The organism is Streptomyces sp. NPDC048514 (genome assembly GCF_043199955.1).
Lineage (GTDB): Bacteria > Actinomycetota > Actinomycetes > Streptomycetales > Streptomycetaceae > Streptomyces.
This window is the reverse complement of record NZ_JBICWT010000008.1, coordinates 288358-346028: the sequence shown is the minus strand read 5'-3', so window position 1 is coordinate 346028 and position 57671 is coordinate 288358. Positions and strand designations below refer to the sequence as shown.

Annotated in this window: 47 protein-coding genes and 2 tRNA genes (2 of these 49 only partly in view); 32 read left to right on the top strand and 17 right to left on the bottom strand. The window is 71.2% G+C overall.

The window, feature by feature from the left end; genetic code table 11:
* Nucleotides 1-639, top strand: the end of a protein-coding gene (gene pepN / locus ACGFT2_RS20015) for an aminopeptidase N (RefSeq protein WP_393279815.1). It extends 1935 nt beyond the left edge of the window; 639 of the gene's 2574 nt are visible here — the last part of the coding sequence; its start codon lies off the left edge, out of view; it ends in the stop codon at nt 637-639.
* Between the two features lie 271 nt (nt 640-910).
* Here pepN (ACGFT2_RS20015) and ACGFT2_RS20010 read toward each other — a convergent pair whose 3' ends face one another.
* The gene (locus ACGFT2_RS20010; protein ID WP_393279812.1) at nt 911-1930 is read right to left on the bottom strand and encodes an aspartate-semialdehyde dehydrogenase; all 1020 of its coding nucleotides are present in this window, start codon (nt 1928-1930) and stop codon (nt 911-913) included.
* 340 nt (nt 1931-2270) lie between these two features.
* Between ACGFT2_RS20010 and ACGFT2_RS20005 the strand changes: the two genes are divergently transcribed.
* On the top strand, nt 2271-2819 hold the full coding sequence (locus tag ACGFT2_RS20005; RefSeq protein ID WP_393279808.1) for a sigma-70 family RNA polymerase sigma factor: 549 nt from the start codon (nt 2271-2273) through the stop codon (nt 2817-2819).
* A 1-nt stretch (nt 2820) separates the two neighbouring features.
* Nucleotides 2821-3951, top strand: a complete 1131-nt coding sequence (locus ACGFT2_RS20000; protein ID WP_393279805.1) for a hypothetical protein — start codon at nt 2821-2823, stop codon at nt 3949-3951.
* A 306-nt stretch (nt 3952-4257) separates the two neighbouring features.
* On the opposite strand, the gene ACGFT2_RS19995 is transcribed toward ACGFT2_RS20000, so the two are convergent.
* Nucleotides 4258-7569 carry a S8 family serine peptidase gene (locus tag ACGFT2_RS19995; protein WP_393279802.1) on the bottom strand — a complete coding sequence of 1104 codons (3312 nt, stop codon included), beginning with the start codon at nt 7567-7569 and terminating at the stop codon, nt 4258-4260.
* A 154-nt stretch (nt 7570-7723) separates the two neighbouring features.
* The gene (locus ACGFT2_RS19990) at nt 7724-8266 is read right to left on the bottom strand and encodes a CGNR zinc finger domain-containing protein (protein WP_393279799.1); all 543 of its coding nucleotides are present in this window, start codon (nt 8264-8266) and stop codon (nt 7724-7726) included.
* A 140-nt stretch (nt 8267-8406) separates the two neighbouring features.
* Here ACGFT2_RS19990 and ACGFT2_RS19985 point away from each other — a divergent pair, with 140 nt between their 5' ends.
* The 6 genes from ACGFT2_RS19985 to ACGFT2_RS19960 all read left to right on the top strand — a co-directional run bounded on the left by ACGFT2_RS19985 (nt 8407) and on the right by ACGFT2_RS19960 (nt 14244).
* Entirely contained in the window at nt 8407-8853 is a 447-nt protein-coding gene (locus ACGFT2_RS19985; protein WP_393279796.1) for a VOC family protein, read from the top strand.
* 2 nt (nt 8854-8855) lie between these two features.
* Entirely contained in the window at nt 8856-9827 is a 972-nt protein-coding gene (locus ACGFT2_RS19980) for a pyridoxamine 5'-phosphate oxidase family protein (protein WP_393279793.1), read from the top strand.
* Nucleotides 9828-9836: 9 nt separating this feature from the next.
* Nucleotides 9837-10319 carry an NUDIX hydrolase gene (locus tag ACGFT2_RS19975; protein ID WP_393279791.1) on the top strand — a complete coding sequence of 161 codons (483 nt, stop codon included), beginning with the start codon at nt 9837-9839 and terminating at the stop codon, nt 10317-10319.
* A gap of 199 nt (nt 10320-10518) precedes the next feature.
* A complete protein-coding gene (locus ACGFT2_RS19970; protein ID WP_393279789.1) occupies nt 10519-12270 on the top strand; it encodes a TIGR03767 family metallophosphoesterase in 1752 nt (583 codons plus the stop codon).
* Nucleotides 12271-12361: 91 nt separating this feature from the next.
* Nucleotides 12362-13507 (top strand): serine hydrolase domain-containing protein, encoded by a 1146-nt coding sequence (locus ACGFT2_RS19965; RefSeq protein ID WP_393279786.1) that lies wholly within the window; start codon nt 12362-12364, stop codon nt 13505-13507.
* A gap of 233 nt (nt 13508-13740) precedes the next feature.
* Nucleotides 13741-14244: a DinB family protein gene (locus ACGFT2_RS19960; protein ID WP_393279783.1), complete on the top strand. Its 504-nt coding sequence runs from the start codon at nt 13741-13743 to the stop codon at nt 14242-14244.
* Nucleotides 14245-14320: 76 nt separating this feature from the next.
* On the opposite strand, the gene ACGFT2_RS19955 is transcribed toward ACGFT2_RS19960, so the two are convergent.
* Entirely contained in the window at nt 14321-15358 is a 1038-nt protein-coding gene (locus ACGFT2_RS19955) for a hypothetical protein (RefSeq protein ID WP_393279781.1), read from the bottom strand.
* 195 nt (nt 15359-15553) lie between these two features.
* On the bottom strand, nt 15554-18148 hold the full coding sequence (gene pepN, locus ACGFT2_RS19950; protein WP_393279778.1) for an aminopeptidase N: 2595 nt from the start codon (nt 18146-18148) through the stop codon (nt 15554-15556).
* Nucleotides 18149-18286: 138 nt separating this feature from the next.
* On the opposite strand from pepN (ACGFT2_RS19950), the gene ACGFT2_RS19945 reads away from it, so the two are divergent.
* Entirely contained in the window at nt 18287-18946 is a 660-nt protein-coding gene (locus ACGFT2_RS19945; protein WP_393279775.1) for a DsbA family protein, read from the top strand.
* Nucleotides 18947-19203: 257 nt separating this feature from the next.
* Here ACGFT2_RS19945 and ACGFT2_RS19940 read toward each other — a convergent pair whose 3' ends face one another.
* The 7 genes from ACGFT2_RS19940 to ACGFT2_RS19910 all read right to left on the bottom strand — a co-directional run bounded on the left by ACGFT2_RS19940 (nt 19204) and on the right by ACGFT2_RS19910 (nt 26948).
* Entirely contained in the window at nt 19204-20583 is a 1380-nt protein-coding gene (locus tag ACGFT2_RS19940) for an amino acid permease (RefSeq protein WP_393279772.1), read from the bottom strand.
* A gap of 120 nt (nt 20584-20703) precedes the next feature.
* Entirely contained in the window at nt 20704-21594 is an 891-nt protein-coding gene (locus ACGFT2_RS19935) for a TauD/TfdA dioxygenase family protein (protein ID WP_393279769.1), read from the bottom strand.
* 11 nt (nt 21595-21605) lie between these two features.
* Nucleotides 21606-22949, bottom strand: coding sequence for an LLM class flavin-dependent oxidoreductase (locus tag ACGFT2_RS19930; protein ID WP_393279766.1), 1344 nt, complete (start codon nt 22947-22949; stop codon nt 21606-21608).
* Complete coding sequence (locus tag ACGFT2_RS19925; protein ID WP_393279763.1) at nt 22946-23680, bottom strand: ABC transporter ATP-binding protein; 735 nt, start codon at nt 23678-23680, stop codon at nt 22946-22948. The genes ACGFT2_RS19930 and ACGFT2_RS19925 overlap by 4 nt, the downstream gene beginning before the upstream one ends.
* Nucleotides 23656-24495, bottom strand: coding sequence for an ABC transporter permease (locus tag ACGFT2_RS19920; RefSeq protein ID WP_393279760.1), 840 nt, complete (start codon nt 24493-24495; stop codon nt 23656-23658). The genes ACGFT2_RS19925 and ACGFT2_RS19920 overlap by 25 nt, the downstream gene beginning before the upstream one ends.
* Nucleotides 24496-24500: 5 nt before the next feature.
* Nucleotides 24501-25544, bottom strand: a complete 1044-nt coding sequence (locus ACGFT2_RS19915; protein ID WP_393279758.1) for an ABC transporter substrate-binding protein — start codon at nt 25542-25544, stop codon at nt 24501-24503.
* A 204-nt stretch (nt 25545-25748) separates the two neighbouring features.
* Nucleotides 25749-26948: an ROK family protein gene (locus ACGFT2_RS19910; protein WP_393279755.1), complete on the bottom strand. Its 1200-nt coding sequence runs from the start codon at nt 26946-26948 to the stop codon at nt 25749-25751.
* Between the two features lie 455 nt (nt 26949-27403).
* Here ACGFT2_RS19910 and ACGFT2_RS19905 point away from each other — a divergent pair, with 455 nt between their 5' ends.
* Nucleotides 27404-27985: a biotin transporter BioY gene (locus ACGFT2_RS19905; protein ID WP_393279753.1), complete on the top strand. Its 582-nt coding sequence runs from the start codon at nt 27404-27406 to the stop codon at nt 27983-27985.
* 103 nt (nt 27986-28088) lie between these two features.
* On the opposite strand, the gene ACGFT2_RS19900 is transcribed toward ACGFT2_RS19905, so the two are convergent.
* Nucleotides 28089-29516: an amino acid permease gene (locus ACGFT2_RS19900; RefSeq protein ID WP_393279750.1), complete on the bottom strand. Its 1428-nt coding sequence runs from the start codon at nt 29514-29516 to the stop codon at nt 28089-28091.
* A gap of 246 nt (nt 29517-29762) precedes the next feature.
* On the opposite strand from ACGFT2_RS19900, the gene ACGFT2_RS19895 reads away from it, so the two are divergent.
* A complete protein-coding gene (locus tag ACGFT2_RS19895) occupies nt 29763-30251 on the top strand; it encodes a ribose-5-phosphate isomerase (RefSeq protein WP_393279748.1) in 489 nt (162 codons plus the stop codon).
* A gap of 33 nt (nt 30252-30284) precedes the next feature.
* The gene (locus tag ACGFT2_RS19890; protein ID WP_393279746.1) at nt 30285-31094 is read left to right on the top strand and encodes an Fpg/Nei family DNA glycosylase; all 810 of its coding nucleotides are present in this window, start codon (nt 30285-30287) and stop codon (nt 31092-31094) included.
* A gap of 46 nt (nt 31095-31140) precedes the next feature.
* Here the strand turns inward: ACGFT2_RS19890 and ACGFT2_RS19885 are convergent, their stop codons facing one another.
* The gene (locus ACGFT2_RS19885) at nt 31141-32382 is read right to left on the bottom strand and encodes a GNAT family N-acetyltransferase (protein ID WP_393279744.1); all 1242 of its coding nucleotides are present in this window, start codon (nt 32380-32382) and stop codon (nt 31141-31143) included.
* Nucleotides 32383-32523: 141 nt separating this feature from the next.
* Here ACGFT2_RS19885 and ACGFT2_RS19880 point away from each other — a divergent pair, with 141 nt between their 5' ends.
* Nucleotides 32524-33696: a PP2C family protein-serine/threonine phosphatase gene (locus tag ACGFT2_RS19880; protein WP_393279740.1), complete on the top strand. Its 1173-nt coding sequence runs from the start codon at nt 32524-32526 to the stop codon at nt 33694-33696.
* 299 nt (nt 33697-33995) lie between these two features.
* Nucleotides 33996-34478, top strand: coding sequence for an HD domain-containing protein (locus ACGFT2_RS19875; RefSeq protein WP_393280048.1), 483 nt, complete (start codon nt 33996-33998; stop codon nt 34476-34478).
* Here ACGFT2_RS19875 and ACGFT2_RS19870 read toward each other — a convergent pair.
* Complete coding sequence (locus tag ACGFT2_RS19870) at nt 34475-35662, bottom strand: acyltransferase family protein (RefSeq protein WP_393279738.1); 1188 nt, start codon at nt 35660-35662, stop codon at nt 34475-34477. The genes ACGFT2_RS19875 and ACGFT2_RS19870 overlap by 4 nt on opposite strands.
* 441 nt (nt 35663-36103) lie before the next feature.
* On the opposite strand from ACGFT2_RS19870, the gene ACGFT2_RS19865 reads away from it, so the two are divergent.
* Nucleotides 36104-36298 carry a hypothetical protein gene (locus ACGFT2_RS19865; protein ID WP_393279735.1) on the top strand — a complete coding sequence of 65 codons (195 nt, stop codon included), beginning with the start codon at nt 36104-36106 and terminating at the stop codon, nt 36296-36298.
* A gap of 151 nt (nt 36299-36449) precedes the next feature.
* On the opposite strand, the gene ACGFT2_RS19860 is transcribed toward ACGFT2_RS19865, so the two are convergent.
* Nucleotides 36450-36520 (bottom strand) — tRNA-Gly (locus ACGFT2_RS19860).
* Nucleotides 36521-36694: 174 nt separating this feature from the next.
* Between ACGFT2_RS19860 and ACGFT2_RS19855 the strand changes: the two genes are divergently transcribed.
* From ACGFT2_RS19855 to clpX, 5 genes are all read left to right on the top strand, one after another.
* Nucleotides 36695-36771: transfer RNA gene (locus ACGFT2_RS19855), tRNA-Pro, on the top strand.
* 178 nt (nt 36772-36949) lie between these two features.
* Nucleotides 36950-38320 (top strand): trigger factor, encoded by a 1371-nt coding sequence (tig, locus tag ACGFT2_RS19850; RefSeq protein ID WP_393279733.1) that lies wholly within the window; start codon nt 36950-36952, stop codon nt 38318-38320.
* A 422-nt stretch (nt 38321-38742) separates the two neighbouring features.
* A complete protein-coding gene (locus tag ACGFT2_RS19845) occupies nt 38743-39348 on the top strand; it encodes an ATP-dependent Clp protease proteolytic subunit (protein ID WP_393280045.1) in 606 nt (201 codons plus the stop codon).
* A 66-nt stretch (nt 39349-39414) separates the two neighbouring features.
* Nucleotides 39415-40080 carry an ATP-dependent Clp protease proteolytic subunit gene (locus tag ACGFT2_RS19840; protein WP_393279731.1) on the top strand — a complete coding sequence of 222 codons (666 nt, stop codon included), beginning with the start codon at nt 39415-39417 and terminating at the stop codon, nt 40078-40080.
* 169 nt (nt 40081-40249) lie between these two features.
* A complete protein-coding gene (gene clpX / locus ACGFT2_RS19835) occupies nt 40250-41536 on the top strand; it encodes an ATP-dependent Clp protease ATP-binding subunit ClpX (protein WP_393279729.1) in 1287 nt (428 codons plus the stop codon).
* A gap of 182 nt (nt 41537-41718) precedes the next feature.
* Here the strand turns inward: clpX and ACGFT2_RS19830 are convergent, their stop codons facing one another.
* On the bottom strand, nt 41719-42693 hold the full coding sequence (locus ACGFT2_RS19830; protein WP_393279726.1) for a hypothetical protein: 975 nt from the start codon (nt 42691-42693) through the stop codon (nt 41719-41721).
* Nucleotides 42694-42830: 137 nt separating this feature from the next.
* On the opposite strand from ACGFT2_RS19830, the gene ACGFT2_RS19825 reads away from it, so the two are divergent.
* From ACGFT2_RS19825 to ACGFT2_RS19775, 11 genes are all read left to right on the top strand, one after another.
* On the top strand, nt 42831-45455 hold the full coding sequence (locus ACGFT2_RS19825; RefSeq protein ID WP_393279723.1) for a valine--tRNA ligase: 2625 nt from the start codon (nt 42831-42833) through the stop codon (nt 45453-45455).
* Between the two features lie 426 nt (nt 45456-45881).
* Nucleotides 45882-47396, top strand: a complete 1515-nt coding sequence (locus ACGFT2_RS19820) for a bifunctional folylpolyglutamate synthase/dihydrofolate synthase (protein ID WP_393279719.1) — start codon at nt 45882-45884, stop codon at nt 47394-47396.
* Nucleotides 47397-47405: 9 nt separating this feature from the next.
* Nucleotides 47406-47768: a DUF4233 domain-containing protein gene (locus tag ACGFT2_RS19815; protein ID WP_393279716.1), complete on the top strand. Its 363-nt coding sequence runs from the start codon at nt 47406-47408 to the stop codon at nt 47766-47768.
* Nucleotides 47769-47835: 67 nt separating this feature from the next.
* Nucleotides 47836-48249: a nucleoside-diphosphate kinase gene (gene ndk / locus ACGFT2_RS19810; protein ID WP_393279714.1), complete on the top strand. Its 414-nt coding sequence runs from the start codon at nt 47836-47838 to the stop codon at nt 48247-48249.
* A gap of 313 nt (nt 48250-48562) precedes the next feature.
* Nucleotides 48563-49582, top strand: coding sequence for a rod shape-determining protein (locus ACGFT2_RS19805; protein WP_116151120.1), 1020 nt, complete (start codon nt 48563-48565; stop codon nt 49580-49582).
* A 168-nt stretch (nt 49583-49750) separates the two neighbouring features.
* A complete protein-coding gene (gene mreC / locus ACGFT2_RS19800; RefSeq protein WP_393279709.1) occupies nt 49751-50707 on the top strand; it encodes a rod shape-determining protein MreC in 957 nt (318 codons plus the stop codon).
* A gap of 14 nt (nt 50708-50721) precedes the next feature.
* Complete coding sequence (gene mreD, locus ACGFT2_RS19795; protein ID WP_393279706.1) at nt 50722-51399, top strand: rod shape-determining protein MreD; 678 nt, start codon at nt 50722-50724, stop codon at nt 51397-51399.
* A 125-nt stretch (nt 51400-51524) separates the two neighbouring features.
* Nucleotides 51525-53777, top strand: a complete 2253-nt coding sequence (mrdA, locus tag ACGFT2_RS19790) for a penicillin-binding protein 2 (RefSeq protein ID WP_393279703.1) — start codon at nt 51525-51527, stop codon at nt 53775-53777.
* Entirely contained in the window at nt 53774-54970 is a 1197-nt protein-coding gene (gene rodA / locus ACGFT2_RS19785; RefSeq protein ID WP_393279700.1) for a rod shape-determining protein RodA, read from the top strand. Before mrdA ends, rodA begins: the two co-directional genes overlap by 4 nt.
* A 159-nt stretch (nt 54971-55129) precedes the next feature.
* Nucleotides 55130-56629 carry a CHAD domain-containing protein gene (locus ACGFT2_RS19780; protein ID WP_393279698.1) on the top strand — a complete coding sequence of 500 codons (1500 nt, stop codon included), beginning with the start codon at nt 55130-55132 and terminating at the stop codon, nt 56627-56629.
* A 70-nt stretch (nt 56630-56699) separates the two neighbouring features.
* Nucleotides 56700-57671, top strand: the beginning of a protein-coding gene (locus tag ACGFT2_RS19775; RefSeq protein WP_393279695.1) for a TIGR03960 family B12-binding radical SAM protein. The gene runs 990 nt beyond the window's last position; 972 of the gene's 1962 nt are visible here — the first part of the coding sequence; it begins with the start codon at nt 56700-56702; its stop codon lies beyond the right edge, outside the window.

The following is a 57671-nucleotide window of genomic DNA, read 5'->3' as shown; positions in this document are numbered from 1 at the left end:
GCCGCGGAGGCGGGCAGCGACCACCAGCTGGCCTGGGCGCGGGCGTTCGCGGCGACCGCGCGCACCCCCGAGCAGCTGGACCTGCTGGAGGGGCTGCTGGACGGCACGCAGAGCATCGAGGGCCTGGCCGTCGACACCGAGCTGCGCTGGGCGTTCGTGCAGCGGCTCGCGGCGGTCGGCCGGTACGACGAGGCCGAGATCGCGGGCGAGTACGAGCGGGACAGGACGGCGGCCGGTGAGCGGCACGCGGCCACCGCCCGCGCGGCCCGTCCCACGGAGGAGGCCAAGGCGGAGGCGTGGACCTCGGTCGTCGAGTCCGACAAGCTGCCCAACGCCGTGCAGGAGGCCGTGATCGGCGGCTTCGTGCAGACCGACCAGCGCGAGCTGCTGGCGCCCTACACGGACCGGTACTTCGAGGTCCTCAAGGGCGTCTGGGACTCCCGTTCGCACGAGATCGCCCAGCAGATCGCGATCGGCCTGTACCCGTCGGTCCAGGTCGGCGAGGAGACCCTGGCCAAGACGGACGCCTGGCTGGCCTCCGCCGAGCCGAACGCGGCCCTGCGCCGCCTCGTCTCGGAGTCCCGCGCGGGCGTCGAGCGCGCCCTGAAGGCCCAGGCGGCGGACGCGGCCGCCCAGTAGCCTCCGGCACGATCAGGAGAGGGCGCCCGGCGATCCGCCGGGCGCCCTCTCCTCGTGCCCTCGGCGCGGGCCCGTTCCGCGTCCCGGCGGGCTGCCGATGATGCCCTGCCCTGTCCTGCCAGCGGCGGTGGCGCCCCCGGCGGTGGCGCGTACGGCGGTGGCGCGTACGGCGGGGGCCGACCGCCCGGCCGTGCCCGGCCGGCGCGTTCGCCGGACTGCACGGGGACAGGGGCGGCCACGTGGTCGTGGCCGCCCCTGTCGCACTGGCTCGTTACTTGCCGGACAGCTCCGCCGCCACCAGCTCCGCGATCTGCACCGCGTTCAGCGCGGCACCCTTGCGGAGGTTGTCGTTGGAGATGAACAGCGCCAGGCCGTTGTCCACCGTCTCGTCGCGGCGGATGCGGCCGACGTACGACGGGTCCTGACCGGCCGCCTGCAGCGGGGTCGGGATCTCGGAGAGGGCGACACCGGGGGCCTTCGCGAGCACCTCGGTGGCGCGCTCGGGGGAGATGGGGCGGGCGAACCGGGCGTTGACCTGGAGGGAGTGGCCCGAGAAGACGGGGACGCGCACGCAGGTGCCGGAGACCTTCAGCTCGGGGATCTCCAGGATCTTGCGGGACTCGTTGCGCAGCTTCTGCTCCTCGTCGGTCTCGTTCAGACCGTCGTCGACGATGTTGCCCGCGAGGGGCAGCACGTTGAAGGCGATGGTGCGCTTGTAGACCTGCGGCTCGGGGAAGTCGACCGCCTCGCCGTCGTGGGTGAGCTTGTCCGCCTCGGCGGCCACCTTCTGCACCTGGCCGTGCAGCTCGGCCACGCCCGCGAGCCCGGAACCGGACACCGCCTGGTAGGTGGCGACGACCAGCGACTCCAGGCCGGCCTCCTCGTGCAGCGGCCTGAGCACCGGCATCGCGGCCATGGTGGTGCAGTTCGGGTTGGCGATGATGCCCTTCGGACGGTCGGCGATGGCGTGCGGGTTCACCTCGGAGACGACCAGCGGGACCTCGGGGTCCTTGCGCCAGGCGGAGGAGTTGTCGATGACGACGGCGCCCTGGGAGGCGACCTTCTCGGCCAGCGCCTTGGAGGTCGAGCCGCCGGCGGAGAAGAGCACGATGTCGAGGCCGGTGTAGTCGGCGGTCGTCGCGTCCTCCACCGTCACGCCGTCCAGCACGGTCCCGGCCGAGCGGGCCGAGGCGAACAGGCGCAGCTGTGTGACCGGGAAGTTCCGCTCCACGAGGATCCTGCGCATGACCGTGCCGACCTGACCGGTGGCTCCGACGATTCCGACCCTCACAGTGACTCCCTCTATCCGTGTCTCGCATGACCGGGGCTTTTCCATCATGCGGCCGACCCCGGTCCGCGTGTCCAATTCTTTGCGGGTCGTGCCCGAAGAATGGGACACGATCACCCGGCGGCCGGTTCCGTACCTCCGTCGGTCACCTCGCTGAGCTGGAGAAATTCGCTCCGTGGAGGGTGCGCGCCGAAAGCTGTGCTGTCCCGTCCCTGCCCGTCCGGGTTCCGGCCACACGGCGGTGTGACGTACGCCTCGGTCGCCCCCCGGGAAAATTCCGTCCGGCCCCGAACGTTCAGGCCGGCTCCGGCGTCGTAGGGGCAGAAGCGGGAGGGGGTGGCTCGTGCTGCGCGGAAGAGCGCGCCGTGAGCGGGGGGCGTACGCCACCGGTACGGACACGGCCGGTGACGATCCACTGGACGCGGCCCAGGAACGCCGGGTGCGGGCGGTGCTCGCGCTCGGTGGGGTGCCGCAGTCGGACCTGCCGGACGGGGTGCAGCAGGTCCGGCTGCGACTGCTGGAGCGGACGGCGAGCGGCCGCGAGGCACCGCGTGACGTGTCGGCGTGGGCGGCGGTGGTCGCCTCCAACCTGGCCATGGACTGGCACCGGGCCAAGCGGCGCCGGGAACGGCTGGGGGAGCGGCTGGCCGCGCTGCGCGAGCCCGCGCACCCCTCCGGCGAGGAGACCAGCCTGCTCTCGCTCGCCGTCGCCAGGGGTCTGGACGAACTGCCGGCGCCCCAGCGGCAGGTACTCGTCCTGCGCTTCTTCGCCGACCTGCCGGTGCGGGACATCGCGGCGGAGCTGGACGTCCCCGAGGGCACGGTCAAGAGCAGGCTGCACACGGCGGTGCGCGCGCTGCGCGAACGGCTGCACGAGGACGAGGTGGTGTGACGTGACCGCCGAGCACGAGACGGACGGCGTGGCCTACGACGGCATGGACGCCCTGATGGCCGCGATCACCGGGGAACCCCTGCCGCCGGACGCCCACCGGGACCCCCTCCGCCGCGCCGAGCACCGGGCGGCCGAGGCCGACGTGACGACGCTGAAGAACCAGCTGACCTGGCTGGCCGAGGCCCTGACGGGCGAGCCCCAGACTCGGGGGGCGGCGGGTACAGGGGCGCCGGGGGCCGCGGGGGAGACGCCGGCACCTGGGACGGCGCGGGGCATGCGGGCCCCGGCGCCGGCGCGGGATGCGCAGGTGCGCGGGGCGGTGACGGACACAGGGGCACCGGGGGCCGCGACGGACGCGCGTGCATCCGGGGCCGCTCAGCAGGCCCCGGCGCGGGACGGCGGGGTGGCTCGGGAGGCGCCGGCGCGGGACGCCGGCGTGGCGGGCGGAGAGACGGAGACGCCGGGAGGTGGGGTCGGGGCGCAGGGCTCGCCGCGTGCCGGGGCTGCTCGCGCCCGGAGCCTCGCGCGGCCCGCCGGTGCGTCCCGGCCCCGGCGTCCGGGCCGCCCCTCCGGTCGCCACCGGGTGGTGCGTGTCGCGCTCCGCTCGTTCGCCGGGGCCGCCGCCTGCTGTGTGGCCCTCGGGTTCGGCTGGCTGGTGACGCACTCCCCGGGCGACGCGGCGTCGGGCGGGAAAGCCGACAGCGGTGCGAAGAGTGCCGCCGACGCGCCCGCCGAGGCGTCCGGTGACGGCGGGCGGCCCCCGGACCCGGTACGCGACCTTGCCTGCTCCCGGCTGGTGGTGGAGGGCACCGTCGTCGGCGTGGACCCCGGCGCGGAACCGCACGGCTCCTCGTCACCGCACGGCCCCGCCTCCTGGAGCCGGATCACGCTGAGCGTCATCCGCTCCTACAAGCCCGCGCACGGACCGGCCGAGGTCGGCTTCCTGCTCGCCGGAGGAGCCGAGCCGGCACCGCGCGAGGGACAGCACGTGCTCGTCCAGGTCGATGAGGGCCGGCCGAACGCGACGCGCTGGATCGTCGGCGATGCCCGCGTGGCCGCGGAGCGCGCCCGGATCACCGAGGCGCTGCCGGCGTCCGGGCACACGCCGTGCCCCTCCGGCGGGCCGTCCTGAGCCCGGACACGGCGAAGGGGCGGGCGTCCGCCGGAACACCCGCCCCTCCCGGGACCGGCGTCCGCCGGAACACCCGCCCCTTCCGGGACCGGCGTCCGCCGGGACACCCGCCCCTTCCGGGACCGGCGTCCGCCGGGACACCCGCCCCTCCCGGGACCGGCGTCCGCCGGGACACCCGCCCCTTCCGGGACCGGCGTCCGCCGGGACACCCGCCCCTTCCGGGACCGGCGTCCGCCGGAACACCCGCCCCTCCCCGGACCGGCGTTCCTCGGGACAGCCGCCTGGGTGGGCGATCGGGTCAGGCCGTTACGGTGTGACCTTCTCGATCTTCACGCTGCCCGTGCCCGCGACCGTGCCGCGGGCGTTCAGCAGCTGGACGCGGCCGAAGAACTCGCGGCCGGCCGGTGCCTCGGCGGCGGCCGTCACCTGGCCGGTCACCGTCGCCGAGTCGCCCGTGCCGAGCTTGACCGGGGCCGAGCCGTCCACCGTGACGGAACCGAGCGCGGAGGAGAAGAACACGTCCCGGTAGTCGTAGTCGGTGCTGCCGGACGGGACCGAGTAGCCGGCGACCTCGATGGTGTAGGTGCCGGCGGCCGGCGACCGTACGGAGACCGCCTCCTCCGAGTCGCCGTCGGCGGACTGCGCGACCTTCGCGCCGCTCGCGTCGTACACCGTCAGGTCGAGGTCGGCCGCCGCGTCCGAGACGCCTCCGATGGCGACGTCGAGCGACGCGGCGCCGGCCGGGACGTCCACCTTGGTGGTCTGCGTCTCGCCCTGCTTGATCGCCGGACGGGTCGTCCTGGACGAGCCGAGCGGGCCGCCGGTCAGCTTGCCGTCCAGGGCCGCGTACTCGTTGGTCACCTTCCAGGAGGCGCTGACCGGGGTGCCGACCCTGGCCTCGGGGACGGTCACGGTCTCCGGGTCGAAGGCCGCGCCGAGGACGGAGACGTCCAGTCTGTACGGGTTGTCGAGCAGCGGCGAGGTGCGGCGCGCCTCGACCTCGACCTCCCAGACGCCGGGCTGCGGGTCGGCGTACGCGCGCACGTCGGGCTTGCAGCCGTTGCCGTCGAGGTAGTTGTTGTAGCACTTCGGCGTCGAGGTGTCGTCGACCGGAGTGCCGTACGGGTGGACGGCGATGAACCGGGTCTGGCTCTTGTCCGTCAGCCCGCCGATCGCGACCTCCAGCGACTTCGCGCCCTCGGGCACCGTCACGAAGTAGGACCGGGTGCTGTTGCGCTGCACCGAACCGGACGCCGAGAAGGTGTGGTGCACCGGCGAGGAGACCACGACGGTGGACAGGATCTGCCGGTCGATGCCCTCGGTCCGCGGGTCGTCGACCTCCAGGATCGCGCTCTTGACGCCCGCCGAGGACGGGGCGGCCTGCACCTTGACGGTCACCGGCTGGTTCAGCGGCAGCTTCACCACGTCGTCGCCGAGGATCCGGAAGGTGTGCCCGGCGTTGTTCTCGAAGTGCAGCTCGTGCCGGACGGCCTTGTCCGGGCCGGACGTACGGGTGACGGTCACCTCGTAGGTCTTCTTCTGGCCCGCCTTCAGGCCGCCCTCGCGGTCGTAGAGGCCGGTGCCGAAGCCCGGGGTCTTCAAGGCGTAGTCGATCGCGGTGTCGACCGGGGCCTTCACGCTGTAGTCGTGGGCGGTGGCGTCGTCCTCGATGGACCGCCAGGCGTCCACGACGTTGATCAGGCCCGCGCCCTCCTCGTACGCCTGCACGTCCTTGATGTGGTCGGCCGTCGAGGTCAGTGCCGTGCGCAGGGTGGCGGGGGTGAGGCCGATGCCCCGCTGCTTCGCGGCCGACAGCAGCAGCGCGGAGGCGCCGGTGGCCTGCGGGGAGGCCATCGAGGTGCCCTGGAGCATCGAGTAGCCGGCCGGCAGCGGGTAGCCCGCCTCGGCGACCGGGGAGCCGGGCAGCCAGGTCTGGGTGGTGTTGATCGCGGCGCCGGGCGCGCTCAGGGTCGGCGTGAAGCCGCCGTCCTCACGCGGGCCGCGCGAGGAGAAGGGCATCATCGCGTACTTCTTCGCCACGGCCGAGCCGTAGTTGGCGGCCCAGGTCTCCTTCGAGATGGTGGCGCCGACCGAGATCACCTTGTCCGCGAGGCCGGGGTCGCCGATGGTGTTGGCGCCGGGGCCCTCGTTGCCCGCGGAGATGACCAGCTGGACGCCGTAGGTGTCGATGAGCCGGGTGTACAGCTCGGCGCGCGCGTTGTTGCCGTCGTTCAGTGCCGGCAGGCCGCCGATCGACATGTTGACGATGTCGACACCGCGGTTGGCGACGAGGTCGATCATGCCCTCGGTGAGCGCGACGTTGGTGCAGCCGCCGGTCCAGGTGCAGGCCCGCGAGGAGACGATCTTCGCGCCGGGGGCGGCGCCGTTCATCTCCCCGCCGAACAGGCCGTTGGCGGAGGTGATGCCGGCGACGTGGGTGCCGTGCTCGGACTCGATGACGCCGATGTTGACGAAGTCGGCCTTCTTGCCGACCCAGTCGCCGCCGTACGGGTCGGTGGGCACGTCCTTGCGGATCTGGACGACGAACGGCTGCCGCTCGACGACGTCGGTCTTCGGGTCGTCGGTGCCGAAATAGCCGATCTGGTAGCCGTCCTTGTACGGCTTCATCGGCGTGTCGTCGGTGAAGTCGAAGTCGTTGTCCAGGTCGACGCGGACCGTGCCGGCGGCCGGGTCGTAGAGGACGCCCCAGGCGTCCGTGGTGTCGCCGTCGCGGTTGGCGTCGCCCTTGGCGTCGCCGCCGGCCGTGGCGGACTCGCGGAACAGGCTGACCTGGTAGTCGCCCGCGGGGGCCTTCCAGGTCGCGCCGCCGTAGCTGAACGACGGGCCGCTGACCGGGTTGGTCATCCGGCGCCAGGTGCCGTCGTTGTCGAGGATCGGGTCCGTCGCGGTCACCCAGTCGACGATCTTGCGCTCGCCGGTGCTGGTCTTCTGCAGCGCCGGGTGGCCGAGGTCGACGCCGGAGTCGAGGACGCCGATGGTGACGCCACGGCCGTCCGCCTTCGGATGCGCCTTGACGAAGTCGACGGCGCCGGTCTCGAAGGAGGGGTTGTACGGGTTCTCCGCCGGGGTCTTCCTGCCCGGCCCCGGGTAACCGCCCGTCGCGTCACGGGACTTGCCGGCGGTGTCCGCGCTCGGCGTCGGGTCGTCCAGCGGGATCTCCCGCTTGAGGTCGATGGCGTGCACCGAGGAGAGCCCCGCCGCGGCCTTGATGGCGGCGTCGGCCCTGCCGGTCGGTACGGTGGCGCGGACGTAGCCGACCTTGTCGTAGCTGCGTCCCACGGAGCTGCCCTGCACCGCGTCCAGCTGCGCGGCGACCCGCTCGGTCTGCCCGGGGGCCGTCGCGATCATCAGCGTGATGTTCTTGGCGCCGTCGGCCTTGGCGTCGGCGAGCGCGGCGGCGTCGTCCGAACCCAGCTTGTCGTGGGCGGACTTGACGCCGGCACCGGGGTCGGCGGCCGGGGCGGGCGGCGCGTCCGCGGCGAGGGCCAGGGGTATCGGCCCCGCCGCGGAGAGGGCGGCCACCACGCCCACGGCCACGGCTATGCGGGCCAGGCGTCTCGGGCCGGGTATGGGATCACGCTCGGAGGTGTGGGTCATCGGCATCCCTCAGGTAAAGGAACGAGCGGACGAGAGCGCTCAGCCTTACCGAAGGGTCGGGAATTTGGGGACCGTTGACCGAATCGAGATGAACGTATGGGGAAAACCCGCGATGTGATTTGAGCGGATCGGACGCTGATAGCCCGGTATTTGCTCAGTTCTCCTTCGAACGCGCGTAATGACGGGACGCCTTGGCCCGGTTGCCGCACGCGGCCATCGAGCACCAGCGGCGCGTGCCGTTGCGGGAGACGTCGAAGAAGTGCAGGACGCAGCCGCCGCCCGCGCAGGCGCGGATCCGCTCCGGGGCCCGGCCGAGGAGGGCCAGGTAGTCGCGGGCGGCGAGCCAGGCGGGGCCCCACGAGGGGTCGGCGAACTCGGGCTCCTCGGCCGGACCGTCCGCGGTCAGCCGGGCCCGGATACGCCCGTGCTCCAGTACGGCGTCCACCAGCGGAGCGGCCTCGGCCGGTGACCCGCCCACCGCGGCCTCGAGCGCCTCGCGGGCCTGGCGCAGATGGCGCAGCACGTCCGCGTCGGCCGGGTGGGCCCCGGCCAGCCCGTTGCTCGCGAGCCAGACCGCGAGGCCCTCGGTGCCGGAGAGCAGGTCCTGAATGACGCCCTCCTGGTTCCACCGGGTGTTCAGCAGGTCGAGGGCGAGGGGCTCGCCGGTGAGCGGGCGGGGGTCGCGGGCTGCGGGCATCGAGCACTCCTTCTCGGCTAACCACTCAAGCTTACGTGACCGGTTGACTTCGCTGGTTCTAACCATCTAACTTTGATCACAGTGGTTACATCATCACGGTGGTCACACCGCGACGGCTCTATCGCTCGAAGGGGCACGCCATGACCCTGCGCACCGCGCACACCGGCCTGAACGTCACCGACCTCGACCGCTCCCTCGCCTTCTACCGGGACGTCCTCGGCTTCGCCCTGCTCGCCGAGGGCAAGGAGGGCGACCGGCGCTACGCGTTCCTGGGGGAGGGCGGCGAGATGCCGGTCCTCACCCTCTGGCAGCAGGCGCAGGGGCCGTACGACCGCGGCCGGGCCGGACTGCACCACCTCGCCTTCACCGCGGACTCGGTGGACCGGGTCCGGGAGTACGAGACGGCGCTGCGAGCGGCCGGAGTGGAGTTCGCGTACGAGGGCGTGGTCGCCCACCGGGAGGGCTCGCCCTCGGGCGGGATCTTCTTCCACGACCCGGACGGCACCCGTCTGGAGATCTCCGTACCGCACGGCGCACAGGGCGCCCCCGCTCCGCACGACTCCGCCCCCACCTGCGGTTTCTTCTAGCCATGGGCTCCTATCACGCGGGCTCGCTCGCCCTGCAGGAGCTGGTGGGGGTGAGTGAGCGCGCCGACCACGTGGGCCGCTCGCTCGGCCGGGACGTCAAACCGGTCGCGGCGGCCTTCCTGGAGCAGCAGCCCCTGCTCGTCGTGGGCGCGGCGGACCCGCGGAGCGGCCTGGTCTGGGCCTCACCGCTCACGGGCCCCCCGGGCTTCGCCCGCGCCGCGGGCCCGGGCCGGCTGTCCGTCGCCACGAAGGCGGGCGGCGAGGGCCCGGGGAAGCGAGCGCCCGGGCATCCGGCGGAGCAGGCGCCGGACGACGTCACGCACCCGGACGGCGGCCCCTTGCTCGCGGACCCGCTCTCCGTGGCCCTGCGCACCCCAGGTACCCACCTCGGCACCCTCGCCCTCGACCCGCGTACCCGGCGCCGGATGCGGCTCAACGGCCGGCTGCGGCCCACCGAAGGCGGGTTCGAGGTCGAGGCGGACCGGGTGTTCGCCAACTGCCCCCGGCACATCCGGCGCAGGGAGGCCTACGAGACGGTCGCCGGCCGTGTCCCGGGCCTGCCCCGCCGCGCGGCCCGGCTGGGACCCGGGGAGGCGGAGTTCGTGCGGGCGGCCGACACCTTCTTCCTCGCCACCGTGCACCGCGCCGGCGCCGACGTCAGCCATCGCGGCGGCGACCCCGGATTCGTCCGGGTGCTCTCGCCGCGTGAGCTGTCCTGGCCGGACTACCCGGGCAACGCCATGTTCCTCAGCCTCGGCAACCTGCGCACCGACCCGCGTGCGGGCCTGCTCCTCCTCGACTGGGACACGGGCACCACCCTGCAGCTCACCGGCGAGGCCCGCACCGTCTTCGCCGCCGACGGCCGGCGGACCGTCCGCTTCACCGTCACCGAGGCCCGGTGGGCCCCGGCCGCCCTGCCCCTGCGCTGGTCCGCCCCCGCGCATTCCCCGGCCGGCCCGGACGGGACGCGCTAACGTCCGGCCATGCGCCGGAACTTGAGGGTGGCGGCCTACGCCGTGTGCGTCCGCGACGGACGGATCCTGCTCGCCCGCTCACCGGGGCCCGGCGGGGTCCCCGAATGGGTGCTGCCGGGGGGAGGCGTGGAGCACGGCGAGGATCCGTACGACACCGTCCGCCGTGAGGTCACCGAGGAGACCGGCTACCGCATCGAGGTGACCGGTCTCCTAGGCGTGGACTCCCGCCGCCGTCTCCTCCGCCGCCGGGGGCTGACCCCGGTGACGGACCATCACGCCCTGCGTCTCGTCTACGAGGGAGCGGTCGTGGGCGGTGAACTCCGTCACGAAGTGGGCGGTTCCACCGACTTCGCCGCCTGGCAGGACCTGGACGCCGTACCCGGCCTCACCCGTGTGCGGCTGGTCGACGTCGCTCTGGGACTGTGGAGCGAACGCCCGGCCGGCGGGCGCCTGGAGGAGCCTCCCCTACCCCGGCAGATGAACGAGGAGTGACCGCCTCCGGGCCACCGGCGATCCACTCCATGACCGCACCCGGCACCCGAGATCCACGTACGGTGATCGGCGTTGCGCGTTGCCGCCGCGTTCACGCGCAGGTCATCCCCGATGCCAAACATCCAGAGCAAGCGGGGCGTTCGCGCCTGTGACGGCCCGCGACCCACTGCCGACGCGTTCGCACCCGGGGAGACGCGCCATGTCGCGCACACGCTCTGTCGCCACCTCCGCTCTGGGGGTAAACCGCCGTACCGTCCTCGCCGCCGCCGGAGCCGTCTCGCTCTCCGCGGGCGTCGGCTACGCCCTCCGGCCCACCGACAGCGAGGCCGCCACCGTCACCGAGCAGCCCGTCGCCCTCGCCGGGCGGCCGACCGGGCCGTCCTCGCTCGTCCCCTACACCAAGGGCACGACGCTCGCCTCCCTCGCCACCCCCCGGAGCGGTTCCGGCTACCGCCGCCTCGGTGACGGCCCGGGCTGGAAGCGGGTCGTGCGCAGCGAGCTGGCCACGCCCCGGTCCGGCCGCGCGAGCCGCCGTACGGCTCTCGCGGCGTTCGTCCAGTTCACCGACATGCATCTGACGGACGTGCAGCACCCGCTGCGCGTGGAGTTCGTGCGCGCCGCCGACCCGCACGCCTGGCGCCCGCAGGAGGCGCTGACCGTGCAGGGCGCCATCTCGCTCGTCGAGCGGGTCAACGCGCTCCGCGGCGGACCCGTCACCGGCACCCCGCTCCGCTTCGTCATGACCACCGGTGACAACACCGACAACAACGCGCTGTGCGAGCTCGAGTGGTACATGAAGGTGATGAGCGGCGGCCGCTTCGCACCCAACTCCGGTGACCCCCACCACTACGAGGGGGTCCAGGACAGCGGCCTGAACCTGTACTGGCAGCCGGACTCCGCCCTCCGCGACCACGACAAGACGGTCGGGTTCCCGCACCTGAAGGGCTTCCTGGCCGCCGCGATCCGGGAAGTGCGCAGCCCGGGCCTGAAGCTGCCCTGGTACTCCACCGTCGGCAACCACGACAGCCTCCAGCTCGGCGTCTACGGCTCGCACGGCGACCCCTACCTCGCCGAGGCCGCCATCAGCGGCAGGAAGCTGATGACCGCCTCCGCCACCGAGGCGAAGAAGTTCCAGAACACCAACAAGAACGCCCAGGACCCCACGGGCGCCGGCTACCGGAACTTCCTGAAGGCGCACGCGCGCTCCATGCGCTCGATCACCGCCGACGAGAAGCGGGCACCCTTCACCCCGGCCGACTACCTCAAGGCCCATCTGGACCCCGCCCACCAGGGCGCCGGCCCGGTCGGCCACGGCTACTCCGGCGCCAACCTCGACGCCGGCACCCAGTACTACTCCTTCCGGGTCTCCGGCGACGTGATCGGGATCAGCCTCGACACCAACGACGCCGGCGGGCACTTCGAGGGCTCCCTCGGCACCGCCCAGCTGAAGTGGCTGGACAAGACCCTGAAGGACAACAAGGACTCCTACGCCGTCGTCTTCAGCCACCACACCAGCAAGACGATGACCAACACCCGGCCCGACCCGGCCCGCCCCGGCGAGCGCCGGCACTCCGGTGACGAGGTGGTGGCCCTCCTGGCCAGGCACGGCAACGTGGTGGCCTGGGTGAACGGCCACGTCCACAAGAACATCATCACCCCGCACAAGGCCTCCGGCGGCCGCGCCTTCTGGGAGATCTCCACGGCCTCGCACATCGACCACCCCCAGCTCGCCCGGATCGTCGAGCTGGCCGACAACAAGGACGGCACGCTCTCCGTCTTCACCACGCTCGTCGAGGCGGCGGCCCCGCACCGCACCGACTTCACCGACCTCTCCCAGACCGGGCTGGCCGCCCTCTTCCGCGAGCTGGCCTTCAACGCCCCCGGCGCCAGCAAGACGTTCGCGGGCAACGAGACCGACCGGAACACCGAGCTGGTGCTGAAAAAGGGCTGAGACTCACTCAACCGGCCTACATCCAAGCAACCTTCGCGCAGGGCTCCCGGTCCCTCCCCCCGACGCACCACACGACACGTTGGGGGAAGAGATGAGCGTACGTACGACCGCGGTGGGCGCCACCGTCCTGCTGCTCTCGGCCGCCCTGGCGGCCCCGGCCGTCGCGGCGACCGGGACCGCCGGCACCGCCGGGCACGGCCACACCGCCACCCGCGAGGCCGTCGAGGCGGCGGTCGGGGCCGGGGTGCCCGGGGTGACCGCCACCGCGCGGGACGCCGCCGGCACCTGGGCCACGACGGCGGGCGTCGGCGACCTGCGCACGGGTGCGCCCCGCTCCACCGCCGACCGTTACCGCGTCGGCAGCATCACCAAGACCTTCGTGGCGACGGTCCTGCTCCAGCTGGAGGCGGAGGGCCGGCTCTCCCTGGACGACAACGTCGACAGGTGGCTGCCCGGCGTCGTGAGCGGCCACGGTCACGACGGCCGCCGCATCACCCTCCGCCGGCTCCTCGACCACACCAGCGGGATCTACGACTACACCACCGACGGCACCTTCGCCCGCACCTACTTCACGAAGGACGGCTTCCTCCGGCACCGCTACGACACGCTCACCCCGGCCGGCCTGGTGGCGATCGCCATGCGGCACGAGCCGGAGTTCGCCCCGGGCACGTCCTGGAGCTACTCGAACACGAACTACATCGTGGCCGGCATGGTCGTCGAGAAGGTGACCGGCCACTCCTACGCCACCGAGATCCGGCACCGGATCATCGAACCGCTGCACCTGCGGGCCACCTCCCTGCCCGGCACGAGGACCACCGTCGCGCACCCCAGCAGCCGCGCCTACTCCAAACTCGCCGAGACGGCGACGGGTCCGACGTACGACGTCACGACGCTCAACCCCTCCCTCGCCTCCTCGGCCGGCGAAATGATCTCGGATTCGGCGGACCTGGACCGCTTCTACAGCGCACTGCTCCGCGGAAAGCTCCTGCCGGCCGAGCAGCTGAAGGAGATGAAGACCACCGTGAAGATCGCCGGTGTGCCGAACACCGAATACGGTCTCGGGCTCATGGAACGCACGCTGACCTGCGGCGTCCACGTCTGGGGTCATGACGGCGGCATTCACGGCTCCACGTCCTCGGCGGTGACGACGGCGGACGGCAGGCATACCCTCGCGTTCAATTTCAACGGGGACTGGACCGGTGACGTGGAAGCGGTGATCGAAGGGGAGTTCTGTTAGGCGACGGGTCGATCGCGAGGTTCTGCGGCCACGTGTGCGCCAGGTCCGTACCGCCTCATATCGGCCGACCCGCCGTTCACGACGACGGCTCGAAGCATGTGCGCGGCGGGTGGTCGTGTGCGCACGGGACGCGGACTGCGAGTGCCCTCGGTTCACGAGGACTCCGGCGAGCAGACCGCCCTCCGATCAATTCGGTTGATGCCCGGGCACTCGGTGGGCGAGGGTTCTCCGCGATGAAGAGAACCGATACGCCTTCCTCCTGGGACGAGCGCACGCAGCTGACCACGTTTCTCGACTACGCCCGGGCCACCGCCCGGGCCAAGTGCGAGGGGGTCTCGCCGGAGAACGCCCGCCGGGCACCCCTGCCGGGTTCCCCGCTCATGACCCTGTGCGGCCTGATCAACCATCTGCGCTGGGTGGAGTACTACTGGTTCCAGGTGGTCTTCCTCGGCGAGGAGGACCAGGGACCGTGGACCGAGGAGGACCCCGACCGGGAGATGCGGATCGCGGTCGACGTCCCGCTGGAGCGGCTGCTCACCGAGTACGAGGAGCAGAGCGCCCGTTACCGCGAGCTGGTCGCCGCCACCGGCCTGGACACGGCGGCCCGGCGGCCGATGCGCGACGACCGCCACCCCGACCTGCGCTGGGTGCTGCTGCACCTCATCGAGGAGACCTCCCGGCACAACGGGCACATCGACGTCGTGAGGGAGTTGCTGGACGGGACCACCGGCGACTGACACGCACGAGGAGGGGCCACCGGACTGGGTCCGGTGGCCCCTCCTCTCCCCTCCTGATGCTCCCCTCGGTCCGTCACTACCGGGGCAGCACCACGACGTACGCGGCCGGGTCGCGGTCGCCGGACGCCATGAGCGCCGTGCGCACCACCGCCGCCTGCTGCTCCATCGCGTCCCTGAGCTTCTTCGGCGTGAGGTACACGACCGTGATGCCCAGGCGTTCCAGGTGCTCACGCTTGCGCGCGTACTCCGACCACAGCGCGTCCTCGTCCTGGCGGGGCGCCCGGGTGTCCAGCTCCACCGCGACCGCCTGGTCCGGCCAGTACGCGTCCAGGCCGCCGAGGTGCGGGCCGCCGGGCAGCCGCAGGTCGACGTTCCAGACCGGGTCGGGCAGGCCGTACTCGCGGACCATCCGGTAGAGCCGGTCCTCCGCGATCGAGCGGCCCTCCGCCACGAGCGAGTCCACCGCGTCCACCACGTGCGGCCGGTTCAGCAGCTTCGCCTGGGTCAACTCTCGCACCACAGCGGCCGGTTCGCAGTGGCCGCCGCGCACCGCCTCGGTCAGCAGCCGCCGTACCGCCTCCGCGTCCGTCAGTTCCGCCACCGCGTCCGCCAGCGCCCGCGGCACCGGCGCCACCGGCAGGCCCGTCACCACCCGCGGCGTGGGCAGGGCGGTCGTGCGCAGGACGCGGACGTAGCCCGAGGAGCGCAGCCGGCGCGGACGCGGGACCAGGACGTCGACACGGTTCAGGGAGAGCGGCGGGGGTGCGGCGGAGAAGCCGTACAGGGCCAGGGCGGCGAGGCCGGTGATCATCGCCTCCGTGTACAGCGGGCGGTGCGGGCTCTCGGCCGTCGGCTGCGCCGGGACGCCGGGCGCCGCTTCGCGTGCGGCGTACAGCAGCGCCCCGTGCAGCCGCTCCTCGCCGGTCGGCGCGCCGGGGTGCAGCAGGACCACGTCGGGGAGCAGCTGACGCCAGGGGCCGTCGGGGCGGCACCGCTCGGTCAGTTCGGCGGCGGACACGCCGTGGGCACGGAGCTGAGCCGCTGTCAGGACGCGCCGGTGGACCTCGGAGAGGTGGCGGAGGGGGCGGGGGGAGAGCGGGGTGTTGTGCGTCATGGCCTCGAACTTCCCGCACCCGGCCCCACCCGTAACCGCTGTTACGCGGTCGTCGATGAATGCGGACAAGACGGGACTAAAGGTCAGGTGTTCGGGTGCCGAGTAGCAACCGAAAACCCCTGGTCCAATCAGGTGCGGTCCAGGGGTTACGGCTACGCTTGCCCGAATTTCGTAACGGTCACCGACCGGGCAAGCTCAGGCCAAGGCCCGGTGGTCGTCGGCCGCCGCGTCGCACTCCTGTGCGCGCAGCGCCCGCGCCAGGTCGTCCCGGGCCTCCAGCACCAGCCGGCGCAGCGCCGGTGCGGCCTCCGGGTGCGCCGTGAGCCAGGCGTCCGTCGCGTCGAGGGTCTCCCGGCGGTCCTGGTGGGACGGGAACAGGCCCCGGACCACGTCCATGCCGATCTGGATCGACCGCTCCCGCCAGACCCGCTCGATCGCCGCGAAGTACAACTGTGCGTAAGGAGCGGTCAGTTCGCGCTGCGAAGGCCGGTCGAAGCCCGCGATCGTCGCCTCCACCAGCGCGTTCGACAGCCCGTCGGACTCCACCACCTGCGCCCACGCCTGTGCCTTGACCGCCGCCGACGGACGGGCCGCCAGACAGCGCACCTGATGGCGCTTGCCGGAGGCGGTGTCGTCGCGGGCCAGTTCGGCGGCCAGCACCGACTCGTCGGCCACCCCGTACGCGGCCAGCGGCTCCAGGAACGCCCAGCGCAGCTCCTGGTCCACCTCCAGGCCGTCGATCGCCGCCGTCCCCTCCAGCAGCTCCCGCAGCAGCTTCAGGTCCGGCTCGGCGGAGGCCACGGCCGCGAAGAACCGTGCCCACGCCAGCTGGTGCTCACTGCCCGGCCCGGCCGCCCGCAGCTCCCGCAGCGCCCCCTCCGCGAGCAGCGTTCCGCCCGTCTCCCGCCAGGCCGGCGCAGCGTAGTGCACCAGCGCCGAGGCCGCCCAGGAGTGCAGCATCTGCAGCACACCGATGTCCGACTCGCGGCCGGCGAACCGCAGCACGAGATCGACGAAGTCCCGGGCCGGGAGCAGCGCGTCCCGGGTCAGGTTCCACAGCGCCGACCAGCACAGCGCCCGGGCCAGCGGGTCGGACAGCGTGCCCAGGTGCGTCCGCAGAGCCGCCAGCGAGGTCGCGTCGAAGCGGATCTTGCAATAGGTGAGGTCGTCGTCGTTGACCAGCACCAGCTCCGGCGCCTCGGCGCCCGCGAGCTCCGCGACGACCGTGCGCGCGCCGTCCACGTCCGTCTCCACGCGCGCGTAGCGCTCCAGCGTCTCCTCCGGCGTACGGCGGTACAGGCCCACCGCGATCCGGTGCGGGCGCAGCTGCGGGTGGCTCTCCGGTGCCTCCTGGACGATTCCCAGCTCGGCGATCCGGGCACCCGTGGTGTCCAGCAGCACCTGCGGGGTCAGCGAGTTCACCCCGGCCGTCTGCAGCCAGGACCGCGCCCACCCGGTCATGTCCCGGCCGCTGGTCTCGGCCAGCACCGACAGCAGGTCGCCGAGGCGCGTGTTGCCGTACGCGTTGCGCTTGAAGTAGCGGCGGGCGCCCTCCAGGAACGCCTCCTCGCCGACGTACGCCACCAGCTGCTTGAGCACCGAGGCGCCCTTGGCGTAGGTGATGCCGTCGAAGTTCAGCTTCGCGTCCTCCAGGTCACGGATGTCCGCCGTGATCGGGTGCGTGGACGGCAGCTGGTCCGCGCGGTAGGCCCAGGCCTTGCGGCGGTTGGCGAAGGTGATCCAGGCGTCGGAGAAGCGGGTCGCGCCGACGTTCGCGAACGTGCCCATGAAGTCCGCGAAGGACTCCTTCAGCCACAGGTCGTCCCACCACTCCATGGTGACCAGGTCGCCGAACCACATGTGCGCCATCTCGTGCAGGATGACGTTGGCCCGGGCCTCGTAGGACGCCTGCGTCACCTTCCCGCGGAAGATGTACTCCTCGCGGAAGGTCACCAGGCCCGGGTTCTCCATCGCGCCCAGGTTGTACTCCGGCACGAACGCCTGGTCGTACTTCCCGAACGGGTACGGGTAGTCGAAGTGGTCGTGGAAGAAGTCCAGGCCCTGCTTGGTGACCAGGAAGACGTCCTCGGCGTCGAAGTGCGGGGCGAGGCCCTTGCGGCACATCGCACCCAGCGGGATCTCCAGCCGTGTGCCGTCCTCCAGGGTGCGGGAGTAGGAGTCGCTCACGTAGTGGTACGGGCCGGCCACCACGCACGTGATGTACGTCGAGATCGGCTTGGTCTCCGCGAACCGCCACACGCCGTCGACGAGTTCACCGGCCCCGTTGCTCCACGCCGTCCAGCCCTCCGGCACCCGGACCTCGAAGCGGTAGGGGGCCTTGAGGTCGGGCTGCTCGAAGTCGGCGAAGACCCGGCGGGCGTCGGCCGGCTCGTACTGCGTGTAGAGGTAGACCTCGCCGTCCTCGGGGTCGACGAAGCGGTGCAGGCCCTCGCCGGTGCGCGAGTAGGCGCACCGGGCGTCGACCACCAGCTCGTTCTCGGCGGCCAGGTCCTCCAGCGCGATCCGCGAGCCGTCGAAGACCTCGCTCGGGTCCAGGTCCCTGCCGTTGAGCGACACGGAGGTCACGCTCGGTGCGATCAGATCGGCGAAGGAGGACGCGCCCGGCTCGTTGCAGCGGAAGCGGACCGTGGTCACCGAGCGGAAGGTGCGCGGCTCGCCGTCCCCGCCGCCCACGGCGGACCTCAGGTCCAGGGACACGTCGTACCCGTCGACGGAGAGCAGTGCGGCCCGCTCCCGGGCCTCGTCGCGGGACAGATTCTCACCGGGCACGGGCGGCACTCCTCGTGGTCGCGTCAGTGGTGGCCGAACAGGACCGATCCTGCCATGTGCACCTGACAGGCGGCAGCAGGGAATGCGGCTCGCACGGACGCCGTTGCCTCTTCAAAAGACCGTTGGCTGAGGAGAACCATGTCCGAGAGCACGACCTCGTCAGGCAAGACCCCCGTCGACTTCTGGTTCGACCCGCTGTGCCCCTGGGCCTGGATGACCTCGCGCTGGGTGCTGGAGGTGGAGAAGGTCCGCGACATCGAGGTCCGCTGGCACGTCATGAGCCTCGCCGTCCTGAACGAGAACAAGCTGGACGAGCTGCCCGAGGACTACCGGGAGCTGCTCGCCAAGGCGTGGAAGCCGGTGCGCGTGGTCACCGCGGCCTGGCAGAAGCACGGCGCGGACGTCCTCGGCCCGCTCTACACCGCACTCGGCACCCGCTTCCACAACAACGGCGAGGGCCCCACCCTGGAGGCCGTCGCCGGCGCGCTCGCGGACGTCGGCCTGCCCGCCGAGCTGATCGAGTACGCCGGGCAGGAGGACTTCGAGTTCGAGGCCGAGCTGCGCGCCTCCCACAAGGAGGGCATCGAGAAGGTCGGCCAGGACGTCGGCACGCCGGTCATCGCGGTCCCGGGCCCCGACGGCGAGCAGATCGCCTTCTTCGGCCCGGTGGTCACCCCCGCCCCCAAGGGCGAGGCGGCGGCCCGCCTGTGGGACGGCACCCTGGCGGTCGCCTCCGTCCCGGGCTTCTACGAGATCAAGCGGACCCGCACCAAGGGCCCCGACTTCAGCAACCTGTAGTCCGCGTCCGCCGGGCCGGCACGGAGGACCCCCGCGAGTCACGTCCTCGCGGGGGTCCTCTTCTCTCCGCCTGCCCGCGTGAAGGGTGAGAAGACGATCACGAGGCAGGGCGATCCGGGGGCGCCCGGGGCGCCGGCGGCGGCTTCCCCCCACCTTATTGCAAGTTGCTTGCAACTACACCTCAACGCCAAGAGTTCCCGGGAACGGGAAGAGGCCCCCACGTGTCGCACATGGGGGCCTCCCTGATCGTCCGGGGGTCAGCGCTTGGCGCGCGCCCGCTGCCAGGCGTAGCCGACGGCCGCCAGGACCAGCGTCATGCCGCCCGTCGAGTACAGCTGGAGACGGGTGTCCGGCTCGCGGGCCATGAGAACGAAGATCACCGCCATGGCGGCCAGCGCGACCCAGGTCAGCCACGGGAAGGCCCACATGCGGACCACCAGCTTCTCGGGGGCCTCCCGCTCGATCCGGCGGCGCAGCAGCAGCTGCGAGACCGCGATGAAGATCCAGACGACCAGGATGACCGCGCCGATCATGTTCAGCAGCCAGCGGAAGATGTCGTCCGGGCGCCAGTAGTTGAGCAGCACGCAGACGAAACCGAGGACACAGGAGGTGAGGACCGCGATCCGGGGCACCCCGCCGGACAGCCTGGCCAGCGCCTTCGGGCCCTGGCCGCGCTCGACCAGCGAGTAGGCGATGCGCGAGGAGCCGTAGATGTTGGCGTTCATCGCGGACAGCAGGGCGGCCAGGACGACCACGTTCATCACCTGGCCCGCACCGGGGATGCCCAGGTGGTCGAGCGTGGCGACGTACGGGCCCTTCTCCACGACCTCCTCGGAGTCCCACGGCACGAGGGTGACGGCGACCGCCATCGAGCCGATGTAGAACAGGGCGATGCGCCACATCGCCGTGCGGACGGCGGAGGCGACGCCGCGCACCGGGTTCTCCGACTCGGCCGCCGCGATGGTGACCGTCTCCAGGCCGCCGTAGGCGAAGACCGAGGCGAGCAGGCCGACCAGCAGGCCCTCGCTGCCGTGCGGCAGGAAGTCGGTCAGGTTCGAGGCGCCGGGAGAGTCGGTCCCGGGCAGCACGCCCGTGATGGCGAGCACGCCGAGCACGAGGAAGAGGCTGATGGCGCCGACCTTGAGCGCGGCGAACCAGAACTCGAACTCGCCGAAGTTCTTCACCGCCGTCAGGTTCGCGCCGCAGAACACCACCATGAACAGGGCGACCCACATCCACTGCGGGGTGCCCGGCAGCCAGCCCTGGACGATGCTCGCGGCGCCGATGCCCTCCAGGCCGACGGCCGTGCAGAGCAGGACCCAGAAGGACCAGCCCGCGGTGAAGCCCGCCCAGGGGCCGATCGCCCGCTCGGCGTGCGCCGAGAAGGAGCCCGACGACGGGTAGGCGGCCGACATCTCGCCGAGCATCCGCATCACCAGCATGACGAGCAGACCGGAGACGGTGTAGGCGATCACGATGGACGGGCCGGCGGCGGCGATGCCGGCGCCGGAGCCGACGAAGAGGCCCGCACCGATCACCCCGCCGAGGGCGATCATCGACAGATGGCGCTGTTTGAGGCCGTGGGAGAGGGAGGCGCCCTGTTCCTGCGGGGGCGTCTCCGTGGTGGTGCTGGGCATGGGGGTGGTTCTCCCGGTGCGACAGGCGGGCAAAACTCCGCCAGTCTGGGCGGCCCGTCCGCTCACGCGAAGGGGCCGCCCACTATACGGACACCCGGTGCACGGTGGGTGATCCCCCGGCTACGCGGCCTGCGGGGTGTAGTGCGAGGCGTCTCCCTCGATCGAGTAGCTCTCCTTGCCCTCGACGCCGACCGGGATGTCACCGGCGACGGTCACCCGGTGCAGCCGGCGCGGGCGTCCGTCGTAGTTGTCGATGGCGTAGTGCTGGGTGATCCGGTTGTCGAAGAGGACCAGCTGGTTCTCCGACCAGCGCCAGCGCAGCACGTTCTCCGGCCGGGTGACGTACGCCTGGAACAGGTCGAGGATCTTGCGGGACTCGCCGGCCGACAGGCCCACGATCCGCTGCGCGAACCCGCCGACGAACAGCCCGCGCTCCCCGGTCAGCGGATGCACGCGGACCACCGGGTGGACGGTGCGGTACTTGATGGAGGTGAACCGGGCGCGCTGGGCGGCCCGCTCCTCGTCGACGTCCTCCTCCGGCACCGCGTAGTCGTAGTCGTTGGTGTGCTCGGCCCACAGGGTGTCGGCGAGGCGGCGCAGCGGCTCGGGCAGATCGCGGTAGGCGGCCGCCGCGTCGGCGATCAGGGTCTCCCCGCCGTACGGCGGCACGGTGATCGAGCGCAGGGTGCTGGCCTGCGGCGGGTTCAGGACGAAGGTGACGTCGGTGTGCCAGTGGTTGGCGCGGCCCCGCTCACTGTCCACGGGCAGCACGTTCGGGGCACCCTCGACGGCGCCGACCGTCGGGTGCGCGGTGGTCAGGTCGCCGAGGTGGCGGGCGAAGGCCTGCTGGCCGGCGTCGTCCAGCCGCACGTCGTCGAAGACGAGCGCCTTGTGGGCGTTCAGGGCCTCGCGGATCTCGGCGACCTGCTCCGGGGCGAGCGGCCGGGAGACGTCGACGCCGGAGACCTTGGCGCCGATCCTTGCGGTGACCTTGGTGATCTCGATGGTCATGGCGGTTCCTTTCAGACGAGGGCGGCAGCGGGGGCGGTGTACTGGTTGGCGGGGCGCGGCAGGCCGTAGCGCTCCCGCAGGGTCCGGCGGGGCCCGTACTCGGTCCGCAGCAGGCCGCGGGCGCGCAGGATCGGTACGACGTGCTCGACGAAGGCCTCCAGGCCGGAGGGGAGCACGGCGGGCATGATGTTGAAGCCGTCGGCGGCGCCCTGGGTGAACCAGGTCTCGATCTCGTCGGCGACCTGCTCGGGCGTTCCGGCGAAGGTGAGGTGACCGCGCCCGCCGCCGAGCCGCCCGATCAGCTGCCGGACGGTGAGCCGTTCACGCCGGGCCAGCTCCACGACGAGCGTGTAACGGCTCTTGGCGCCCTCGATGGCGGACTCGGGCGGCAGGCCGGCGGGCAGCCCGGCGTCCAGCTCCAGGGTGCCCGGCGGCAGCTGCAGCAGGCTCTCCAGCCGGGCCACCCCGTGGTCGTACACGATGTGGTCCTCCAGCAGCCGCTCGGCGGCCCGCGCCTCGGCCTCGGTCGCCCCGAGCACCGGCACGATCCCGGGCAGCACCTTGACGTGCCCGGGGTCGCGGCCCGCGGCCCGGGTGCGGGACTTCAGGTCGGCGTAGAAGTCCTGTGCGCCGGTGAGGGTCTGCTGGGCGGTGAACACCGCCTCCGCGTACCGGGCGGCGAACGCCTTGCCGTCCTGCGAGGAGCCCGCCTGGACCAGCAGCGGGTAGCCCTGCGGGGTGCGCGGCACGTTGAGGGCTCCGGCGACGCTGAAGTACCGCCCCTGGTGCCGGGGCGGGTGGATCTTGCCGTCGTCGCCCCAGACACCGGCCGCCTTGTCGGCGACGATCGCGTCGTCCTCCCAGCTGTCCCACAGCTTCAGGGCCACGTCGAGGAACTCGGCGGCCCGGGCGTACCGCTCGGCGTGCGCGGGCTCGGCGGCCAGGCCGAAGTTGCGGGCGGCCTCGGCACCGGCGGTGGTGACGATGTTCCAGCCGGCCCGGCCGCCGCTGATGATGTCCAGCGAGGCGAACTTGCGGGCCAGGTTGTAGGGGGAGTTGTAGGAGGTGGACGCGGTGGCGATCAGGCCGATGTGCTCCGTGGCCGTCGCCAGCGCGGTCAGCAGGGTGAGCGGCTCCAGGGCACCGGCGGGACGCTGCGCGAGGTTGCTCCACAGCTGGGGGCCGTCGGCGAGGAAGAGCGAGTCGAAGGTGCCCTGCTCGGCGATCCGCGCGAGACGGACGTAATGGCTCAGCTCCACGTGGGCGTACGGGTCGCTCTCCGGGAGCCGCCAGGACGCCTCGTGATGCCCGGTGTTCATCAGGAACGCGTTCAGGTGGAGCTCTCTGACGGTCATCGGTCGTCCTCCGTGACGCCCAGGGCGGCCAGCAGCCGCTCGCGGTATTCGCCCAGCACCGGCTCGCGGTACGAGCGCGGGTGGGGGTGGTCGATGAGCAGGTCCAGGCCGATCCGCCCCCGGTCCAGCACGAGGACCCGGTCCGCGAGCACGATCGCCTCGTCCACGTCGTGGGTGACCAGCAGCACGGACGGCCGGTGCCGTTTCCACAGCTCACGCAGCAGGTGGTGCATCCTGATCCGGGTCAGCGCGTCCAGGGCCCCGAACGGCTCGTCGGCCAGCAGGAGTTCGGGCTCGCGCACCAGGGAGCGGGCCAGTGCCGCCCGCTGTGCCTCGCCGCCGGACAGCTCGCCCGGCCAGGCCCGCTCACGGCCGCCCAGGCCGACCTCCGCCAGTGCGGCCCGGCCGCGCTCCGCGGCGTCCTTGCCGTCCAGGCCGAGCAGGACGTTGTCCAGCACCCGGCGCCAGGGCAGCAGCCGGGAGTCCTGGAACACCACCGACACCCGCTCCGGCGCGGTGAGCCGGCCGCTCCCGGCCACCCCGTGGTCCAGGCCCGCGACCGCGCGCAGCAGGGTGGACTTGCCCGAGCCGCTGTGGCCGAGCAGGGCCGTGAACTGCCCGGCGGGCAGATCGAGATCGATGCCGTCGAGGACCGTACGGTCCTCGAACGACCGGGTCAGTCCCCGGATCCGCACGGCGGCCCGGGTCAGTTGCTCAGTGTGCGGCGCCACGACAGCACCCTCCGTTCGACGAGCCGGACCACGCTGTCGGAGACCAGGCCGAAGACGCCGTAGATCAGCAGGCCGACCAGGATGACGTCGGTCTGGCCGTAGTTCTGCGCCTGGAACATCAGATAGCCGAGGCCGCTGGTGGCGTTGATCTGCTCCAGGACCACCAGGCCCAGCCAGGAGCCGGTCACGCCCAGCCGGAGCCCCACGAAGAATCCGGGCAGCGCGCCGGGGATCACCACCTGGCGGACGAAGGCGAACCTCGACAGGCCCTGCACCTCGGCGAGTTCGACGAACCGGCTGTCGATGCCGGACAGCGCGGCGTGCGTGTTCAGATAGATCGGGATGTAGACGACGATGGCGATGATGGCGATCTTGAAGGTCTCCCCGATGCCCAGCCAGAGGATGAACAGCGGGATCAGGCCGAGGGTCGGGATCGCCCGGTTGAGCTGCACGGTCCCGTCGATGAGCGCTTCCCCGGTCCGGCTGAGGCCGGAGGCGAGGGCCAGCAGCACCCCCGCGGCGAGGCCGATCGCGAAGCCGTAGCCGGCCCGCTCCAGGGAGGTCAGGACGTCGGTGGGCAGGGTGCCCTCGGTCCACAGGTGGCCGGCGGTCCGCAGCACCGTCCAGGGCGCCGGCACGGCACCCGGGTCCAGCGTCCCGGCGGCCGAGGCTGCGGCCCAGAGGGCGAGGACCGTGAGCGGTCCGAGCAGCCGGGCGGCGGGCAGCCGCCGGCCGGGGGAGAGGCGGCGGCGCCGGCGGACCCGGGGGAGCTCCCCGGCCGTCGCCTCGGCCACCGCGGTCGTCGTCGTGGTCACGGTGGTCACCTTCGGTACTCCTCGGGTACGGCCGCGGCGGCGATGGACTCGAAGCGGTGGTCGAAGAGGGAGGACACGTCGAACCGCTTCACGAAGCCGCCCGCGGCGAGCAGGTCGGCGGTCTCCTGCTCCCACTTGACCGCCTCGTCCCAATGGGGCGGGAACAGCGGCTTGTTGGCGAGCGCGGTGATGGACCTCGCCTGCGCCAGGGAGAGGTTCTGGGTCTTGACGTAGAACTCCTCGTTCCACTCCTGCGGGTGCTCGTACGCCCACACCTGGCCCTTGGCCCACTGGGGGATGTAGGCGGCGATCGCGGCGGCCTTCGCCGGGTCGTTCAGCACCCGCTGCGGCGCCCACAGCAGGTTGAGCAGGTCCACGACGTCGGTCGTGACGGTGTGGGCGCCCTTGGCTCCGTACTGCTTCAGATAGGCGGGCGCCTGGCTGTTGGCCAGCGGGGCCACGTCGACCTGCCCGGACTGCAGCGCGGTCAGGAACTGGTTGCTGGTCAGCGGGATCAGCCGCACGTCGTCGTAGGCGAGGCCGGCCTGCTTCAGCGCCCGCAGCAGGACCACGCCCTGCGCCTGCCCCTGGGAGAACGCGAGCCGCTTGCCCCGGAAGTCCTCCACCGTGCGGATGTCGCTGCCCGGCTTGGTGGCGAACAGGTAGTTGGGCCTGCGGGTGACGCCGATCGCCACGATCTTGGCGTCGAAGCCCTGGTAGTGCGCCTGGATCGGTGGGATGCCCGCGTTGTTGGCGAGGTCCAGGGAGTTGGCGCGGAAGGCGTTGATCACGTCCGGTCCCGCCCCGATGTTCGCCCAGCCGGACACCGTGAAGGGCAGCCGGGGCAGCTTCGCCAGCCGGAACTGCAGCTGCTGGGTGTTCTGGTAGGAGGCGATCTTCAGGCTGGTGCCGGCCGGGACCCTGTCGGCGAGCGGTTCGGTGGCGGCCCCCTCGGTGGCGGCCGCGGCGTCGCCCTGGGCGCAGCCGCTGAGTCCCGCGACGGCGGCGGACGCGCCGAGCAGGGAGGTGAGAAAGACACGACGGTGCATGGGAGAACTCCCTGGGAGGGAAAAGGAGAAAAGCAGCAGGAATTCCGGGAAGGCAAGCCGGAAGGAGAGAACTCACGCAATGGAAACACGCGCTTCATGCGCGGCAATGTGTCAGCAACAGAGGGTGCGACAGCTCGTGAGCGGGTCCATGACCAGCATGTTCCTGGTCATGGGCGGCTCCTGTCAATATTCCGAGTTTCTGAATTAAATAGCCTCAGGTGACGCGCCCAGCGGATCGCGGAACAATACGTCGAGCGCCACCGAACCGCCCGCCAGGGCCAGCACCGATTCCGGGAAACTCGTCGGCAGCACGGTCGCCGAGCGTCCCGCGCCGACCGCCTCGCGCAACGCGTCGAGACAGTCCTCGAAGTGGATGACCCCGACCTCGGTCACCACGACCGTCTCCGGGTTCAGCACGTCCAGCAGCGGCCCGGCCGCCCGTCCGGTCGCCCGGGCCCGGTCCGTCAGCAGCCGCCGGGCCACCGGGTCCCCGTCCGCCGCCGCGGCCACCACCCGCATCGGGTCGGCCGAGTCGGTCACCCCCGCCGCACGGGCCCGGCGGCACAGCGTCCGCTCGCTCAACTCCGCCTGCAGGCAGCCGGTACGGCCGCACGGGCACGGCTCGGTGCCGCCCGGCACCGGCAGATGGGCGATCGTCCCGGCGGCCGAACGCGGCCCGTGGTGCACCTCGTCATGGGTCGCGAAGGCCGCGTCGACGACGTTGCCCACGAACAGGTGCAGCACGCTGCCGCTGCCCCGGGCCCGCCCGAACAGCCGCTCCGCGTTCACCAGCGCCCGCGCATGTCCGTCCACATGGACCGGCAGCCCCGTGCGGGCGCCGAGCAGCTCCCGCACCGGCACCTCCCGCCAGCCCAGCAGCTCGTGCTCGACGACGGTGCCCGTCTCCCGGTCCACCCAGCCGCCGAGCGCCACCCCGACACCCAGCGGGCGCCGGCCCGGCACCGCGGCGAACAGGCCCGCGAGCCCCTCGGCGGCCCGCGCCAGCACCCGGCCCGGGTCGGTCCGTCCGTGCTTCAGCTCCCGCCGCGCCAGCACCCTGCCGCGCAGATCCAGCAGCGCCACCGTGGTGTACGGCACGGCCACGTGCACCCCGGCGACCAGGAACCGGGTGTCGTCCAGGTCGACCGGCACGTGCGGGCGGCCCACCCCGTTCGAGCGGCGGGGCGCGGCCGACTCCCGCAGCAGGCCCAGTTCGGCGAGCCGGGCGCAGTGCTCGGTCACCGACGCCGGGGACAGCCCGGTGAGCCGGGCGACGGTGCTGCGCGCCACCGGTCCGTGCTCCAGCACGGAGCGCAGCACGGCGCTCGCACTGGTGCGCCGCCGGTCGCTGTCGGCGGCACGCGGAACGGGGGAGGCCAGGGTGGAAACCGCGGTACGGGGCATGGAGAACCGTCCTCGGGAACGGGGCCGACACGTCTCGGAGTCACGAACGGGCGAGGCGTGCGCGCAGCCCGCCCTACCCCGGGCGGCGACAGGTGGCCGTGCCCTGGCGTCGCAGGTCGACATAGCGACGCGAGGTGAAGTACCGGGCCTGGGCAACCATGCGCCCGAAGCTAGCAAAACGCCCCCGCGCTGCCCAGACGGCGACCGACGGGCGAGACGCACCCCCGCAAGGCTTTGGCGGGAACCTACAGTTCCGCGGGGCGACGAGGACGTGAGCCGAACGCCTCTGCCTCAGTGACTGGTATCACGCCCGCCCAGGTGTAAGCGGCACGCTTTGTGCGAAGCGTACGACTGTGCCGTTCGCCGCTTTGTCGGGCACCGACGGTGATCGGCGCCGGGCCGCTGGGATAGCGTCGCCGTGTCCCGACGTGTCCACAACATCCCGTGGAGTCCCCATGAGCACCGCCACCGCCGCCGCTCGTCCCGGCGCAGTCCTCGCCGACCTGCTGCCGTCCTCCCGTGTCCGTGACGCCGCCCTCGTGGTCGGCGGCGCCGCGCTCACCGGCCTCGCGGCCCAGCTGTCGGTGCCGGTGCCCGGCTCCCCGGTGCCGGTGACCGGCCAGACCTTCGCCGCGCTGCTCGTCGGCACCACCCTCGGTGCCCGCCGCGGCTTCCTCTCCCTCGCCCTGTACGCGGTCGCCGGTGTCGCCGGCGTGCCGTGGTTCGCGAACGGCGACTCCGGCGCCGGCATGGTCTCCTTCGGCTACATCCTCGGCATGCTGCTCGCCTCCGCCCTCGTCGGCGCCCTGGCCCGCCGCGGCGCCGACCGCTCCCCGCTGCGCATGGCCGGCACGATGATCCTCGGCGAGGCCGTCATCTACGCGGTCGGTGTCCCCTACCTCGCCCTGGCGGCCCACATGTCCGCCTCCGAGGCGATCGCGGCCGGGCTCACCCCGTTCCTGATCGGCGACGCCCTCAAGGCCGCCCTGGCGATGGGCGCGCTGCCCACGGCCTGGAAGTTCGCCGGCAAGAGCTGACCCGCGAGACGGCACCGGAGCACACCAGGGCCGCATGACCTGACGATCTCCGTCAGGTCATGCGGCCCTGGTGGTTCCGCTGTGGGTCGAGAAGGCGTACCGGTCAGGCGGTGGGGACCTTGTCGGGGGCCTCGACCGCGGGCGCCTCGGCCGCGCGGCTCCCCGCCACCTTCTGCTTCACGAAGGCGAGCGCGATCACGACCGCCGCCACGGCCAGCGACAGCAGCACGGTCTTGCGGCCGCTGCTCGGGCCCTCCGTGTCGGTGAGCATGTAACCGAGGACGAACGTGATCATCGCGGCCGTGGCCCAGGTCAGGTACGGGTACAGCCACATCTTCACGACGAGCTTCTCCGGCGCCTCGCGCTGGATGATCTTGCGCATCCGCAGCTGCGAGAAGCAGATCGCCAGCCACACGAACAGGGCCACCGCGCCACTGGAGTTGAGCAGGAACAGGAAGACGGTGTCCGGGAACTTGTAGTTGAAGAAGACCGCCACGAAACCGAAGACGACCGAGGCCAGGATCGCCGTCATCGGCACACCCCGGGAGGTGGTCCGGGCGAAGGCCTTCGGGGCGTCACCGCGCTGGCCGAGCGAGAAGGCCATCCGGGAGGCCGTGTAGAGGCCGGAGTTGAGACACGACAGCACCGAGGTCAGCACGATCACGTTCATGATCTCGCCGGCGTGCGCGATGCCCAGGGAGTTCAGCGCGGCGACGTAGGAGCCGTCCTTGGCGATGGCCGGGTCGTTCCACGGGACCAGCGAGACCACGACGAGGATCGAGCCGAGGTAGAAGACGCCGATACGCCAGATGATGCTGTTGGTCGACTTGGTGACCGCGCGCTGCGGGTCCTCCGACTCGCCGGCCGCCAGGGTGGCGATCTCGCTGCCCATGAAGGAGAAGACGACCAGCAGTACACCGGTCAGGATCGCGCCCGGACCGTGTGGCAGGAATCCGCCGTGATCGGTCAGGTTGCCGAAGCTCGCCTGGTCGGTGTGCGCGCCCGGCAGCACGCCGAAGACGGCGAGCAGGCCGATGACGACGAACGCGCCGATCGCCACCACCTTGATACCGGCGAACCAGAACTCGAACTCGCCGTAGGAGCCGACGGAGACCAGGTTGGTCGCGGTCAGGACGACCATCACGATCAGGGCCCAGCCCCACTGCGGGACGGCTGGGACCCAGCCTTCGAGGATCTTGGCGCCGGCGGTCGCCTCGACGGCGAGCACGACGACCCAGAAGAACCAGTACAGCCAGCCGATGGAGAACCCGGCCCAGCTGCCGAGCGCACGGTCGGCGTGGGCGGAGAAGGAACCGGAGGTGGGGTTCGCGGCGGACATCTCGCCCAGCATTCGCATCACCAGCACGACGAGCGTGCCGACGAGGGCGTACGACAGGAGGATGCCGGGACCGGCGGTGGCGATGCCGGTGCTGGAGCCTACGAAGAGTCCGGCACCGATCACACCTCCGATGGCGATCATCGACAGGTGACGGTTCTTGAGACCTGCTTGAAGTCCGGAACCAGGGGTCATGGGACGGATTTCCTTTGCGCCGGTGGAGCGTTTCCCGTACGAGGGGGGCGCCGTTGTGCGGCGTTGTACGGGGCCTCGAACGAGCGGTGTACGAGGCGGTCCAGTGAATCTGAGGCGAATCGATTGGGGAACCTCTGATTCCAGATTGTTACTTGAGGTTCCCTTGAGGTTCTATGGCTTGGCTCACATTATTCGGCGCCGGCACCCGGAGCTGCTGCCCCGATGCGGTCGTGTCACACTCGTGTCATGCGCGTGTACCTCGGCTCCGACCATGCGGGCTACGAACTCAAGAACCACCTCGTCGAGTGGCTCAAGGCCGCCGGGCACGAGCCCGTCGACTGCGGGCCGCACATCTACGACGCCCAGGACGACTACCCCCCGTTCTGTCTGCGGGCCGCCGAGAAGGCCGCCGCGGACCCGGACAGCCTCGGGGTCGTGATCGGCGGTTCCGGCAACGGCGAGCAGATCGCCGCGAACAAGGTGAAGGGCGTGCGCGCGGCCCTGGCCTGGAGCGAGGAGACCGCCTCGCTCGGCCGGCAGCACAACGACGCCAACGTGGTGGCCGTGGGTGCGCGCATGCACAGCACGGAGGAGGCGACCAGGTTCGTCGAGGTCTTCCTCAGTACCCCCTTCTCGGGTGACGAGCGCCACATCCGCCGCATCGACATGCTGTCCGCGTACGAGACGACCGGCGACCTGCCCCCGGTCCCGGCCCACCACCCGCAGCAGGACTGAGCCCCCCGGGGGGGCTGGAAGGAACAGGACACCGTGCCAGAGGGGCACACGATCCACCGGCTGGCGCAGGACTACGCCGCCCGCTTCTCCGGCACGGCGCCCCGCGTCACCAGCCCCCAGGGCAAGTTCTCCGACGCCGCGGACCTGCTGAACGGTGCCGCGCTCACGGCCACCGAGGCCCACGGCAAACACCTCTTCCTGCGGTTCCGGGACGCCGACTGGGTCCACATCCACCTCGGCCTCTTCGGCAAGGTCGGCTTCGGGGACGCCCCGGCGCCCCCGCCGGCCGACACCGTCCGGCTCCGGCTCGCGAACGGCACCGCCTACGCCGACCTGCGCGGCCCCACGACCTGTGCCCTGATCACGGACGCGGAGAAGCGGGCCGTGCACGACCGGCTCGGCCCCGACCCGCTGCGCGAGGACGCCGACCCGGGCACGGCGTACCGCAGGATCTCCCGCAGCCGTACGACGATCGCCGCGCTGCTCATGGACCAGAAGGTCGTGGCCGGCGTCGGCAACGTCTACCGCGCCGAGGCCCTCTTCCGGCACGGCATCGACCCCTACCGCGCGGGCCGGGACATCACCCCGGCCGAGTGGGAGGCCCTGTGGGCCGACCTCGTCGAGCTGATGCGCGAGGGCGTCCGGAACAACCGGATCGACACCGTACGGCCCCAGCACACCCCGCAGGCGATGGGCCGCCCGCCCCGGGTCGACGACCACGGCGGCGAGGTGTACGTCTACCGCCGCGCCGCCCGGCCCTGCCACATCTGCGGCGACGAGATCCGCACCGCCGGCCTCGCCGCCCGCAACCTCTTCTGGTGCCCCACCTGCCAGCGGCCCTGAAAGCCGTCCTCGCGACGCCCCGCACGCACTCTCGCCGCGCCGCGCCCTAGAAGCCGTGCGGCAGCCACGGCGCCACCGGTGAGCCGAAGGCCACCGACGCCTCCGTCAGCGCGCCCGGCCGCAGCTCCCGCACCCGCCCGGCCGCCGCGAGCGACAGCAGGGTCACCCCGCCGAGATACGCCGCCCCCAACTCACGTACCGAAAGGGCGAGATCGGCCGCGCCGGACGTGCGCTCGCAGGAGGCTCCCCGGGCGTCGCCGGTCAGCCGCCAACGCCCCGCGTTCCAGGGGCAGAACGCGTCCTCCACCTCGAACACCGTGTCCACGGGTGTCTGGTACGTACGTGCCGACAGGGCCGCACCCACGTCGACGAGACGGAGGTACCCGGCGTCCCGCAGCCGAGGCCCGCACCGGCGGATGTCGGAGACCAGGTGCTGCCAGGGCTCGTCGACCGGCCGGCCCCGCAGCGTCAGCTTCGTCATCAGGTCGATGCCGAACAGGAACCGCCACAGCGCGGCCTCGGTCGCCGGATCGAGCCCGGCCAGATCCTCCAGGGTCACCGTGCCGTCGTGCCCACCGGGACCCCAGCCCATCTTGGTGCGGAAACGCGCGTACCCGGTGACCTCGCCGTCCCGTTCCGCGACCACACACTGCAGGGCGGAGGCACCCTCGCGCCCGCTCTCCGGGTCCAGCAGACCGGCCTGCTCCCAGCCGGGCCGCCGGGCCAGCATGCCGGGGCGGCGGGGCACCAGCGCCGCGTACACCGCCTCGCACTCCTTCAGGACGTCGGCGGGCGGCGCGTAGCGCACGCGCACCTCGTCGGTGCCCGGCGGCAGCGCCAGGGTGACCCGGCCGGTGTCGATCTCGGCGGTGAGCTGGAAGGTCGCCGTGCCGTACCCGAACCGGCCGTAGATCGCCGGCTCGGAGGCGAACAGCGCCGCGAGCGGCTCGCCCTTGGCGCGCGCCTCGTCCAGCAACCGCCGCATCATCGACGTCAGCACTCCGCGCCGCCGGTGCGTCGCGGCCACGCTGACCATGGTGACCCCCGCCGTGGGCAGCACGGCACCGCCCGGCACGGTCATCCGGAAGCTGAAGGCCCCCGACGTACCGACGAGCGTGTCCGCGTCCCACACGGCGAGGGAACGGCCGAACTCGGTGAGGGACCTGTCCAGTTCACGCTCCTCGGCCGAGGCCGGGCCGCCGCCGAAGGCGCGCACCAGGTGGTCCCACCACCCGTCGAACTCCTCCGGGCGCAGCGTCTTCAACTCGGTGCCGTGGTCAGTGCCCATGGGCCATGCCTATCAGGGCATTGCGGGACGAGCCAGTGAATTTCCGCGGGGCGAGGAGACACGGCGGAGCGAGCCTCGCACGGGGGACAAGTAGGACCTCCCGTGCCAACGGGCCGGTCCGATGGATAGGGTCGCGAGCTAATGGCAGCAGGACGAGAGCGGCGCGCGAAGGCCGGGACGTTCACGGCGCGGTGGAAGATGAGGTGGCACCGGGCCCGCGTCGCCCTGCGCAGAAGCGCCGTGGACTACTTCCGCGGCGACGGTTCGGACTGGATCGCGTTCGCCGGACTGCTGCTGACCGTCCCGATCCTCGCGGCCATGACCCTCGGCAACGCGGTGTGGTGTTCACCGGCCACCCTGGTGCTGCCGATCGTCGCGGGCGGCCTGCTGCTGCGGCCGGCGAGCCTGCTCGGCCTGTACGCCGCGGCGGCCACCGCGCTGATCGTGGAGTCGGTGCGGCTCGGCCCGTACACCGAGGGGCCCTCGCGGGTCACCCCGGGCCTGGTCCTGGTGGTGGCGGCGTGCGGCTTCTTCGGACTGCTGACCGCGCAGTTCCGCAGCCGGGTCGGGGTGCCCTGGCGGCGCGGCGGCACCATGCTCTTCGACCTGCGCGAGCGGATCCGGGTGCAGAGCAAACTGCCGAAGCTGCCGCAGGGCTGGCACCACGAGATGGCGCTGCGTCCGGCCGGCGGCCAGTCCTTCTCCGGCGACTTCGTCGTCGCGGCCCGCACGAACGGCGGCCGCACCCTGGAGGTCGTGCTCACGGACGTGTCCGGCAAGGGCATGGACGCGGGCTCACGTGCCCTGCTGCTGTCCGGTGCCTTCGGCGGCCTCCTCGGCTCCCTCCCCCCGCACGCCTTCCTCCCGGCCGCGAACGGCTACCTGCTGCGCCAGGAGTGGGACGAGGGCTTCGCCACCTCCATCCACCTGGTCCTGGACCTCGACTCCGGCGACTACGAGCTGTACTCCGCCGGTCATCCGCCGGGTCTCCAGCTCAGCGCGGGCAGCGGACGCTGGGAGGAGAAGGCCGCCGAGGGGCCGCTGCTGGGGGTGTACGACGGCGCCCAGTTCGACTCCGTGAAGGGCTCGCTGCGGCCCGGGGACGTGCTGATGCTGTTCACGGACGGCCTGGTCGAGACCTCCGACCGGGACATCGTCGAGGGCATCGACCGCCTCACCGGCGAGGCCGACCGCTATGTCGCCGGCGGCTTCCACGGCGCCGCCTGGCACCTCATCGAGGCGGTCGCGAAGGACGTCAACGACGACCGCGCCCTCCTGCTCATCTGCCGCCAGGCGACGGGGAACGGCCGCTGACCGCGTGGGCCCGGCCGGCGAAGGGACGCCGGGCGGTCGGATCCCACCGAGCGAAGGGACACCGAGCGCATGGGTGCCGGCGAGCGAAGGGATGCCGGGCGGGTGGGGTCGAGGGAGCGCAGGGAGACGGGGCCGACGGGCTCCACCGAGCGCAGGGAGACGGAGCGGACGGGCTCCACCGAGCGCAAGGAGACGGGGCCGACGGGCTCCACCGAGCGCAGGGAGACGGAGCGGACGGGCTCCACCGAGCGAAGGGACACGAGCACATGGGTTCCAGCGAGCGAACGGGCACCGAGCCGATGACGCGGGCGGAGGGCGGGGCCGTGCCGTGGCTCACCCTCGCCGAGGTCGAGGCCACCGCACGTGCCGCCCACGCGGGGCAGACGGACAAGGCGGGGCGGCCGTACGCCGAGCACCTCGCGGCCGTCGCCGAGGGCGTCCGGGACCGCGGCGGCGACGCGGAACAGATCGCGGCGGCCTGGCTGCACGACTCCGTCGAGGACGCGGTGCTCACCCGGGAGTGGCTGGCAGCCGCGGCGCTGGCCCCGCGCACGAAGGCCATCGTGGACGCCCTCACCAAGCGGGCGGGGGAGGAGCCGGAGGAGTACGCCCGCCGGATCCTCGCCACCCCGGGCGCGCTCCTGGTGAAGCGGTCCGACCTGGCGCACAACGCCGACCCCGGTCGCCTGGGCGCCCTGCCCGAGGCGACCAGGAACCGGCTGACCGGGAAGTACGCCCACATGCGCACCCTCCTCGGCCTGGACGGCCCCGGGGCGGGCTAGACGCCGGCCTTCTCGCGTTCGGGTTCCCTCTTCTGCCGTTCTCTGGCCAGTTCGGCGGCGTCCTGCTTGAACGCCCACTCCAGCTTCGGCTCCATCGCGAAGCGGAAGACGCGCTGCACGGGCTCGGTGCACAGCAGCGTGACGGCGGCGGCCGCGAGCACGGTGACGGCGAGCGCGCCGACGGCCCCGTGCCGCTGGGCGAGGTCGAACCCGCCCGTGTACACCGCGGTCTTGACCACGAAACCGTGCAGCAGATAGCCGTACAGCGTGCCCGCCCCGAGCGCGGTGAACCACGTCCGGCGGCCCGGCACCCAGGCGAGGAAACAGGCGGTCAGCAGCAGCGAGCAGCCGAACACCGCCAGTGTCATGAGCGGCCCGGTCCACCAGGGGGCGCCGAGATCCTGCGCCGAGAACTGCCGGTAGAACCACCCGCCGTCCACGCGCGGCACGGACCACCAGCCGATGGCCAGCGCCGCGGCGAACACCGGTACGGACAGGATCCGCACCCGGCGCCGGCGCACCATCGCGAAGTGCTCGGGCTTCAGCAGCAGGCCGATGACGAAGCACGGCAGGAACTGCAGGACGCGGCCGAGATCCAGGTTGTCGTCGATCCCCCGGGTGACCGACCCGATCATGGCGATCCCGAGCGCGACGGGCAGCGGCCAGCGCACCAGCTTCCACACGGGTGTGGTGAGCCGCCAGATGAACAGCGCGCACAGGAACCACGTCAGGTAGTACGGCGAGACGAGGCTGATCGGATCGTCGGCGTGGCCGGCGTAGCGCCTGAACAGCGAATAGGCGATCTGGAACAGCAGATACGGGACCACGACACCGGTGATCAGCCGCTTCAGCCGGTCCGGGCGCATGTCGAAACTGCGCGAGAAGTAGCCGGAGATGATGATGAACGCCGGCATGTGGAAGGTGTACACGACGTTGTACAGGCCTTCGAGGACCCGGTTGTCGGTCTTGATCGCCGACCAGGAGTGCCCCAGCGCCACCAGCACGATGGCCAGGTACTTGGCGTTGTCGAAGAACGGATCCCGCGCTGCGCCGGGTCTCTGACCCTGTTGCCGCCGCTCCTGCGTACTCGCCTGGGTACGTGGACCGGGCCCTCCACGCGCCGGCGACTGTGCCGGGGGGAGCGGCCTGCGGTTGTGGCCGGGGGACGGGGCGGCGTCAAACATCTCAGGCACCCTAGCGTCGGCTGAGGGATTCCGTAAAACCCCACGCGCTCATTTCTGGTTATCGCGTCCGGGTACCCCGAAATTCACGGAACTAGCCGCGGCCATCGGCGTGATGATGGGCACACAGGTGTCGTCCGTTCATCCTGGATGTACCGATTAATCCAGACTAATTCAGGCATACAGCGCCTCGGTGTCACGTACTTCGAATCATCGGTGGTGTGATGCGTGGATATTGAAACGAAGTTCCGTGAAATGAGCGTGGATTCGGTGTCCGCGTGTCCTGTCGTATTCCTGTGCGAGCGGCCCCGCGAGCGGGCGTCCGCCCGACGTTGTGTCATGGGCCGCATAAGGGAGCCGGGTTGGTGGCACGATGGTCCTGGCGGGGGTGCGCGGGCCGTACCTCCGGGCCGGGAGAGCGGACCGACCGAGGGTGTGATCAGTGTGGCCATTTCACTGTCCGTGGTGCTGCTGTTGGCGATCATCCTGGTGGTGCTGATCCGAGGGGGGAGCATCAAGGCCGGCCCCGCGATCGTCGCGATCCTCTTCGGCTTCTTCCTCGCCTCGACCGGCATGGCGCCGTCCATCAACCGGTTCCTGAACTCGATAGCGGAGTCCATCAACTCGATCAGCTTCTGACCCCGCCGGGTCCGCGCCGGCGAACCGCTCCCCGTGTCGGCGCGCGGCGACACGGCACGCGCGCGCCGCATGACACGCGCACGATGACCGTCCGGGACAGCAGAAGGCCCAGGTGGGGAGGCAACCTCTCACCTGGGCCTTCGGCGTCCGGAGCGGGCGACGGGAATCGAACCCGCGTAGCTAGTTTGGAAGACTAGTGCTCTACCATTGAGCTACGCCCGCAACAGTGCGTCGCAGGTCCGTGACCGCGGCACTGGAGTGCATCGTAGCGGGTCGCCCGCCACGGAGGCGAACGTGTTGCCTAAGGCGCGGCACGCGCCACGTCGCGCCCGGCCGCCGCCGCCGGTAAGAGCCGCCGTACCGGGCCGGGGCATGTACCCTACGTGTCGCACCAGACGGGGTGTGGCGCAGCTTGGTAGCGCGTCCGCTTTGGGAGCGGAAGGCCGTGGGTTCAAATCCCGCCACCCCGACCACCGGATCATGATGTCGTGATGATCGCCTTTTGGGGCGCTGACCGGCTGCGGTTACTATGCAAGCTGGTCGCCCGTGTGTCCCGGCCCTCACGGCCATGTACTCCTCCGGGCGGCTAGATCCGCCGGACCTGTCAGGTTCCGGTAGAACCCGAGAAGTCAGCCACAAGGAGACCGAACCGTGAAGAGCGCCGTGGAGACCCTGAACCCGACCCGGGTTCGGCTCACTGTCGAGGTGCCCTTCGAGGAGCTCAAGGACAGCCTCGACGCGGCGTACAAGAAGATCAACCAGCAGGTCACGGTGAAGGGCTTCCGTAAGGGCAAGATCCCGGCCCGCGTCATCGACCAGCGGTTCGGCCGCGGTGCGGTGCTCGAGGAGGCCGTCAACGACGCGCTGCCGAAGTTCTACACCGAGGCGGTCAACGAGGCCGAGCTGAACCCGCTGGGCCAGCCCGAGGTCGACATCACGGAGCTGAAGGACGGCGAGACGCTGAACTTCACCGCCGAGGTCGACATCCGCCCCGCCCTGGAGATCCCGGACTACTCCGGCATCGAGGTCGAGGTCGACGCCGTCGAGGTCACCGACGAGGACGTCGAGAAGTCGGTCGAGCAGCTGCGCGAGCGCTTCGCCTCCACCTCCCCGGTCGAGCGTGCCGCCGAGGACGGCGACGTCGTCACCCTCGACCTCGAGGCCAAGGTCGAGGGCGAGGTCCTCGAGGACGGCGTCGCCGACGGCGTCTCCTACACCATCGGCTCCGGCGAGCTGCTGGACGGCATCGACGACGCCGTCAAGGGCAAGTCCGCCGGCGAGGAGGCCACCTTCACCTCCGAGCTGAAGGGCGGCTCCGCCGCGGGCAAGGAGGCCGAGGTCACCGTCAAGGTCTCCCAGGTCGCCGCCCGTGAACTGCCCGAGCTGGACGACGAGTTCGCGCAGCTCGCCTCCGAGTTCGACACGCTGGACGAGCTGAAGGCCGACAGCCGCAAGCGCCTCGCGAACATGAAGCAGTTCGACCAGGCCACCCAGGCCCAGGAGCGCGTCCTGGAGAAGCTCCTCGAGCTGGTCGAGGTCCCGGTCCCCGAGAAGCTGCTCGAGGACGAGGTCAACACCCGCAAGCACAACCTGGAGCACCACCAGCTCGGCCAGATGGGTCTCACCCTCGACAAGTACCTGGAGATCCAGGGCAAGACCGCCGAGGAGTTCGAGACCGAGACCCGTGAGGCCGCGGTCAAGGGCATCAAGACCCAGTTCGTCCTCGACGAGCTGGTCAAGAAGGAGAACCTCAACGTCAACCAGGAGGAGCTCACCGAGCACCTCATGCGGCGTGCGGCCTCCTCCGGCATGTCCCCGGACCAGTTCGCCCAGGCCGTCGTCGAGGGCGGCCAGGTGCCGCTCCTGGTCGGCGAGGTCGCCCGTGGCAAGGCCCTGGCCGTCGTGGTCGAGGCCGCCACGGTGAAGGACACCAACGGCGAGGTCATCGACCTGGACGACGAGGAGGAGGAGACCGAGGCCGCCGAGGCGTCGGAGACCTCCGAGGAGAACGCCGAGGGCTGAGCGGTCCCGCGGCGCCCCTGACGCGCGCACGACGGGCCCCCGGGAGATCTCTCTCCCGGGGGCCCGTGTCGTCCCCGGGGGGTCCCCGGCCCGGCCGGGGACGACACGCACCCGCGCGACCCACCCCGTGCACCCGCGGCCCGGCGATCACCCTGTGCACCCGCGGCCCGGCGATCACCCCGTGCACCCGCGGCCCTGCACCACCCCGCACCCCCCCTCGCGGACCGCACCGGCCCCCGCGTGAGCGCTACGCCCCCGGCGAACACTCCCATCTCCGGGATTCCCCGGAGGGGCCTGAGCGTTAGGGTCCATGAATACGGGGGCAGGGGAGTCTTCTGAAACCCCCGCCAAGCCTCCGGCAGGACGACGTGAGACGGCCCGGCGCCGTCGTAAGACGAGCAGGTGGATACGTGACGAATCTGATGCCCTCAGCCGCCGGCGAGCCTTCCATCGGTGGTGGCCTCGGCGACCAGGTCTACAACCGGCTGCTCGGCGAGCGGATCATCTTCCTCGGCCAGCAGGTCGACGACGACATCGCCAACAAGATCACCGCGCAGCTGCTGCTCCTTGCCGCCGATCCGGACAAGGACATCTACCTCTACATCAACAGCCCCGGCGGCTCGGTGACGGCCGGCATGGCGATCTACGACACCATGCAGTACATCCCGAACGACGTGGTCACCATCGCCATGGGCATGGCGGCCTCGATGGGCCAGTTCCTGCTGACCGGCGGCGCCGCGGGCAAGCGCTTCGCCCTGCCGCACGCGGACATCATGATGCACCAGGGCTCCGCGGGCCTCGGCGGTACCGTCTCGGACATCAAGATCCAGGCCGAGTACCTGCTGCGCACCAAGAGGCGCATGTCCGAGCTGACCGCCCAGCACTCCGGCCAGACGGTCGAGGCGATCATCCGCGACGGCGACCGCGACCGCTGGTTCACCCCGGAAGAGGCCAAGGAGTACGGTCTCATCGACGAGATCATCACGCACGCCTCGGGTGTTCCGGGAGGCGGCGGCACCGGAGCCTGACCGGCCCGGCCACGCCACGCACCGAGACCGAAGCCCCCAGAACGCCACCAGGACGGTGAACACCCCATGAGCAACTTCCCCGGCGCCGCCAGCGGCATGTACGAAGGGCCCCGGCCCGACAGCCGTTATGTCATCCCGCGCTTCGTCGAGCGCACCTCCCAGGGCATCCGCGAGTACGACCCGTACGCGAAGCTCTTCGAGGAGCGCGTGATCTTCCTGGGTGTCCAGATCGACGACGCCTCCGCCAACGACGTCATGGCGCAGCTGCTGTGCCTGGAGTCGATGGACCCGGACCGGGACATCTCGATCTACATCAACAGCCCCGGTGGCGACATGACCGCCCTGACGGCGATCTACGACACCATGCAGTTCGTGAAGCCCGACATCCAGACGGTCTGCATGGGCCAGGCGGCCTCCGCCGCGGCCATCCTGCTCGCCGCCGGCACCCCGGGCAAGCGCATGGCGCTGCCGAACTCCCGCGTGCTGATCCACCAGCCGGCCGGTTCCACGGGCCGCGGTCAGCTCTCCGACCTGGAGATCATCGCCAAGGAGTTCACCCGGATGCGTGAGCAGCTGGAGGACATGCTGGCGAAGCACTCGAACCAGCCGCTGGAGAAGATCCGCGAGGACATCGAGCGCGACAAGATCCTCACGGCCGAGGAGGCGCTGCAGTACGGCCTCGTCGACCAGATCATCTCCACCCGCAAGCTGAACAACTCCGAGGTCCGCTGACCCCGGAGGACGTACTTTTCGCCCCTCTTGGCACGGTGCACGGCAAAGTGAACCCTGCCAAGGGGGGCCCGAACACCGGGCCCGGCAAGGTACCGTCGGACATAAGGCAGCACCAGGAGCCGCTGGACCTCCGTGTCCAGGCGTCTCCCAGGCGAAGGGGAAGCACACCGTGGCACGCATCGGTGACGGCGGCGATCTGCTCAAGTGCTCGTTCTGCGGCAAGAGCCAGAAGCAGGTCAAGAAGCTCATCGCAGGGCCCGGTGTGTACATCTGCGACGAATGCATCGACCTCTGCAACGAGATCATCGAGGAAGAGCTCGCCGAGACCAGCGAGGTCCGCTGGGAGGAGCTGCCGAAGCCCCGCGAGATCTACGAGTTCCTCGAGGGCTACGTGGTCGGCCAGGAAGCGGCCAAGAAGGCGCTCTCCGTCGCGGTGTACAACCACTACAAGCGGGTCCAGGCGGGCGAGAACGGCGGCGGGACCGGCCGTGACGACGCCATCGAGCTGGCGAAGTCCAACATCCTCCTGCTGGGCCCCACGGGCTCCGGCAAGACCCTCCTCGCGCAGACCCTGGCGCGCATGCTGAACGTCCCCTTCGCGATCGCCGACGCCACGGCGCTCACCGAGGCGGGTTACGTCGGCGAGGACGTCGAGAACATCCTCCTGAAGCTCATCCAGGCGGCCGACTACGACGTCAAGAAGGCCGAGACGGGCATCATCTACATCGACGAGATCGACAAGGTGGCCCGTAAGAGCGAAAACCCGTCGATCACCAGGGACGTCAGCGGCGAGGGCGTGCAGCAGGCCCTGCTGAAGATCCTGGAGGGCACCACGGCCTCGGTGCCGCCCCAGGGCGGCCGCAAGCACCCCCACCAGGAGTTCATCCAGATCGACACGACGAACGTCCTGTTCATCGTGGGCGGCGCCTTCGCGGGCCTGGAGAAGATCATCGAGTCCCGGGCCGGCGCCAAGGGCATCGGCTTCGGCGCGACGATCCTGTCCAAGCGCGAGCTGGAGGCCAAGGACGTCTTCGAGGACGTCATGCCGGAGGACCTGGTCAAGTTCGGCATGATCCCCGAGTTCATCGGCCGCCTCCCGGTGATCACGAGCGTCCACAACCTGGACCGCGAGGCCCTGCTGAAGATCCTGGTCGAGCCCCGCAACGCACTGGTCAAGCAGTACCAGCGGCTGTTCGAACTCGACGGCGTTGAACTGGACTTCGAGCGCGAGGCGCTGGAGGCCATCGCCGACCAGGCCATCCTCCGCCAGACCGGCGCGCGCGGCCTGCGCGCCATCATGGAGGAGGTCCTCCAGGGCGTGATGTACGAGGTCCCGTCCCGCAAGGACGTCGCCCGCGTCGTCATCACCGCCGACGTGGTCCTCTCCAACGTCAACCCGACCCTGATCCCGCGGGACGCGCGGGGACGGGGATCCGGGGAGCAGAAGACCGCCTGATCATCTCGACGCCGACGGGCAGGTACCCAGCACGGGGTACCTGCCCGTCGGCGTGTCGACCGCTGGGCCGTCCGGTCAGGCCATCGTTCCGGCGGTTCCTGGAGGCCACTGATCACGCAGTGATGGCGGAGGCGGCCCGCCGTCGGCGAGCCGCCTCCCGTGCCTGGGGATGCTCCTGGGCGTCAGGCCTTGACGCGGACCTCTTTGCGGAACTTGGCGGCGAGTTCCGCGTCGGCCGCCGGGTCGCTGCTGCGGCCCGCGGCGAGGCTGGCTATCTCCATCGGCATGACCATGCCGAGAGTGCTGTGGTCGCCCCAGATGCAGATCGTCATCGTCACGTCCTTGGGCCCGCCGGTGCTCTGGCCGGTCGGGGCCTGAGCCTGCTGGCACTTGAGGACCGCGCCGTCGAGCCCGGCCGGCTGGTACGTCTTCGGCTCGTCCTTGAGGGTGACGTCCTTGCCGTCACTGTCCTTCTGGGACTCGGTCTTCATGTAGGCGAACATGGCGTCGACGGTCTTCTCGGGGTCGTCGATCGTGCCGTAGACGCCGCCGAACTGGATCATCTTCTGACTCAGCGGGTTGCTCTTGTCTCCGGACTTGTACTGCGCGCTGACGTCGTGCGGCCCGTGCACGCCCCACTTCTCGGCGTCCTTGAGGTCGTCCTTCTTCATCGTGCCGCTGTCGGTCTCGCCCCGGGTGTACTCCGTCAGGACCGTCGCAGGCGTCGTCAGCTTGTGCGGGCCGTCGTCGGCGACGTCCGTGCCGCTGCCGCCGATCACGAAGTAGGCGCCCACCGCGAGGGCGGCCACCACCGCGACCGTGCCGATGATCAGGCCGGTCTTCTTCTTCCCGCCGGCCGGCTGCGGCTGCTGCGGCATGCCGTAGGGCTGCTGCGGGCCGCCCTGCTGCGGATAGCCGTAGCCCTGCGGCGCGGCCGGCGGAGCCTGCTGGGGGTAGCCGTAACCCGGCTGCGGCGGGGTGGGGGGCGCCTGCTGGGGGTAGCCGTAGCCGGGCTGCGGAGCCTGCGGCTGCTGGCCGTAGGGGCCCGCCTGGCCGTAGGGGCCCTGCTGGCCGTGCGGTCCGGGCTGCCCCTGCTGGCCGTACGGACCCGGCTGCTGGGGCGCGCCGCCGTACGGGCCCGGCTGATTGTTGCTCATTCCTGGGATCCCCCTTGAATGCTTATGTGTTCCTGACATCCTGGCCCAGGCCCCGCAATCCCCGGCCACCGGGGGGCTCACCGTTACAGAACAAACGCGTTTCGGGACCACCGCGTGACACCTCTAAACTGACCCCCGTGACCGAGAACGCTCAGCAGCAGCCACCCGCGCCCGAGAACGAACTGCCGACCCAGTACGCGCCGGCCGATGTAGAGGGGCCGCTGTACGAGCGCTGGGTGGAGCGGGGGTACTTCGAGGCGGACGCGAAGAGCGACAAGCCGCCGTACACGATCGTCATCCCGCCGCCGAACGTCACGGGCTCGCTCCACCTGGGCCACGCCTTCGAGCACACCCTCATCGACGCCCTGGTCCGCCGCAAGCGCATGCAGGGCTACGAGACGCTGTGGCAGCCCGGCATGGACCACGCCGGCATCGCCACGCAGAACGTCGTCGAGCGCGAGCTGGGCAAGGAGGGCAAGTCCCGCCACGACCTGGGGCGGGAGGCCTTCATCGAGCGCGTCTGGCAGTGGAAGGGCGAGTCCGGCGGCCAGATCAGCGGCCAGATGCGCCGCCTCGGCGACGGCGTCGCCTGGTCCCGGGAGCGCTTCACCATGGACGAGGGCCTCTCCCAGGCCGTCCAGACCATCTTCAAGCGGCTCTTCGACGACGAGCTGATCTACCGCGCCGAACGCATCATCAACTGGTGCCCCCGCTGTCTGACGGCGATCTCGGACATCGAGGTCGAGTACCAGGACGACGACGGCGAGCTGGTCTCCATGAAGTACGGCGACGGGGACGACGCCATCGTCGTCGCCACCACCCGTGCCGAGACGATGCTCGGTGACACCGCCGTCGCCGTCCACCCCGACGACGAGCGCTACCGGCACCTGATCGGCAAGCTCATCAGGCTCCCGCTGACCGACCGCTCCATCCCGGTCGTCGCCGACGAGCACGTCGACCCGGAGTTCGGCACCGGCGCCGTCAAGGTCACCCCGGCCCACGACCCGAACGACTTCGAGATCGGCCGGCGGCACGACCTGCCCGCCATCACCGTGATGGACGAGCACGCGGTCATCACCGTCCACGGCCCCTTCCAGGGCATGGACCGCCTGGAGGCGCGCTCCGCCATCGTCGCCGCGCTGCGCGCCGAGGGCCGGATCGTCGCCGAGAAGCGGCCCTACGTCCACTCCGTCGGCCACTGCTCGCGCTGCAAGACCACCGTCGAGCCCCGCCTGTCCATGCAGTGGTGGGTCAAGGTCGGCCCGCTGGCCAAGGCGGCCGGTGACGCCGTCCGCGACGGCAAGGTCAAGATCCACCCCCAGGAGATGGAGAAGCGGTACTTCGACTGGGTCGACAACCTCCACGACTGGTGCATCTCGCGCCAGTTGTGGTGGGGCCACCGCATCCCGGTCTGGTACGGGCCGAACGGCGAGGTCGTCTGCGTCGGCCCCGACGAGGAGGCCCCCACCGGCGAGGGCTGGCACCAGGACACCGACGTCCTCGACACCTGGTTCTCCTCCGGCCTGTGGCCCTTCTCCACCCTGGGCTGGCCCGAACAGACCGAGTCGCTCGCGAAGTTCTACCCGAACTCCGTCCTGGTCACCGGCTACGACATCCTCTTCTTCTGGGTCGCCCGGATGATGATGTTCGGCCTGTACGCGATGGACGGCACCCCGCCGTTCCACACCATCGCCCTGCACGGCATGGTCCGCGACCAGTTCGGCAAGAAGATGTCGAAGTCCTTCGGCAACGCGGTCAACCCGCTGGACTGGATGGACAGGTACGGCTCCGACGCCCTGCGCTTCACCCTGGCCCGCGGCGCCAACCCGGGCGTCGACGTCCCGATCGGCGAGGAGTGGGTCCAGGGCTCCCGCAACTTCGCCAACAAGATCTGGAACGCCACCCGGTTCGCGCTGATGAACGGCGCCACGGTGGACGGCCCGCTGCCGGAGCCGGCGGCGATGTCGGCGGCCGACCGCTGGATCCTCTCCCGCCTCAACTCGGTCATCGCCGAGGTCGACGCGTACTACGAGGACTACCAGTTCGCCAAGCTGTCCGACGCCCTCTTCCACTTCGCGTGGGACGAGGTCTTCGACTGGTACGTCGAGCTGTCCAAGACGACGTTCCAGGCGGGCGGTGCGGCGGCCGAGGCGAGCAAGCGCGTCCTGGGCGAGGTCCTGGACGTCACGCTGAAGCTGCTGCACCCGGTGGTCCCGTTCGTCACCGAGACCCTGTGGACCACCCTCACGGGCGGCGAGTCGGTCGTCATCGCCGAGTGGCCGACGGACAGCGGCTTCCGGGACGCCGGCGCCGAGCGCGAGATCGAGACCCTGCAGTCCGTCATCACCGAGGTCCGCCGCTTCCGCGCCGACCAGGGGCTGCAGCCCGGCCAGCGGGTTCCGGCCCGGCTGACCCTGGACGGCACGCCGCTGGTCCCGCACGAGGCGGCCATCCGCCAGCTGCTGCGCCTGCAGCCGGAGGGCGAGGCCTTCACCGCGACGGCCACCCTCCCGGTCGGCGGCGCGGAGGTCGCCCTGGACCTCTCCGGCACGATCGACGTGGCCGCGGAGCGCAAGCGGCTCGCGAAGGACCTCGCCGCGGCGGAGAAGGAGAAGGCCCAGGCCACGGCCAAGCTCGGCAACGAGGCGTTCCTGGCCAAGGCCCCGGAGAACGTGGTGGACAAGATCCGCACCCGCCTCACCAAGGCGGACGAGGACATCACCCGCCTCCAGTCCCAGCTGGACAACCTGCCCCAGGCGTAACCGCACCGACGAAGGCCCCGGACCCCCAAGGCTCCGGGGCCTCCGCACACCCCCACCCGGCCCAGGGGCGCGGGCAACCGCGCGACCGTCCACGACCCACCCGCACCCGCCCTGCATGCCTTGGCCCCCTCAGGGGCGCGGGGAACCGCGCGACCGTCCACGACGCACCCGCACCCGCCTGGCGAGACCAGCCACCCCGGCCTGGCGAGACCAGCCACCCCGGCCTGGCGTGACCAGCCACCCCGGCCTGGCGTGACCAGCCACCTCCGCCTGGCGAGACCAGCCACCTCCGCCTGGCGAGACCAGCCACCCCGGCCTGGCGAGACCAGCCACCCCGGCCTGGCGAGACCAGCCACCCCCGCCCGGCGAGACCAGCCACCCCCGACCGGCGCCGCACACCCCCGCACCGCTCCGTAGACTGGCCCCGTGAGCGACCTCCCGCACGAAGACGACCAGCCCGACCCCCTCGACAGCTTCGAGGAGATCATCGCCGAGGAGACCACCCGCGACCCCGACCTCGCGGTGATCGAGGCCGGCAGCCGCACCCTGCGTACACAGGGCGGCACCCCGCACGCCGACGTACCCGGGCGCCCCGAGGACCCGGAGATCGACCGGGCCCTGCGCGAGGTCGAGACGGAACTGGCCGGCCGCTGGGGCGAGACCAAGCTGGAGCCCTCGGTCAGCAGGATCTCCGCGCTGATGGACGTCCTCGGCGAGCCGCAGCGCTCGTACCCGTCCATCCACATCACCGGCACGAACGGCAAGACCTCCACCGCCCGCATGATCGAGGCCCTGCTCGGCGCCTTCGAGCTGCGCACCGGCCGCTACACCAGCCCCCACGTGCAGTCGATCACCGAGCGGATCAGCCTGGACGGCGCGCCGATCACCGCCGAGCGGTTCATCGAGACGTACCAGGACATCAAGCCCTACGTGGAGATGGTGGACTCCGCCCAGGAGTACCGGCTGTCCTTCTTCGAGGTGCTCACCGGCATGGCGTACGCGGCCTTCGCCGACGCCCCGGTCGACGTCGCCGTCGTCGAGGTCGGCATGGGCGGCTCCTGGGACGCCACCAACGTGATCGACGGCGACGTCGCCGTGGTCACCCCGATCGACCTGGACCACACCGACCGGCTCGGCGAGACGCACGCGGAGATCGCCACCGAGAAGAGCGGCATCATCAAGCAGGACGCGACCGTCATCCTGGCCCAGCAGCCGGTGGACGCGGCGCAGGTGCTGCTGAAGAAGGCCGTCGAGGTGGACGCCACCGTCGCCCGTGAGGGCCTGGAGTTCGGCGTGGTGGCCCGGCAGGTCGCCGTCGGCGGGCAGCTGCTCACGCTGCGCGGCCTCGGCGGCGAGTACCCCGAGGTGTACCTCCCGCTGCACGGCGCACACCAGGCGCACAACGCGGCCGTGGCGCTCGCCGCCGTCGAGGCGTTCTTCGGCGTCGGCGCGCAGCGCGCGGAGCCGCTGGACGCCGACACCGTCCGCAAGGCCTTCGCGGCCGCGTCCTCACCGGGCCGGCTGGAGATCGTACGGCGCTCGCCGACGGTCGTGCTGGACGCGGCTCACAACCCGGCGGGCGCCGCGGCCACCGCGGAGGCCGTGCGCGAGGCGTTCGACTTCACCCGGCTGATCGGCGTGGTCGGCGCGAGCGGCGACAAGAACGTGCGCGGGCTGCTGGAGGCCTTCGAGCCGATCTTCGCCGAGGTCGTCGTCACCCAGAACTCCAGCCACCGCGCCATGGACGCGGACGCGCTGGCCGCGATCGCCGTCGAGGTGTTCGGCGAGGAGCGGGTGCAGGTCGAGCCGCGGCTGCCCGACGCGCTGGAGGCGGCGATCACGCTGGCCGAGGAGGAGGGCGAGTTCGCGGGCGGTGGCGTACTCGTCACCGGATCCGTCATCACCGTCGGCGAGGCCCGGCTGCTGCTGGGGAAGGGCTGAGATTCTCCCGTGCGTACGCTCTGTGCATCGACACTCATCGGCGAGTTCTTCATCATCGGGTTCGCCGGACTCGTCGCCATGAAGGACCCGGACCTGTCCACCTCGACGGTGTGGCTGGTCAGCGGCATCGCCATGCTGCTGTGCCTGCTGCTGTGCGGCATGGTGACGCGCCCGGGCGGGGTGGCCCTGGGCTGGGCCCTGCAGATCGCGCTGATCGCCTCCGGCGTCGTCATCCCGACCATGTACTTCATGGGCGCGATCTTCGCGGCGCTGTGGTGGGCGTCCGTGCACTTCGGGCGGAAGGTGGACGAGGCCAAGGCCAGATTCGCCGCGCAGGCGGAGGCCGGCTCCTCCACACCTGACGCTGCGTGACGGGCGCCCCGACACGCCCTGTAGCCTCGTGCCACCACCGCAGACGTCTGTAAGAAGGAGCCCCTCCGTGAGCCAGCGCACCCTCGTCCTCCTCAAGCCCGACGCCGTCCGTCGCGGCCTGACCGGCGAGATCATCAGCCGTATCGAGCGCAAGTCCGGCTGGCAGATCACCGCGCTGGAGCTGCGCACGCTGGACCGGGCCACGCTGGAGCAGCACTACGCCGAGCACGTCGGCAAGCCCTTCTACGAGCCGCTGGTCGAGTTCATGACCACCGGCCCGGTCGTCGCCCTGATCGTCGAAGGTGAGCGGGTCGTCGAGGGCGTGCGCCAGCTGGCCGGCCCGACCGACCCGATCGCCGCCGCCCCCGGTTCGATCCGTGGCGACTACGGTGTGATCGTCCGCGAGAACCTGGTCCACGCCTCCGACTCCGAGGAGTCCGCCGAGCGCGAGGTGAAGATCTTCTTCCCGGGCCGGGCGTGAGCCGCGGCGAGTCGTTTTCTCGCCGATTCTCCTGAGCGGGCGTCAGTTCGGCCCGCACTGCCTGACCAGGGACGGTCGCACGTTTTCGGCCGTCCTTTGGCATATGCCTTGCCGATCGGGGGAACGTCTGCCTCCGATGGACCGTCTCCACAAGCGGGGCGGCCCGCCATCTGGTGACAATGGCGGAGACCCTCGCGCAGTGTTCGTGCAGGCGCGTTTACGATGGAAGCCTTCACGTCACAGCACCCGCCTCGCCGACCTGATATGCCCTCAAAAGCTCAGGAAGGCCAGATGAATCCGGATGGGGAACTCAATGTCGTTCATCGGCCGTGACATGGCTGTCGACCTCGGGACCGCCAACACGCTGGTGTACGTCAGGGGTCGCGGGATCGTACTCAACGAACCGTCCGTCGTCGCGATCAACACCAACACGGGTGGGATCCTCGCGGTCGGTGCCGAAGCGAAGAAGATGATCGGCCGGACGCCGGGCAACATCGTCGCCGTGCGGCCGCTGAAGGACGGTGTGATCGCCGACTTCGAGATCACCGAGCGGATGCTCCGCTACTTCATCCTGAAGATCCACAAGCGGCGGTATCTGGCGCGCCCGCGGGTCGTCGTCTGCGTGCCCTCGGGCATCACGGGGGTCGAGCGCCGCGCGGTCATCGAGGCGTCCTCCCAGGCCGGCGCCCGCCAGGTACACATCATCGAGGAGCCCATGGCGGCCGCCATCGGCTCCGGCCTGCCGGTCCACGAGGCCACCGGCAACATGGTGGTGGACATCGGCGGCGGCACCACGGAGGTCGCGGTCATCTCGCTCGGCGGCATCGTCACCGCCCAGTCCATTCGTGTCGCCGGCGACGAACTGGACAACGCGATCATCCAGTACATCAAGAAGGAGTACAGCCTTCTGCTGGGTGAGCGCACGGCGGAACAGATCAAGATCACGATCGGTTCGGCGTACGAGCTCGACGCCGACGAGCACACCGAAGTCCGCGGCCGGGACCTGGTGTCCGGGCTGCCGAAGACCGTCGTCATCTCGGCCGCCGAGGTCCGCAAGGCCATCGAGGAGCCGGTCAACGCCATCGTCGACGCGGTCAAGACCACCCTCGACAAGTGCCCGCCGGAGCTGTCCGGCGACATCATGGACCGAGGAATCGTTCTGACCGGCGGCGGAGCCCTGCTGCGCGGGCTCGACGAGCGGCTGCGGCGGGAGACCGGCATGCCGATCCACATCGCCGAGGACCCGTTGGACAGCGTGGCGCTCGGCTCCGGCAAGTGCGTCGAGGAGTTCGAGGCGCTGCAGCAGGTCCTGGACGCCCAGCCGCGCAGATGACGTAACTCTTCGATTCCGCCGTACGAGACGTTCTCCTCTCGTGCGGCGGATCGTTGATATAGAGGCATAAGCTCCCCCGAATGGGCCTCTTCGGTTCGCGCGGCACCACATGCGCGTCCTCCCGAGGCCCGCCGAATTCCTACTTGAGGAAGGGCACGGCCGCCGCACGTGAGGGACACGAAAGAGAGCCGGCTGCTCCTGGTTCTGCTGATCGCCATCGCGTTCGCGCTGATCACGGTGGACATCCGAGGGGGCCGGAACTCCCCGGTCGACGGTGCCCGGCAGGCCGCGGCCACGGTGTTCGGCCCGGTCGAGAACGGACTGTCCTCGGCGGTCGACCCGGTCGGCAACGCCGTCTCGGCGATCCGGGACTCCGGCAGCCGCCACGACCGCCTCGCGGTCCTGGAGAAGGAGAACGCGGCCCTGAAGGCGAAGCTCGGCAGCGACGACCGCAACCGCAGCCGCCTGAAGCAGTTCGACAAGATGCTGAAGATCGCCGGCGCGGGCCAGTACGGCATCAAGGGCGCCCAGGTCATCGCCATCGGATCGGCGCAGGGGTTCTCCTGGACCATCACCATCGACGCCGGCGCCGATGACGGGCTCAAGCGCGACATGACCGTGCTGAACGGCGACGGGCTGGTCGGCCGCGTCACCACCGTCGGCCCGGACACCGCCACCGTGCTCCTCGCCAACGACCCCGACTTCACCGTAGGCACCCGCATGGAGGGCAGCGACGAACTCGGCTTCGCCTCCGGGCAGGGCGACCGCCCGCTGCGCGTCGAACTGCTCAACGGCAAGGCGGAGGTGAAGAAGGGCGACCGGCTCATCACCTTCGGCTCGCAGGCCGACAAGCCGTTCGTGCCCGGTGTCCCGGTCGGCGTCATCTCCCGCGTCGACCCCTCCGGCGGCGGCCTCACCCGCACCCTCTACGTCACCCCGTACGTCAGCTTCACCAAGCTGGACGTCGTCGGTGTGGTCGTCGAGGGCCCGCGCAAGGACCCGCGGGACACCGTGCTCCCGACCAAGCCGAAGCCCGTCCCGACGCCGACGGTGACCGTCACGGTGACCCCCTCGGCGGGCGCGCCCGACGGCCAGCAGGACGACCAGCAGCAAGAGCAGCAGTAGGAGCTGACTTCCCCATGCGTCTCAACCGGATCCTGCTCTCCAGCGCTCTGGTCGTCGTGGCCCTGGTGATCCAGGTGAGCGTCCTCGCCCGCCTGCACCTGCCGGGTGCCGTCCCCGACCTGCTGCTGCTCACCGTCCTCGGCCTCGCCATGGTGTACGGCCATGTCGGCGGCGCTCTCGTCGGCTTCGGCGCGGGACTCCTCGCGGACCTGGCGCCGCCCGCCGACCACGCCGCCGGCCGCTACGCCCTCGTGCTCTGTGTCATCGGGTACTTCGCCGGGCTCATCAAACCGGAGAACGGCCGCCTGAAGTCCGCGACCGGCCCGATGGCCGTCGTGGTCGCCGCCGCCGTCGGCTCCACCCTGCTCTACGCCGGTGTCGGCGCCCTCGTCGGCGACACCGCCGCCCGCCATGTCGGCCTGCCCGGCCTGCTGATCTCGGCGGCCCTGTACGACCTGCTGCTCGCCCCGTTCGTGGTGCCCGCCATCATGTGGCTGGCGCGCCGGGCCGACAACGACCCGCTCGCCGAGTCCGGCCCCGCCGCCAAGTCCGGGGACATCTCCTCCGGATGGCTCTCCTCCGGCACCGGCCTGCGCATCGGCAGCCAGCGCGGCGGATTCGGCGCGCTGAAGGCCAGGGCCCGCACCCGTTCCGCCCGGGTCGGCCGCATCAAGGGGGTCAAGCGGCTGTGACGGCCGGAGGGTTCACCCGAACGGGGCGGCTTTCGCGGAACGCGCGTTCACAGCCTGACCGTTCATCATTCGTACACGCCGGCGCGTCCGGCACATCCGTGCACTGAGAGGGGGAGACAGCCGCAGTGACCAACATCCCCGAGACCGGTCGGACCCCACGGGTCCAGATCCGGCTCGTCGTCATCCAGATCCTCGTCCTCTCCCTCCTCGGCACGCTCGGCGGCCGGTTGTGGTACCTGCAGATCCGCGAGGGCGCCGCCTACCAGAAGGAGGCGTCCGGCAACCACGTCCAGCAGGTCGTGGACCCCGCCGTGCGCGGCGACATCCTGGACGCCCGAGGCGTCCCGCTCGCGGACAACGAGACCCGCCTGGTCGTCTCCGCCTCCCGCACCGACCTGCTCAAGCAGCCGGACGACGGCAAGGCCGTCCTCGCCAAGCTGGCCGGTGTCCTGCGCCTGAAGCCCGAGGACGTCGAGCAGCGGGTCCGGCTGTGCGACGCCAAGACCCCTCAGCCCTGCTGGAACGGCTCGCCCTACCAGCCGATCCCGATCACCGACGAGGCGACGGCCAAGCAGGCCCTGCAGATCCGCGAACGCTCCGAGGACTTCCCCGGCATCACCGCCGAGCCCGAGGCGGTGCGCCGCTACCCGGCCCCCGGCAAGTCCAACACCTCGCAGGTGCTCGGCTATCTCTCGCCCGTCACCGACTCGGAGATCCAGCAGGCCAAGGACACCGACTCGCCCTACCTGCGCTCCGACATGGTCGGCCGCTCCGGCATCGAGCGCACGTACGACAAGATGCTGCGCGGCAAGGCCGGTGTGACGCGCTACGAGGTGGACAACCTGGGCCGGGTCATCGGCAAGGCCGAGTCGGACGCCGCCGAGCCCGGTTCCAACCTGGTCACCAGCATCGACTCCCGGGTACAGCGGGTCGCGGAGTACGAACTGGACAAGGCGATGAAGATCGCCCGCCAGCAGTTCGACAAGATCACCGGCGAGAACTACAAGGCCGACTCCGGCGCCGTCGTCGTGATGGAGGCCAAGACCGGCCGCGTGGTCGCCATGGCCTCCGCCCCGACCTACGACCCGAACGTGTGGGTCGGCGGCATCTCCGCGAAGGACTACAAGACCCTCACCGGCAAGAACTCCGACTACCCCCTGCTCAACAGGGCCATACAGGGTCAGGCCGCGCCCGGCTCGACCTTCAAGGTGGTCTCCACGGCCGCCGCGGTCCAGGCCGGCTACCCGTGGGACGGCGGCTACCCGTGCACCAGCTCGTACTCCGTCGGCGGTCAGGTCTTCAAGAACTTCGAGGGAGAGAGCTTCGGCCCGATCTCGCTGGGCCGGGCGCTGGAGGTCTCCTGCGACACCGTCTTCTACGGCCTCGCGGACAGGGAGTGGAAGAAGGACGGCGGCATCAACCCCAAGAAGGGCCGGCCGAAGGACTACTTCTACAAGACCGCCCACCAGTTCGGCCTCGGCAGGGAGACCGGCATCGACCTGCCCAACGAGGTCACCGGCCGCGTCCCCGACCGCCAGTGGAAGCTGGACTACTGGAAGGCCAACAAGGACGCCTGGTGCAAGTCCGGCAAGAAGGACGGCTCCTACGTCGAGAAGATCGCGTACGAGAACTGCCTCGAAGGCAACAAGATGCGTGAGGGCGACTCGATCAACTACTCCATCGGCCAGGGCGACACCCTCGTCACCCCGATCCAGGAGGCCGTGATCTACGGCGCCGTCGCCAACGGCGGCACGATGTACCAGCCGACCATCGGCAAGGCGATCATCAGCGCGGACGGCCGGACCGTCACCCCGATCAAGCCGAAGAAGACCGGGAAGCTGCCGGTCAGCCAGGCCACCCTGAAGGGCATGGACGACGCCTTCGCCGGCGTCATCACCCGCGGTACGGCCGCCTGGAAGTTCGGCGGCTGGCCCCAGGACAAGATCCCGCTGCACGCCAAGACCGGTACGGCCGAGGTCTACGGCAAGCAGACCACCTCCTGGCTGGCCACCTACTCCAAGGACTACACGGTGATCATGACGATCGCCCAGGCCGGTACGGGTTCCGGAGCCTCAGGTGAGGCCGTGCGCAACATCTACAGCGCGCTCTACGGCGTCAAGGGCGACGGCTCCATCGACGGCAAGAAGGCGCTGCTGCCGCAGCCGCAGACGAGCCTGCCGAAGGTCCGCACGGACGGCACCATCGTCGACCCCAAGGTCGCCGGCGACCCGGCCAAGGACGTCGAGGCCGCCCAGAAGGACAACACCACCAACGGCGACGCCCAGCAGCCACCGGCCACCACGGCCCCGCCCGGCACGGGCAACCGTGACACCCGCAGACGTTCCCGCAGGAGGGGAAGCCGGAGGATGCCCTCATGACCGGCGCGAACAGCTTCTCCGTCTCCGGGTACGGCCCCGAGCGGGCCGGCTGGACCAGGATCTTCGCCCGCGACTCGCTGACCCGCCGGCTGGACTGGCCCATCCTGTTCGCGGCCACCGCCCTGTCCCTGCTGGGCTCGCTGCTGGTGTTCTCGGCGACCCGCAACCGCACCGAGCTGAACCAGGGCGACCCGTACTTCTTCCTGGTCCGGCACCTGATGAACCTCGGCATCGGGATCGCCCTGATGATCGGCACGCTCTGGCTCGGCCACCGGGCCCTGCGCAACGTGGTGCCGATCCTCTACGGACTGTCGGTGCTCCTCGCCCTGGTGGTCCTCACCCCGCTCGGCGCGACGATCAACGGCCAGCGCAACTGGCTGGTCATCGGCGGCTTCTCGCTCCAGCCCGCCGAGTTCCTCAAGGTGTCGATCATCCTGGGCATGGCGATGATGCTGGCCGCGCGGGTGGACGCGGGCGACAAGCCGTACCCGGACCACCGGACGGTGTTCCAGTCGCTGTGCCTGGCGTCGGTACCGATCATGATCCTGCTGCTCATGCCCGACCTCGGCTCGGTGCTGGCCATGGTGGCGATCATCCTGGGCGTGCTGCTCGCCTCCGGCGCCTCCAACCGCTGGGTCTTCGGCCTGCTCACCGCGGGCGTGATCGGCTGCATCGCCATCTGGCAGCTGCACATCCTGGACGAGTACCAGATCAACCGCTTCGCGGCCTTCGCCAACCCCGAACTGGACCCGGCGGGCGTCGGCTACAACACCAACCAGGCCCGCATCGCCATCGGCTCCGGCGGGCTGACCGGGTCCGGGCTCTTCCACGGCTCGCAGACCACCGGCCAGTTCGTGCCCGAGCAGCAGACGGACTTCGTCTTCACGGTCGCGGGGGAGGAACTGGGCTTCCTCGGCGCCGGCCTGATCATCTTCCTGCTCGGGGTCGTCCTGTGGCGGGCCTGCCGGATAGCGCGTGACTCGACCGAGCTGTACGGGACGACCGTCGCGGCCGGCATCGTCGCCTGGTTCGCCTTCCAGTCCTTCGAGAACATCGGCATGACGCTCGGCATCATGCCGGTCACCGGCCTCCCGCTGCCTTTCGTGTCGTACGGAGGCTCGTCGATGTTCGCGGTCTGGATGGCGATCGGGCTGTTGCAGTCGATCAAGGTGCAGCGCCCCATGTCGGCGTAGGCCTCCGGCGGTCCGGCCGCCGTCAGGGACGCCTCCGGTGGCCCGCGCCGTCAGGGACGCCTCCGGTGGCCCGCGCCGCCGTCGAGAACGGTCGGCGGACGGGCCGGAAGCGGGGGCGCCCTCTGCCGTGCGGAGCCATGTCCCACTAGATTCGGAGGCATGGCGGATACGAAACGCGAGATCGAGCGCAAGTACGAATCCGACGACAGCGGGCTGCCCGACCTGACCGGCGTCGGCGGGGTGACGGACGTGCTCGACAGGGGCCTGGTCGAACTGGACGCCATCTACTACGACACCGCCGACCAGCGCCTGACCGCCGCGTCCCTCACGCTGCGCCGCCGCACCGGCGGCACCGACGCCGGCTGGCACCTGAAGTTCCCGGTCGCCCCCGGAATCCGCGACGAGATCCGGGCCCCGCTCTCCGACACCGTCCCCACCGAGATCGCCGCACTGGTCCGCTCCCGGGTCCGCGGCGCCGAGCTGGTCCCCATCGTCCGGCTCCGCTCCGCCCGCGACGTACGCCACCTCGTGGACGCCGGCGGAACCCTGCTGGCTGAGGCGAGCGTCGACACCGTGACCGCCGACCGGCTCATCGGCAGGGGTGGCAGCGCCCAGTGGACGGAGATCGAGGTGGAGCTGGCGGACGGTGCCGAACCGGCTCTCCTGGACCGGGTGGACAAGCGGCTGCGCAAGGCGGGCGTACGGCCGTCGAAGTCGCCGTCCAAGCTGGCCCGGGCACTGGAGCAGACCGGTGGCACCCGGCACGGATCCGGCCGCCGGGCCAAGCCGGTGACCGCCGGCGACCACGTTCTCGCCTATGTGCGCGAGCAGCGCGAGAAGATTCTCGAGTACGACCCTGGAGTCCGCCGCGACGTCCCGGACTCCGTCCACCAGATGCGCGTGGCCACCCGCCGCCTGCGCAGCACCCTGCGCACCTTCGGCAAGGTCCTCGATCCCGCCGTCACCGACGCGGTCGCCGTCGAGCTGAAGTGGCTGGCGGGCGAGCTGGGCCTCGACCGCGACCAGGAGGTCCTCGCCGAGCGCCTGACGACCGCCCTCGACGCCCTTCCGCCCGCGCTGGTCCACGGACCCGTACGCAAGCGGTTCACCACCTGGGCGGGCGCCCGGCACGGCAGCGCCCGCGGCCGGCTCCTCGGCATCCTGGACTCCGCCCGCTACCTGGCCCTGCTGGACACCCTGGACGCCCTGCTCGCCGACCCGCCGCTCCGGAAGAACGCCGCCGGAAAGCCCGGGAAGGTCCTCGCCAAGGCCGTACGAAAGGACCTCGCCAAGGTCTCCCGCCTGGTCACCGAGGCCCTGGACCTGCCGCCCGGCGAGGAACGCGACGTCGCCGTCCACGAGGCCCGCAAGAAGGGCAAGCGCACCCGGTACGCGGCCGAGGCGGCCGTCCCCGCCCTCGGCGGCCCCGCCCGCTCCCTGGCCAAGTCCATGAAGGCCCTGACCAAACTGCTCGGTGAACACCAGGACAGCGTCATGGCCCGCCACACCCTGCGCGAGCTGTCCGCGGTGGCGCACGCGGCGGGGGAGAACACCTTCACCTACGGCCTGCTCCACGGCCGGGAAGAGGCGCTGGCGGCGGACGCGGAGGCGGAGCTGCCGGGCCTGTGGAAGGAGATCAGGACCGGGGCGGCCGTCTGAGCGTGCGGGGGAGGCCTCCGGGCGGGTTACGCTTGGTGGTCACCCCTGTCAGCTCACAAAGGTTCCCCCGATGTCTGTCGAGTCGGTGTTCCCGCAGCTCGAAGCCCTGCTCCCGCATGTGCAGAAGCCGATCCAGTACGTGGGCGGTGAGCTGAACTCCACCGTCAAGGAGTGGGACGGCTGCGAGGTCCGCTGGGCGCTCATGTACCCGGACGCGTACGAGGTCGGTCTGCCCAACCAGGGCGTCATGATCCTCTACGAGGTCCTCAACGAACAGGACGGCGTCCTCGCCGAGCGCACCTACAGCGTGTGGCCGGACCTGGAGGCGCTGATGCGTGAGCACGGCGTCCCGCAGTTCACGGTCGACAGCCACCGCCCGGTCAAGGCCTTCGACGTGTTCGGCCTCAGCTTCTCCACGGAGCTGGGCTACACGAACATGCTCACCGCCCTGGACCTGGCCGGCATCCCGCTGGAGTCCAGGGACCGTACCGTCGACGACCCGATCGTCCTGGCGGGCGGCCACGCGGCCTTCAACCCCGAGCCGATCGCGGACTTCATCGACGCGGCGATCATCGGCGACGGCGAGCAGGCCGTGCTGGACATGACGCGGATCATCCGCGAGTGGAAGGCGGAGGGCCGCCCCGGCGGCCGCGAGGAGGTCCTGCTCCGCCTGGCGAAGACGGGCGAGGTGTACATCCCTGCGTTCTACGACGTCGAGTACCTGCCGGACGGCCGTATCGCGCGCGTCGTCCCGAACCGTTCCGGCGTCCCGTGGCGCGTCTCCAAGCACACGGTGATGGACCTGGACGAGTGGCCGTACCCGAAGCAGCCGCTGGTCCCGCTCGCCGAGACCGTGCACGAGCGCATGTCGGTCGAGATCTTCCGCGGCTGCACCCGTGGCTGCCGCTTCTGCCAGGCCGGCATGATCACCCGCCCGGTCCGCGAGCGCTCCATCACCGGCATCGGGGACATGGTCGACAAGGGCCTGAAGGCCACCGGCTTCGAGGAGGTCGGCCTTCTCTCCCTGTCCTCCGCCGACCAC

Excerpts from the sequence above, each read along its gene's own strand:
- ACGFT2_RS19995 (WP_393279802.1), bottom strand. The coding sequence starts at position 7,569 with ATGACCCACACCTCCGAGCGTGATCCCATACCCGGCCCGAGACGCCTG.
- ACGFT2_RS19990 (WP_393279799.1), bottom strand. The coding sequence starts at position 8,266 with ATGCCCGCAGCCCGCGACCCCCGCCCGCTCACCGGCGAGCCCCTCGCC.
- ACGFT2_RS19985 (WP_393279796.1), top strand. The coding sequence starts at position 8,407 with ATGACCCTGCGCACCGCGCACACCGGCCTGAACGTCACCGACCTCGAC.
- ACGFT2_RS19980 (WP_393279793.1), top strand. The coding sequence starts at position 8,856 with ATGGGCTCCTATCACGCGGGCTCGCTCGCCCTGCAGGAGCTGGTGGGG.
- ACGFT2_RS19975 (WP_393279791.1), top strand. The coding sequence starts at position 9,837 with ATGCGCCGGAACTTGAGGGTGGCGGCCTACGCCGTGTGCGTCCGCGAC.
- ACGFT2_RS19970 (WP_393279789.1), top strand. The coding sequence starts at position 10,519 with ATGTCGCGCACACGCTCTGTCGCCACCTCCGCTCTGGGGGTAAACCGC.
- ACGFT2_RS19965 (WP_393279786.1), top strand. The coding sequence starts at position 12,362 with ATGAGCGTACGTACGACCGCGGTGGGCGCCACCGTCCTGCTGCTCTCG.
- ACGFT2_RS19960 (WP_393279783.1), top strand. The coding sequence starts at position 13,741 with ATGAAGAGAACCGATACGCCTTCCTCCTGGGACGAGCGCACGCAGCTG.
- ACGFT2_RS19955 (WP_393279781.1), bottom strand. The coding sequence starts at position 15,358 with ATGACGCACAACACCCCGCTCTCCCCCCGCCCCCTCCGCCACCTCTCC.
- ACGFT2_RS19945 (WP_393279775.1), top strand. The coding sequence starts at position 18,287 with ATGTCCGAGAGCACGACCTCGTCAGGCAAGACCCCCGTCGACTTCTGG.
- ACGFT2_RS19940 (WP_393279772.1), bottom strand. The coding sequence starts at position 20,583 with ATGCCCAGCACCACCACGGAGACGCCCCCGCAGGAACAGGGCGCCTCC.
- ACGFT2_RS19935 (WP_393279769.1), bottom strand. The coding sequence starts at position 21,594 with ATGACCATCGAGATCACCAAGGTCACCGCAAGGATCGGCGCCAAGGTC.
- ACGFT2_RS19930 (WP_393279766.1), bottom strand. The coding sequence starts at position 22,949 with ATGACCGTCAGAGAGCTCCACCTGAACGCGTTCCTGATGAACACCGGG.
- ACGFT2_RS19915 (WP_393279758.1), bottom strand. The coding sequence starts at position 25,544 with ATGCACCGTCGTGTCTTTCTCACCTCCCTGCTCGGCGCGTCCGCCGCC.
- ACGFT2_RS19910 (WP_393279755.1), bottom strand. The coding sequence starts at position 26,948 with ATGCCCCGTACCGCGGTTTCCACCCTGGCCTCCCCCGTTCCGCGTGCC.
- ACGFT2_RS19905 (WP_393279753.1), top strand. The coding sequence starts at position 27,404 with ATGAGCACCGCCACCGCCGCCGCTCGTCCCGGCGCAGTCCTCGCCGAC.
- ACGFT2_RS19900 (WP_393279750.1), bottom strand. The coding sequence starts at position 29,516 with ATGACCCCTGGTTCCGGACTTCAAGCAGGTCTCAAGAACCGTCACCTG.
- ACGFT2_RS19895 (WP_393279748.1), top strand. The coding sequence starts at position 29,763 with ATGCGCGTGTACCTCGGCTCCGACCATGCGGGCTACGAACTCAAGAAC.
- ACGFT2_RS19885 (WP_393279744.1), bottom strand. The coding sequence starts at position 32,382 with ATGGGCACTGACCACGGCACCGAGTTGAAGACGCTGCGCCCGGAGGAG.
- ACGFT2_RS19880 (WP_393279740.1), top strand. The coding sequence starts at position 32,524 with ATGGCAGCAGGACGAGAGCGGCGCGCGAAGGCCGGGACGTTCACGGCG.
- ACGFT2_RS19875 (WP_393280048.1), top strand. The coding sequence starts at position 33,996 with ATGACGCGGGCGGAGGGCGGGGCCGTGCCGTGGCTCACCCTCGCCGAG.
- ACGFT2_RS19870 (WP_393279738.1), bottom strand. The coding sequence starts at position 35,662 with ATGTTTGACGCCGCCCCGTCCCCCGGCCACAACCGCAGGCCGCTCCCC.
- ACGFT2_RS19845 (WP_393280045.1), top strand. The coding sequence starts at position 38,743 with ATGCCCTCAGCCGCCGGCGAGCCTTCCATCGGTGGTGGCCTCGGCGAC.
- ACGFT2_RS19840 (WP_393279731.1), top strand. The coding sequence starts at position 39,415 with ATGAGCAACTTCCCCGGCGCCGCCAGCGGCATGTACGAAGGGCCCCGG.
- ACGFT2_RS19830 (WP_393279726.1), bottom strand. The coding sequence starts at position 42,693 with ATGAGCAACAATCAGCCGGGCCCGTACGGCGGCGCGCCCCAGCAGCCG.
- ACGFT2_RS19805 (WP_116151120.1), top strand. The coding sequence starts at position 48,563 with ATGTCGTTCATCGGCCGTGACATGGCTGTCGACCTCGGGACCGCCAAC.
- mreD (WP_393279706.1), top strand. The coding sequence starts at position 50,722 with ATGCGTCTCAACCGGATCCTGCTCTCCAGCGCTCTGGTCGTCGTGGCC.
- rodA (WP_393279700.1), top strand. The coding sequence starts at position 53,774 with ATGACCGGCGCGAACAGCTTCTCCGTCTCCGGGTACGGCCCCGAGCGG.
- ACGFT2_RS19780 (WP_393279698.1), top strand. The coding sequence starts at position 55,130 with ATGGCGGATACGAAACGCGAGATCGAGCGCAAGTACGAATCCGACGAC.